This is a genomic window from Pseudomonas sp. LBUM1661 (assembly GCF_059695925.1).
In genome coordinates this window covers 1429108-1485821 of sequence record NZ_CP166794.1, presented here as the reverse complement: position 1 = coordinate 1485821, position 56714 = coordinate 1429108, and the positions used below count along the sequence as shown (strand labels likewise).

Sequence of the window (56714 nt, the reverse complement as noted above, 5' to 3'; positions counted from 1 at the left end):
GGGCAGTAGCTACGTCAACGACTTCATCGACCGCGGTCGGGTGAAGAAGGTTTACGTGCAAGGCCAACCCGGCTCGCGCATGAGCCCGGAAGACATCAAGAAATGGTATGTGCGCAACAGCGCCGGCACCATGGTGCCCTTCTCGGCCTTCGCCAAGGGTGAGTGGATCTACGGTGCGCCGAAGCTGTCGCGTTACAACGGCGTAGAAGCGATGGAAATCCTCGGTGCCCCGGCGCCCGGCTATTCCACCGGTGAAGCCATGGCCGAAGTCGAAGCCCTGGCCAAGAAACTGCCGGCCGGTGTCGGTATTTCCTGGACCGGTCTGTCCTACGAGGAACGTCTGTCCGGTTCGCAAGCGCCAGCGTTGTATGCGTTGTCGCTGCTGATGGTGTTCCTGTGTCTGGCGGCGTTGTACGAAAGCTGGTCGATCCCGATTGCGGTGATGTTGGTGGTGCCGTTGGGGATTATCGGTGCGCTGATGGCGACCAGCCTGAGGGGCCTGTCCAACGACGTGTATTTCCAGGTGGGCCTGTTGACGACCATCGGCCTGGCGGCGAAAAACGCCATTCTGATTGTCGAATTTGCAAAGGAACTGCATGAACAAGGGCGTAGCCTGCGCGACGCCGCGATCGAAGCCTGCCGGATGCGTTTGCGACCGATCATCATGACCTCGCTCGCCTTCGTCCTCGGTGTGGTACCACTGGCCATTTCCACGGGTGCAGGTTCGGGTAGCCAACATGCGATCGGTACCGGGGTGATTGGCGGTATGCTCACGGCCACGGTCCTGGCGATCTTCTGGGTCCCGCTGTTCTTCGTCACCGTGTCGTCCATCGGTCAGCGCAAAATCGTCGACCCGGATGATGCAACTGAAACTCCTAAAGAGGCTGGCCAATGAGCAAGTCGCTACTCTCCCTAGTTGTCGCCGCATTCGTGCTCGGTGGCTGCTCGCTGATTCCCGATTATCAGCAGCCTGAAGCACCGGTGGCAGGTCAATACCCGCAAGGCCCGGCGTACTCGCCGGCCCAGGCGCCGAATCAGGCCGCTGCGGAGCAAGGCTGGAAGCAGTTTTTCCATGACCCGGCGCTGCAACAGCTGATCCAGGTCGCGCTGGAAAACAACCGTGACCTGCGTGTCGCGGCGCTGAACATCGACGCGTTCGCGGCTCAGTACCGCGTCCAGCGTGCCGATCTGTTCCCGGCTGTTTCCGCCAATGGCACCGGCAGCCGTCAACGCGTCCCGGCACGGGCCTCGCAGACCGGTGAAGCGGGGATCACCAGTTCCTACTCGGCCACCGTCGGCATCAGCGCTTATGAACTCGACCTGTTCGGTCGGGTTCGTAGCCTCAGTGAAGAAGCGCTGCAGAAGTACTTCGCCACTGAAGAAGGTCGTCGCAGTACCCAGATCAGCCTGGTGGCCAGCGTGGCCAATGCCTATCTGACCTGGCAGGCCGACAAGGAACTGCTGAAACTGACCCAGGACACCCTCGGTGCGTTCGAGGAGAGCTACAAGCTCACCGCACGCAGCAACGAAGTGGGTGTCGCCTCGGCGCTGGACCTCGCCCAGTCGCGCACCTCGGTGGAAAACGCCCGTGCGCAACTGGCGAAGTACACCCGTCAAGTGGCCCAGGATGAAAACAGCCTGGTGCTGCTGCTCGGCACCGGTGTCCCGGCCAATCTGCAAGCGGCCAAGCCGCTGGCTGACGACCTGCTGAGCGACGTACCGCCGGGCCTGCCGTCGGACTTGCTGCAACGTCGTCCGGACATCCTTCAGGCGGAATACAACCTGAAGGCTGCCAACGCCAACATCGGTGCGGCGCGGGCGGCATTCTTCCCGAGCATCAGCCTGACGGCCAACGCCGGCTCCTTGAGCCCGGACCTGTCCGGCCTGTTCAAGGGCGGTTCGGGCACTTGGTTGTTCCAGCCGCAGATCAACCTGCCGATCTTCAACGCCGGCAGCCTGCGCGCCAGCCTGGATTACTCGAAAATCCAGAAAGACATCGGCGTGGCGAACTACGAGAAGTCCATTCAAACGGCCTTCCAGGAAGTCGCCGACGGCCTGGCCGCCCGCCAGACCTACACCGAGCAATTGAAGGCGCAGCGTGACTTCGTCACCGCCAACCAGGACTACTACCGCCTGGCCGAGCGTCGTTACCGCATCGGTGTCGACAGCAACCTGACCTTCCTCGATGCCCAGCGTCAGCTGTTCAGTGCTCAACAGGTGCTGATCACTGATCGTTTGGCGCAGCTGGTCAGCCAGGTGAATTTGTACAAGGCACTGGGCGGTGGCTGGAACGAACAGACGGCGAAGGTTGAACCGTTGAAAGAAGATGCGCCGAAGATGAAGATGTTCTGATAGCGCGTTGAAACATAAAAAGCCCACCTCTTGGTGGGCTTTTTATTGACTGCGGGGAAAGAAGTATTGGTCATACAGGCCTCATCGCAGGCAAGCCAGCTCCCACACTGTCCGTGTCGAACACACATTTTTCGCCCCCCGCAAAACCTGTGGGAGCGGGCTTGCCCGCGATGAGGCCCGCACAAACACCACAAAACTCAGGCCAATCTTACGTTCGATAATCGCCCAAAACCCGCTTTCACCGATTGAACCATCCAGTCCATTCCCCGCACCATTCGTCGCACAAGACCAATAACAACAGGTTCGACACCATGCCCCCGCGCCCTGCCCTGTCTGGCTGATCCCGTTCGTTTTGTCCTGATTTCAGATTGTCGGTCTGCTACCCCAAAGGTCGCGGCATCGCCCCGTTTCATCCCCAAGAATTAGAGAGACCCGAGCTCATGACGCCTTCCACCGCGCAGTATTTCGTTCCCGGCCTGATCGCCGTCGCCCTGGCCAGCGCAGCCTTGCCCGCCCAGGCCGAGGAGTCAGGCTTCGTCGACGGCGCCAAGGTCAACCTGAACCTGCGCAATTTCTACATCAACCGCAACTTCACCAACCCGACCAAGGCTCAGGGCAAGGCTGAAGAGTGGACACAAAGTTTTATCCTCGACGCCAAGTCCGGGTTTACCCAAGGCACCGTCGGGTTCGGCATGGATGTGCTGGGGCTGTACTCGGTGAAGCTCGATGGCGGTAAAGGCACCGGCGGGACTCAGTTGCTGCCGCTGGACAGCGACGGTCGCCCGGCGGACAACTTCGGTCGCACCAACGTGGCGTTCAAGGCCAAGTTGTCGCAGACCGAAGTGAAGGTCGGCGAGTGGATGCCGGTGCTGCCGATCCTGCGTTCGGACGACGGTCGTTCGTTGCCGCAAACCTTTCGTGGTGGGCAGATTACGTCGAAGGAAATCAACGGTCTGACGCTTTATGGCGGACAGTTCCGGCAAAACAGCCCGCGTGACGACAGCAGCATGAGCGACCTGTCGATGACCGGCAAAGCGGCGTTCACCTCCGACCGTTTCAACTTTCAGGGCGGCGAATACGTGTTCAATGACAAGCGCACCCAGATCGGCTTGTGGAACGCCGAACTCAAGGACATCTACAGCCAGCAATACGTGAATCTGGTGCACAGTCAGCCGCTGGGTGACTGGACGCTTGGCGCCAACCTCGGTTTCTTTTATGGCAAGGATGACGGCAGTGCCCGGGCCGGTGAGCTGGACAACAAGACCTGGTCGGGCCTGTTCTCGGCCAAGGTCGGCGGCAATACCTTCTATGTCGGCCTGCAAAAACTCACTGGCGACAGCGCGTGGATGCGGGTCAACGGCACCAGCGGCGGGACCTTGGCCAACGACAGCTACAACTCAAGCTATGACAATGCCAAGGAAAAATCCTGGCAGGTGCGCCACGACTACAACTTCGTCGCCCTCGGCGTGCCCGGCCTGACCCTGATGAACCGCTATATCAGCGGCGACAACGTGCACACCGGCACCATCACCGATGGCAAGGAATGGGGTCGCGAAAGTGAACTGGGCTATACCGTGCAGAGCGGCGCGCTGAAGGACCTGAACCTGAAATGGCGCAACTCGACCATTCGCCGGGATTACAGCAATAACGAGTTTGACGAGAATCGTTTGATCGTCAGCTATCCGATCAGTTTGTTGTAAGGCTTGAGGACGCCTTCGCGGGCAAGCCTCGCTCCTACAAGGGATCTTTGGTGAGCGCAAACTCTGTGTTCACACCGGGCCAATGTGGGAGCTAGCCTGCTAGCGATGGCGTCCTGTCAGCCAATATCAACATGGCTGAACCACCGCTATCGCTAGCAGGCTAGCTCCCACAAGGGATCTTGGTGAGCGCAAGTTCTGTGTTCACTCCGGAACAAAGTGGGGGCTAGCCTGCTAGCGATGGCGTCAGTTCAGGCACCACAGTCCCGCGATTCAACCCCCAACTCATCCCACACCGACTCGGCCAGATGGAACGTCGCATTGGCCGCCGGAATGCCGCAGTAAATTGCGCTCTGCATGATCACTTCCTTGATCTCGCCACGGGTCACGCCGTTGTTGGCGGCGGCGCGCAGGTGCAGTTTGAGCTCTTCGTTGCGGTTCATGCCGATCAGCATGGCGATGGTGATCAGGCTGCGGGTATGCCGCGCCAGGCCCGGGCGGGTCCAGATGTCGCCCCAGGCGTGGCGGGTGATCATTTCCTGAAACTCCGAGTTGAACTCGGTCAAAGCGTTCAGGCTGCGATCGACGTGGGCGTCGCCCAGTACCGCGCGACGGACTTGCAGGCCCTCGTCGTAACGTTGTTTCTCGTCCACGACAATCCCCTTAATCAGCTGACAGAAACGCCAGAACCCGTTCGCTGAATGCAGCGCCGGCCTGGACGTTGGACAAGTGCGCGGCGTAGAACTCGGCGTACTCGGCGCCCTGCACGTGCTCCTGAATGAAGTGCCCGCCGGACGGCGGCGTGACCGCATCTTCGGTGCCGGCGATGACCAACAGCGGTACCGTGATCGACGACAGTTGATCGCGGAAATCGGCATCGCGCACAGCGGCGCAATTGGCCGCGTAACCTTCGGGCGAGGTAGCAGCGAGCATGTCGGTAATCTTCTTCGCCGCTGCCGGATTGGCTTCGGCAAAGTCAGGGGTAAACCAGCGCGCAATCGACGCATCACGCAGGGCGACCATGGCCGCCGAACCGTCACGCAGCACCGTTTCAATGCGCGGGTTCCACACCGACGGGTCGCCGATTTTCGCTGCGGTGTTGCACACCACCAGCTTGTTCAAACGATGACCGGCGTTGATCCCCAGCCATTGGCCGATCAGCCCGCCCATGGACAAGCCGCAGAAATGCGCCCGTTCGATGTGCAACGCATCCAGCAGCGCCAGCACGTCGTGACCCAGTAACTCGATGCTGTACGGCCCCGTCGTCACCAGCGACTTGCCGTGACCACGGGTGTCGAAACGCAGCACCCGAAAGTGCTTGGTGAACGCAGCAATTTGCGCGTCCCACATGTGCAGGTCGGTGCCCAGCGAGTTGGACAGCACCAGCACTGGCGCCTCCGCGGGCCCATCAAGTTGGTAATGCAGTTCGCCCTCGGCGAGTTGTACGAAAGACACAGCAATCTCCTTCAGGCAGTCAATGCAAAATGTTCGGCCACCGCTCGCTCGACCCAGGTATGGGCCTGTCCGAGATAATGGGCGGGGTCCAGCAGACGATCCAGTTCAGCAGGCGAAAGCTCGGCGGTCACTTGCGGCTCATCGCCGAGGACGGCGCGCAGATGACGGTGTTCGGCCACGGCACGTTTGCAGCATTGCTCCAACAGATGATGCGCCGTGTCGCGCCCCACTCGCTGGGCGAGGACGATGCTTACCGCTTCGGCCAGCACCAGGCCTTGAGTCAGGTCGAGGTTACGGGCCATGCGATCGGCATCCACTTCCAGTCCATCCGCCAACAACAGCGCTTGCTTCAAGCTGCCCGAGACCAGGCAGCAAATCTCCGGCAGGGTTTCCCATTCGGCATGCCACAAGCCCAGGCTGCGCTCGTGTTCTTGAGGCATGGCGCTGAACAGCGTCGAGAGCAAACCCGGCACCCGCGTCGCCGCCCCGATCAACACCGCCGCGCCCACCGGGTTGCGTTTGTGCGGCATGGTCGAGGAACCGCCCTTGCCCGGTGCCGACGGCTCGAAGACTTCCGCCGCTTCGGTCTGCATCAACAGGCTGATGTCACGACCGAGTTTGCCCAGGCTGCCGGCGATCAAACCCAACACCGCGCCGAACTCCACCAGGCGATCACGCTGGGTGTGCCAGGGTTGTTCCGGCAACGTCAGTTGCAGTTCTTCGGCCAACGCCTGTGCAATCGGCATGGCCTGTTCGCCAAGGGCCGCGAGGGTTCCGGAAGCGCCGCCGAATTGCAGCACCAGCAGGCGCGGTTTGAGTTCCAGCAGACGCTGGCGACTGCGCGTCACCGCGCCCAGCCAACCGGCGATTTTCATGCCGAGGGTGACCGGCGTCGCGTGCTGCAGCCAGGTGCGCCCGGCCAGTGGCGTAGCGACGTAACGCCAGGCCTGGGTCGCGAGGGTTTCCGCCAGTTGCGCCAGATCCGCTTCGATCAATTCCAGCGCGCGGCGCAGTTGCAACACCAGGCCGCTGTCCATCACGTCCTGACTGGTCGCGCCCAGATGCACATAGCGCTCGGCTTCGGCATCAAGGGTGGCGATCTGTTTGCCCAACGCCTTGACCAACGGGATCGCCGAATTGCCCGCCGTGGCAATCGCCTCACCGAGGGCCGCGAAATCGTAATGCTCTGCGCGACAGGCCGCTTCGATAGACGCGACGGCCGTCTGCGGAATCAACCCGACCCGCGCCTCGGCCCGGGCCAGTGCCGCTTCAAAATCGAGCATGGCTTGCACACGCCCCTGATCGCAAAACACGTCACGCATATCGCGGGCAGTGAAATAGGCATCGAACAATTGATTGCCCGGTCGCTCGTTCATAAACAGTCCCTGGAGGCGTGGGCCGCGATGGCCCACGGGTAAAGATCAAAGGTCGTGGTGCAAATACTTCGCTTGTTTCGGCAGACGCAGGCTGAACAGGAACGCCACCGCCATCATCACCGTTACGTACCAGTAGAAGGAGTTTTCCATGCCCACGGCTTTGAGGCTCAGGGCCACGTATTCCGCCGAACCGCCGAAAATCGCATTCGCCACCGCGTAAGCCAGGCCGACGCCCAAGGCGCGCACTTCCGGCGGGAACATCTCGGCTTTTACCAGGCCGCTGATGGATGTGTAGAAACTGACAATCGCCAGCGCCACGGTGATCAGCACGAAGGCCAGGAACGGACTGCTGACGCTTTTCAGGCTCAACAAAATCGGCACAGTGAACAGCGTCCCGAGGGCGCCGAACCAGAGCATCGAGTTACGTCGGCCGATCTTGTCGGCGAGCATGCCGAACAGCGGCTGCATGCACATATAAAGGAACAGCGCGCCGGTCATGATGTAACTGGCGGTTTTGGCGTGCATGCCGGCGGTGTTCACCAGGTATTTCTGCATGTACGTGGTGAAGGTGTAGAAAATCAGCGAACCACCGGCGGTGTAACCGAGCACGGTAATGAACGCTGCCTTGTGATCGCGGAACAGCGCGGTGATGCTGCCGGCGTCCTTGTTTTCGCGCATTTCCTTGCTGGTGGTTTCTTTCAGCGAACGACGCAGGAACAACGAAATCAGTGCCGCCACCGCGCCGACCACAAACGGAATCCGCCAGCCGTAGGCACGCAAATCATCCTCGGTGAGGAACTGTTGCAGGATCACCACCAGCGACACCGCCAGCAACTGCCCGCCAATCAGCGTCACGTACTGGAACGAGGCGAAGAAACCGCGCTGGCCCTTGAGGGCGACTTCGCTCATGTAGGTCGCGGTAGTGCCGTACTCGCCACCCACCGACAAACCCTGAAGCAGGCGCGCGAACAGCAGCATGATCGGCGCCCAGACACCGATGTCCTTGTAGGTCGGCAGGCAGGCGATGAGCAACGAACCGAAGCACATCATCAGAATCGAAATCAGCATCGAATTCTTGCGCCCGTGCTTGTCCGCGACCCGGCCGAAGATCCAGCCGCCAATCGGCCGCATCAGGAACCCGGCGGCGAACACACCAGCGGTGTTGACCAACTGCACCGTCGGGTTATCGGACGGGAAAAAGGCCGGCGCGAAATAGATCGCACAAAAGGCGTAGACGTAGAAGTCGAACCATTCGACGAGGTTGCCGGAGGAGGCGCCAACAATCGCAAAGATCCTTTTGCTGCGCTCTTCGCCGGTGTAGTGAGCTGTAGAGGTTGTCATTGGTATTCACTCTTTGGGGACAGTGAGAGTCTAGACACACTTTGCAACAGTCCCGTTCCGCAGATGCAATAGCGATATACATCCCTGTGGGAGCGGGCTTGCCCGCGATAGCGCTGGGTCAGTCACCCTAGAGGCTGGATGTGGCTCCGTCATCGCGGGCAAGCCCGCTCCCACAGGTTTTGTGGCGTTCAATCAATAATCGAAGAACACCGTCTCGGCATCCGTGCCCTGCAAAATCACATTCCACTGATAAACGCCCGACGCATCCTGTTTCGCCAGCAACGTACTGCGGCGATCCGCCGGCACACATTCCAGCAAAGGGTCCGCCACGTTGGCCGGCTCGCCATCAAAGTAAATCCGCGTGAGCAGGTGCTTCACCAGCCCGCGAGCAAACACCAGCACCACCAGATGCGGTGCCTGGGTCGTGCCTTTCAGGCCTTCCACCGTGCCCGGTTTGATCGTGGTGAAACGAAAGCGCCCTTGCGCATCCACCGGCACCCGGCCAAACCCTTCGAAGTTCGGGTCCAGGGGTTTGTCCTGATCGTCTTCAGGGTGGTCGTACTTGCCGGCGGCGTTGGCCTGCCAGACTTCCAGCATGGCGTCGTTGACGACGTCGCCGTTGCCATCGATCACTTGCCCGGTGATCGCCACGCGCTCGCCGAGGGTTTGTTCGACGGTCAGGTTCTCGCGGTTCAGCCAAGTCAGGCCGATGTGGTAATACGGCCCGACGGTGTGGGACGTGGTCGCGTTCAGCGTCATCTTATTTCTCCATCGGCGTGGCTTCGCGGCCGCGCAAGACGATGTCCCAGCGATAACCGAGGGCGTAGGAAGGAATGGTTTTTTCCAGGTCGAAACGGGCGATCAGGCGCTCTTTGGCACTCGTGTCCGGTACGCAGTTGTAGATCGGGTCGTAGGCCAGCAGCGGGTCGCCCGGAAAATACATCTGTGTGACCAGGCGCGTCAGGATGCTCGGCCCGAACAGCGAGAAATGGATGTGCGCCGGGCGCCAGGCGTTGTGGTGGTTGCCCCACGGATAGGCGCCAGGCTTGATGGTCTGGAACTGATACCAGCCATCGGCGTCGGTCACCGTGCGGCCGGTGCCGGTGAAATTCGGGTCCAGCGGCGCGTCGTGCAGGTCGCGATCATGGTTGTAGCGGCCGGCGGCGTTGGCCTGCCAGATCTCCACCAGAATCCCCGGCACCGGCAAGCCATCCTCATCCAGCACGCGGCCGTGAATGATGATGCGCTCACCCAATGGCTCGCCCTTGTGCTGGGCGGTCAGGTCGTTGTCCTGCGCATTGATACGCTCGGCACCGATGGTCGGGCCGGTAATTTCCGACAGCGAATGGGGCAAAAACACCAACGGCTTGGACGGCGAGCGGCGGTTGGTGGATTGATAGGCCGGGTGCAGGTATTCCGGCTGAGTGCCCTCCTGCGGGCGGCGGTAACCAGGCTTGTCAGTCATGAAGCATTCCTCAGTTCTTATTAGTCACGCGGCGTGTCAGACGCGTTCGATCGCCAGGGCCAGCCCCTGACCGACGCCGACGCACATGGTCGCCAGACCTTTTTTGCCACCGGTTTTTTCCAGCTGATGCAGCGCGGTCAATACCAGCCGTGCACCACTCATGCCCAGCGGATGGCCCAAGGCAATGGCGCCACCGTTCGGGTTGACCTGGGGCGCGTCGTCCGCCAGCCCCAGCTCGCGCAGCACCGCCAAACCCTGGCTGGCGAAGGCTTCATTGAGTTCGATCACGTCGAAATCGCTGACCGCCAGACCGAGGCGCTCGGTCAACTTGCGCACCGCCGGCACCGGGCCGATGCCCATCACCCGAGGGGCAACACCGGCGCTCGACATGCCCAGCACTTTCGCGCGGGCGGTGAGGCCGTGTTTCTTCACTGCTTCGGCGGACGCGAGAATCAACGCTGCCGCACCGTCGTTCACACCCGAGGCGTTGCCGGCGGTGACGGTCTTGTCCGGACCGTTGACCGGCTTGAGTTTGGCCAGGGTTGCAAGCGTGGTGTCGCCGCGCGGATGCTCATCCTGGCTGACAACGCTTTCACCCTTCTTGTGGGCAATGCGCACTTCAACGATTTCTTCCGCGAAAAATCCTGCGGCTTGCGCGGCGGCCGTCCGCTGCTGACTGCGCAGTGCGAAAGCGTCCTGGTCCTCGCGGGACACTTCGTAATCATCCGCCACGTTATCGGCGGTCTGCGGCATCGCATCGACACCGTATTGGGCTTTCATCAACGGGTTGATGAAGCGCCAGCCGATGGTGGTGTCTTCGAGTTTCATGTTGCGCGAAAACGCGGCATCCGCCTTGCCCATCACGAACGGGGCACGGGACATCGACTCGACGCCACCGGCAATCGCCAGCTCCATTTCACCGCTGGCGATGGCGCGGAACGCGGTGCCGATGGCATCCATGCCCGAGGCGCAGAGGCGATTGAGGGTGACGCCAGGAATGGTTTCCGGCAGGCCCGCCAGCAGCAACGCCATGCGCGCCACGTTGCGGTTGTCTTCGCCGGCCTGGTTGGCGCAGCCGAGGAACACCTCGTCCACGGCGTTCCAGTCCACCGAAGGGTTGCGTTCCATCAGCGCCTTGATCGGCACGGCGGCCAAATCGTCGGCGCGAACGGCCGACAGACCACCGCCGAAACGGCCGATGGGGGTGCGAATCGCGTCGCAGATATAAACGTCACGCATCACGCTTCTCCGGGTGCTTGGCCGTGGGCGGCGGCGGTGCGGGCTTCCAGATCCCTCAGCGCAGTGAGTTCGACGTCGGTCGGCTCGGCCGTGTTTTCAACTTGCTCGGCAAAACGAATGGCCCAACCGGTGGCGGCGGTCACTTGCTCGCGGGTCACGCCCGGGTGCAGCGCGGTGACCACGAACTCATGGGTGCCGGCTTCCGGTTCCATGATGCACAGGTCGGTGATGATGCCGACCGGACCGGCGCCCGGCAGGCCCAGACGCTTGCGCGAATCGCCGCCTTCGCCATGACCGACCGAGGTAATGAAGTCGAGTTTGTCGACGAACGAACGCGATGACTGTTTAAGAATGATCAGTACACTTTTGGCCGAACCCGCGATCTCCGGCGCGCCACCGGCACCCGGCAAGCGGACTTTCGGCGCGTGGTAGTCGCCGACCACGGTGGTGTTGATGTTGCCGAAGCGGTCGACTTGCGCGGCGCCGAGGAAACCGACGTCAATGCGCCCGCCCTGCAGCCAGTAGCGGAAAATCTCACCGGTCGGGACCACGGTGTCGGCGGTTTCCGCCAGTTCACCGTCACCGATCGACAGCGGCAGCACGCTCGGCTTGGCACCGATCGGACCCGATTCGTAGATCAGGACGACGTCGGGCGAGGACGTCAGCCGCGCCAGGTTGGCGGCTTTCGACGGCAGGCCGATACCGACGAAGCACACCGAACCGTTCTTCAGACGGCGAGCGGCGGCGACGGTCATCATTTCATTGGTGGTGTAAGTCATTACTTCGCCTCCGAAGCAGCGGCCAGCTTGGCCTGGAACTCGCTGAAGTCAGCGCAGCCATGGATGTACTCGTTGATCCACGCAGTAAAGGTGTCACGGTCGCGGGCAATCGGGTCCCACGCCTGGTAGAACCGGTTGTCGCGCTCGTTGTAACCGTGAGCGTAGGACGGATGCGCGCCGCCAGGGACGTGGCAAACCGCGCTCAAGGCCCAGGTGGGCAGCACACAGGAGTTCATCGGGGCATTGAGGTCGTCGACGATTTCTTCGACGGTGACGATGCAGCGCTTGGCGGCCAGCGCGGCTTCTTTCTGTACGCCGAGAATGCCCCAGAGCAGCACGTTGCCTTTACGGTCGGCTTTCTGCGCGTGGATCACGGTGATGTCCGGGCGCACCGAAGGCACGGCGGCCAGCACTTCGCCGGTGAACGGGCAGGTGACGGTTTTGATCAGCGGGTTGACCTTCGGCAGGTCGGAGCCGGCGTAGGCACGCAGTACCGCGAACGGTAGGCCGGATGCGCCAGCGACGTAGGCATTGGCCAGGTCAGCGTGGCTGTGTTCTTCGATTTCCAGCGCATGCGGCCACTGCTTCTCGACCGCATCACGCAGCCGGTGCAACGAACCGACACCCGGATTGCCGCCCCAGGAGAAAATCAGCTTGCGAGCGCAACCGGCACCGATCAGTTGGTCGTAGATCAGGTCAGGGGTCATCCGCACCAGCGTCAGGTCTTTCTTGCCCTGACGAATGATTTCGTGACCCGCTGCTGTCGGGATCAGGTGAGTGAAGCCTTCGAGCGCGACGGTATCGCCGTCATTAACGAATTGCTTCACCGCGTCGTGCAGCGAAAGGATTTCAGCCATGGGGCAGGCTCCCGTTTTGTTTTGAACCGACAGTGGAAGAAAAAGGCGCGAGGTTCAGCGCCGGAGTGACTGAAGAGTAAGCCCCCTAAAAAACCCAAACAATCCGATAATCGACTGAGTGTTCGTTTATCGAACACATTGTTGTCTGCCTACCTATCCCAAAAGCATCGCGGGCAAGCCCGCTCCAACAGGTTATGCGCAGTCCTTGTGGGAGCGGGCTTGCCCGCGAAGAGGCCATCACAATCGCTAGAGATTCTGAAACCCGGAATCAGGTCGCATCCGCATGACTGACCACGCCCTTGATCACCACCGCCGTGGTCGCCAATGCCGCCGGGATCACCAGCGCCGTCAGCACCTGCTCGAAATTCCAGCCCAGGCCCAGCAGCGTCGCGCCCATCCACGCCCCGAGGATCGCGCCGAAGCGGCCAATGCCGAGCATCCACGACACCCCGGTCGCCCGGCCCTGGGTCGGATAAAACCGCGCCGCCAAGGAAGGCATCGCCGATTGCGCACCGTTGACACACATCCCGGCCACCAGCACCAGGGTCGCCAACAGCGTGATGTTGCCCAGGCTCTGCCCGACCGCGTAGGCAAATACCCCGGCCAACAGATAGAAAATGCCGATCACCTTGTGCGGATTGAACCGGTCCATCGCCCAACCGACGCCGACTGCGCTCAACACCCCGCCAAACTGGAACAACGCGCCAATAAACGCCGCCTGCTCCATGCTCGCGCCACTGTCACGCATCAGGGTCGGTAGCCAGCTGGTCAGCAAGTAAACGATCACCAGGCCCATGAAGTAGGTCAGCCACAGCAATAATGTGCCGGTGCTGTAGGTGCCGGAGAAGATCACCGCGAACACGTTGCGCGCCTTCACGGTTTTCTGTTCCGGCACGCTGAAGCTGGAAGCCTGGGCCACGACGGTCGGATCAATCGGTGCCAGGGTCTTGCGCACTTTGTCGGTGCCGCGATTGCGGACGACAAGGAAGCGCGCCGATTCCGGCAGCCAAAACAGCAACACCACAGCCAGGATCAACGGCAGAATCCCGCCGATCATCAGCAGGCTGTGCCAACCGAAGGCCGGGATCAGCTTGGCGGAGATGAACCCGCCGCCCGCCATGCCGAGGTTAAAGCCGCAGAACATGCTGGTCACCAGCAGGGACTTCTTGCGCTCCGGGGTGTATTCGGACAACAGCGTGGTGGCGTTCGGCATCCCGGCGCCAAGGCCAAGTCCGGTGAGGAAACGCAGCACCAGCAACTGATCGACGTTGCTGCTGTAAGCCGAGGCCAGGCTGAAGGCGCCGAACAACAGTACCGCCCCCACCAGTACGACTTTTCGCCCGAAGCGGTCAGCCAACGGGCCGGAACCCAGTGCGCCGAAGACCATGCCGATCAACGCGGCACTCATGACCGGTCCGAGACTGGCGCGATCGATGCCCCAATCCTGAGACAGGGCCGGCGCGATGAAACCCATGGCCGCGGTGTCGAGGCCATCGAGGAAAACAATCAGGAAACACAGGATCACCACCCGCCATTGGTAGCGCGAAATGGGTTGAGCGTTGATGAAGGACTGCACGTCGAGGCAGTTTCCTACAGCAGACTGAGGCTGGTTCATTATTTTTATTCCACGCAAGAACGCAGTCGAACAGGTGCCAGCCAGTGCCGGCGCTGCCGCGACATTAGTGATCTTGGGGAAAGAGCGTCAATTCGATAAACGCGACTCTGTGCGTTTATCGAACAGCTTAGGCGATGGCTTACGCGAAGAGTTGTGCGCTGAGGTCACGGCTGGCGGACAAAAGCCCCGGCAGAAAACGTTGCTCCAGCTCGTTGCGGCTGACTCGTCCGGCATGGGTACTGACGTTGAGTGCCGCGACCACCTGACCGGAAGCGTCGTACACTGGGACGGCAATCGAACGCAGTCCCTGCTCCAGTTCCTGATCGACGATGCACCAGCCTTGCCGCCGCACTTCTTGCAGGCATTCGAGCAACGCCTCGGGGGTGTGCAACGTACGGCTGGTCTTGGCTTGCAACTCCGCATGGTCGAGGTATTCGCCCAGGGATGTGTCGTCCAGCGCGGCGAGCAGAATCCTGCCCATGGAAGTGCAATAGGCCGGCAGGCGCCCGCCCACCGACAGATCGACGGAAATCAGCCGCTGGGTCGTCGCCGAGCGGGCGATGTATAAAATGTCATCGCCTTCCAGGGTGGCCATGTTGCAGGCCTCATGCAGTTGCTCGCTCATGCGGTCCAGGTACGGCTGGGCGGAAACCGCCAGCGGCGTTGAAGACACGTAGGCATGACCGAGGGTCAGCACTTTGGGCAGCAGCGAATAGGTGCGGCCATCGGTGGTGGCGTAGCCGAGCTTGATCAATGTGTGTAGGCAACGTCGCACGGCGGCGCGAGGAATTTCCGTACGGTGGCTGATCTGGGCGATGGTCAGGTGCCGCTTGCGCTCCTGGAACGCTTGCACCACGGCCAGGCCACGGGCCAGCGACGTCATGAAGTCCGGGTCACCGGTCAGCGCCTGGATCCGTTTCGCGGGCGATGCAACGATCGGCGGCGCCACTGAAGCGAAGGAGTTGCGCAGTTGATCATTCATATCAGGTCCTTTTCCACACGAATCAGCGGCTATTGAAAGCGGCTCTCGACCTTGCACACAAGCCCGAACAGCCAACACTGGGCGATTATCGAACACGCGACCGATAATCGCAATCAGCGCGGCCAGCGTGAGCCCTTTCCGCCTGGCTACTTTCGTCAGTCGACTGCGTGTTATTTTTAGTCATGACTTAATGGCAGCTGATGTAATAACTTTGTTCGGCTTAATGGCGCCAGAAAGACATCAGTGCAAAGTGGCGCCACTCAGTACCTAGTTGTCCGCAGAAGTTGTGAGTAACAAAACAACACAACACACGTGACGATCACTTTAAATTCTTTGGAGATAGTGTTCTTCGAATCGACCGCTATAATACAATTCAGTGGTGACCCGGCTTTACTTGCCGATTGCGCCACCCGGTAGCGCGATGATCCATCGCAGCTACCCGCAGCAAGCGCCTGACGCTCATTTCATATGCCTCGCCAATGCGCTCGCTGGAACAGGAAACTGATGCTACGTCAGCTGTTTTTCTCTGGTGCCGTGGCCGCCTGCAACATGGAAGTCTTGATCGCAACGCCGAAAAAACGACGCCTTCGCGGGTTTCGTCCTCTCGACGAGCGTGATCAATAGATTTGTGCAGCGCGTTTCACCAGAATTTATCTCAACTCAATCAGGTAGCACTGTGACGAAAGACGAACTGCGCGCGGAACTTGAGCGCCAGGAACAACGTTACAAGGAAGTTTACGGCGGGGAAGTCACCACCTACGCCGCTCAGCCCGAACCAGAACGCAAACCCTGGCGTAAACGCGCCACCGTTCAGGATCAGGCTTTCACTCAAGAATTGCAGAAGATGGAAAAGGAACTCAAAGCCGAAGAGCCATGACCGACTCGGCCTGAATCCTTTCAAGGGTCTGCGTCTGCACGCCGCTAAAAGCGGGATGTACCGATGATGCCTTTCGCGCCCGCTACGAGCGGGCAGCGCCGCCTCCCCTACCGGAAGAGGCAAATGGCTCGTTTCTGACCCTCTTTTCAGAAATTTCACACAAGCGTTCGAGCCTCTCGCTCCGACGAGAGAAACCCTTGTGGCTACGGGCTTCTCAAAGAAATTCAATAACTTGCAAAACCGGGTAAAAACCTCGGGGCTAGAGCGTTGTTGTAAAAAAAATCGTTGAAGAATGTTGCCGATGAGCAGCAAGTGCATCGATTAGCAGTCTTTTCTGGCATAATCGCGCCCCCTTACGACCGGGTCAGAAAACCTTCATGATCGATTTATTCAGCGGACTGGATGCTTGGGTGCTTGTGAGCCTCTTGCTCGCCCTGGCCTTTGTCCTCGCCTTCGAGTTCATCAACGGCTTTCATGACACCGCAAACGCGGTGGCCACTGTTATCTACACCAAAGCCATGCCGCCTCATCTGGCCGTGTTCTTTTCCGGTGTGTTCAACTTTCTCGGCGTGCTGCTGGGCGGTGTTGGCGTGGCATATGCCATCGTCCACCTGCTGCCGGTTGAGCTGCTGATCAATGTGAACACCGGTCACGGACTGGCCATGGTGTTCTCGCTGCTCGCCGCCGCCATCACCTGGAACCTGGGCACCTGGTACTTCGGTATCCCGGCTTCCAGTTCGCACACGCTGATCGGTTCGATCCTCGGTGTCGGTCTGGCCAACGCGTTGATCAACGACATTCCGTTGGCCGATGGCGTGAACTGGCAGAAAGCGATCGATATCGGCGCCTCGCTGGTGTTCTCGCCGATGGCCGGCTTCCTGGTCGCAGCCCTCGTGCTGATCGGCCTGAAATGGTGGCGTCCGCTGTCGAAGATGCACAAGACGCCAGACCAGCGCCGCAAGCTCGACGACAAGAAGCATCCGCCATTCTGGAACCGCCTGGTGTTGGTGATCTCGGCCATGGCCGTGAGCTTCGTGCACGGCTCCAACGATGGCCAGAAAGGTATCGGCCTGATCATGTTGGTGTTGATTGGTATCGTGCCGGCGCAGTTCGTTCTCGACCTGAGCAGCACCACCTACCAGATCGAACGCACCCGTGATGCGACCCTGCACCTGAGCCAGTTCTACAAGCGCAATGCCGATACGCTGGGTGAATACCTGGCCCTGGGCAAAAGCGTGGAAGGCGATCTGCCGGAGAAATTCCGTTGCAATCCGCAACAGACCGAACCGACCATCGACGCCCTGCTCGGCACCCTCAAGGGTGTAGCCGACTATCACTCGCTGTCGGCGGAAAGCCGTATCGAAGTGCGTCGTTACCTGCTCTGCCTGGATGACACAGCGAAGAAAGTCGGCAAGCTGCCGACCCTCAACGCCCGTGAAAAGGCTGACCTGGACAAGCTGCGCAAAGACCTGACCACCACCACCGAATACGCCCCGTTCTGGGTGATTCTGGCGGTCGCCCTGGCGCTGGGCCTGGGTACCATGGTCGGCTGGAAACGCGTGGTGCTGACCATCGGCGAGAAGATCGGCAAGCAAGGCATGACTTACGCACAGGGCATGTCGGCGCAGATCACTACCGCGTGCATGATCGGCCTGGCCAACATCTTCAGCCTGCCGGTGTCCACCACCCACGTCTTGTCCTCGGGCGTGGCCGGCACCATGGTCGCCAACAAAAGCGGCCTGCAAGGCGGCACCGTCAGAACCATCCTGCTGGCCTGGGTCCTGACCCTGCCCGCGACCGTGGCCCTGTCGGCCGGCCTGTTCTGGCTGGCGTCGAAGGCACTCGGCAGCTGATATATCGCTGTAACGAAAAAAGGCGCGTTCCGTAAGGTTCGCGCCTTTTTTATGTCTGCGATCTTCCGAACACCACATTTGATCTCCATACATCCACAGGAAATCGCAGGCAAAAAAAAAGGCAACCGAAGTTGCCCAAAATGCCTTGCGTGCTCATTGATCCAGAAGGAACTACGGTTTGCGCTTGTGCGAATCCTTCCAGATAAAAAATCCAAACCCTGCAAAAAACAGAACCATGAGGCCGACTGTCAGCACCCCAGCGATCACCACGTTGTCGAGAAACATGACGGCTCTCCTGCACTTGCCCTGTTGCGATGGGGCTAAGTTAACCAATCAGGCAGGAGAATAAATTGACCGGGATCAATGTCGCCCGAGACTGGGCGTAAAGGAGGGGAAATAACTGACCTGCATCAAACGATGCAGGGTGCTTCAACGTTTTTTCGGTTTGTTCTTCGGCTTTTTCTTCGCTTTGCCCAACGGCATGGCCTGTTCAAATGCCTGGCGCACTTCATTCAGGCGTTTGTCGTTTAAGTCATGAACCCGCTTGGCGCGTTCGGTGTTGAGGTCGATCAGCTTGTCGTCTTGGCTCATGGCGTTCAGCGCATCACTTGAAATGAAATTCAGCTGCCGCATCGCTCGGCAGGATTAAGCCAATAATGCGGTCTGGCGCCGGCGCTGACCAGTCACCCGCGCCACCGTGGCTTAACAAAATATGTGCTCAAGCCGGTTTTTCACCGCACAATCGCCACTTTACGATGGCTACAAAGGACCCGCGCCGTGGAATTGCACCAGGACCTGCCGCCCTTGATGGCCCTGCGCGCCTTTGAGGCCGTGGCGCGACATTTGAGTTTCATCAAGGCCGCCGATGAGTTGTCGGTGACCCAAAGTGCAATCAGCCATCAAGTGCAGAAACTCGAGCATTTCCTCAACCAGCGGCTGTTCATCCGCCGCACCCGGGCCATTGATCTGACCCCAGCCGGCGAAACGTACTACCGGCAGATTCAACCCGCCCTCGAATCCATTGCCCTGGCCACCCGCGACTTGCGCGGCGACGATCAACAGGAAACCACCCTGCGCATCGGCCTCCTCGCCTCTTTCGCTACCCTGTGGCTGGCGCCGCGCCTGGCCAGCTTCAATGCGCGCCACCCGCACATTCATGTCGAACTGCTGCCGTCGGTACAACTGGCTGATGTTGGCGGTGGCGAAGTCGACCTGGCGATTCGTTACGGCAAGGGCGGCTGGCCGAAGGTTCTGGCCCGGCGCTTCATGGGCGAAATATTGACCCCCGTTTGCAGCCCGGCCTTCAAGGCCCAAGGCGTCGGCAAAGGCCCGCTGCTCATGGCCAAATCCCATCAGCCGTTCGAGTGGATCGACTGGAGCACGCATCACGGCATCGACCTCGCTCACTACCCCAGCGTGATGCTCCACGATTACAACATCGTCGTCGAAGCCGCCGTCGCTGGCCAAGGCATCGCCATGGGCCGTCATCGATTGATCGAGCGCCGGGTCAAGGAAGGCGCGCTGGTGGAAGCCTTCGACACTCCGCCGTTCATGAGCGAGATCGGTTATTGGCTGGTCACTCCCGAACGATCTTCGAGCCACGCGGCAGAGTATTTCAGCCAGTGGCTGAATGAAGTCGCCGACGCATGAGCTATTTGAATACGTCGGATTAAATCTATCCGTTTGTCGCGCAAACGAGAGATCAACATGCTGAACCTTCATTCAGGAGGATTCACCATGACCGACTCACTCGCCCTTCGCGTCCAGCAACTTGGCCTGCCCCTGCCGACGCCCAGCCAGCCGATCGCCAACTACGTGAACCACGTCGTCAGCCAAAACCAACTGTTCATTTCCGGACAGATCCCGCTGCTTGACGGCAAACCCGCCTTTATCGGACGCCTGGGCGAGTCGATCTCCGAGGAAGAAGGCGCTAATGCCGCCGAACTCGCCGCGCTGGGTTTACTTGCACAACTCAGTGATGCCCTCGGCGATGATCTGTCGAAACTGGTGCGCATCATCCGTCTCGGCGTGTTCATCGCCAGCGCCCCTGATTTCCAGCGCCAAGGTGCAGTCGCCAACGGTGCATCCAACCTGTTGGTCAACGCCCTCGGCGACAAAGGCCGCCATGTGCGTACCGCCGTCGGCGTGTCCAGCCTGCCGAGTGGCGTGGCCGTGGAGATCGACGCGATTTTCGAGCTGCGGCCATGAACCTCGCCGAAGTGGAGCGTTTGCGGGCGGCAACACCGGGTTGTGCCAGCGTGATTCACTTCAATCATGCCGGTGCTTCGCTGCCCAGCCAGGCCACTCTCGATTCGATGATCGAGCAGTTGCACCGTGAAGCCACCAGCGGCCCGATGGAAGCCGCCGATCAGAGCGTGCAGGCCCGCGCTCGAAACGCGGCAGCCATTCTGCTTAATGCCGCAGCCGAAAACATCGCCTTCGCCAGCAGTGGCTCGGCAGCCTGGGGCATGGCGTTCAATGCCTTGGGACCGTGGCAGGCGGGTGATCGCATTCTGGTCGGACGCCACGAATGGGGTGGCAATCTGGCCTGCATCGCCCAAGCGGTCAGCGCCGGGGCGCAACTGGAGGTGATTCCCTGCGAAGACACGGGCGCCGTCTCGGTGACGGCCTTGCAGCAAATGATCACGCCCAAGGTCAAGTTGATCGCACTGACCTGGCTACCGGCGAACGGTGGCCTGATCAACCCCGCCGAGGCGATCGGTGCCGTGGCCGGGCAACACGGCATTCCTTACTTCATCGACGCCGGCCAGGCGCTGGGGCAATTGCCCTGCGACGTGCAAGCGCTGAACTGTGACGTGCTTAAAGGGGCCGGACGCAAATTTCTCCGAGGACCGCGAGGGACGGCGCTGCTCTATATAAAGCCGGGCTTTCTCGAGCGGCTGGTTCCCCATCAACGGGACGTATTGTCAGCCCCTTGGGATGGCGAAGGGTTTGCATTGCGCAACGATGCGCGGCGCTTTGAAACCAGTGAAGTGTCGGTGGCCTTGCTGGCCGGACTGGCCAATGCGCTGGAGGAATTCAACCGGTTGGGTGCAACGCGTATTCGTCAACGGATCGACTCGCTGAGTCGGGGCTTGCGCCGAAGGCTTGCGGCCATCCCCGGCCTGACGCTGCACAACCTCGGCCCGATAGACCATCAATCCGGGCTGATCGCCTTTACGCTCAGGGGTTGGGACAGCGTTGAGTTGAAACTGCGCTTGGCGCAGCGCGGGATTAATATCGGCGCCAATGGCGTGGCGTATACGCCGCTGGACATGCAAGCCAGAAGGTTGGAGAGCATTGCGCGGATTGCGGTGAGTTACCTCAACACCGAAGCGGAAATAGACGTCTTGCTGAACGCCCTGGATGAATTGGCCGAGCACCCGAATTAGATTTGGATGTCGACCCACAAGCCCTGACGCGGCTGATCGTCCATCAACGGCGCCACCGGCACGGTGTTGTCAGCGTTGAGCTCGTTACCAGGAATCGCCAGGTGTTCTTCGGGATCTTCGTTAGCTTCACGGCGACGCTTGTCCCGTTCCTGTTGCCGACGCTGTTCCTCGCGCAGCTGCAGGGCGGCCTCCTCGGGATCGCGATTTTTCAGGTCGATGGTGCTTTGGCTGGAGCTTTCCTGCACCGGTACCACGGGCGCAATGTCCGGTCGCTGACGGATCGGGTCATGTTGCGAGGTGATCGGCACGGCACTCAAGGGGAGCATCGGTGGCAGCATAATTATCAGTCTCCTGTCAGCAGGCTGTCGGCTGCGGGGATGGCGACTTGAGCCATCGGTCGCAAACTGTGACCCGGTTGGCACTCATTGGTGCCCTGGCCTGCGCCCCTTGCATCGGTGAACTAACGTATTAGCGTTAGTTTTTGTGAGAGTCCTTTGGCCCTGAAGCCCTCATTCCGTTAAGATAGCCCGCTTTTTCAAGGTGGGAGTCAGGCAGCATGGCGCAGCAGTATCAACCGGGGCAACGCTGGATCAGTGACAGCGAAGCCGAGCTGGGTTTAGGCACCGTTCTGGCACAGGACGGCCGCTTGTTGACCGTGCTCTACCCGGCCACTGGCGACACTCGCCAGTACGCGCTACGGAATGCGCCCCTCACCCGCGTGCGGTTTTCGCCGGGCGATTCGATCACTCACTTCGAAGGCTGGAAACTGACCGTACAGGAAGTCGACGACGTCGATGGCCTGCTGGTCTACCACGGCCTCAACGCGCAGAACGAAGTGGTCACCCTGCCGGAAACCCAGCTGTCGAACTTCATTCAGTTCCGTCTGGCCAGCGACCGTCTGTTCGCCGGGCAGATCGACCCGCTGGCCTGGTTCTCCCTGCGTTACCACACCCTGGAACACACCAGCCGCCAATTGCAGTCAGCCCTTTGGGGCCTGGGCGGCGTGCGTGCGCAACCGATCGCGCACCAGCTGCACATCGCCCGTGAAGTTGCCGATCGTATCGCGCCGCGTGTTCTGCTGGCGGACGAAGTGGGTCTGGGCAAGACCATAGAAGCCGGTCTGGTGATCCATCGCCAACTGCTCTCGGGCCGCGCCAACCGGGTACTGATCCTGGTGCCGGAAAACCTGCAGCACCAGTGGCTGGTCGAGATGCGCCGCCGCTTCAACTTGCAGGTTGCGCTGTTCGACGAAGAACGCTTCATCGAAAGCGATGCCGCCAACCCGTTCGAAGACACCCAGCTTGCACTGGTTGCACTGGAATGGCTGGTGGAAGACGAGAAGGCTCAGGACGCGCTGTTCGCAGCCGGTTGGGACCTGATGGTCGTCGACGAAGCGCACCACCTGGTGTGGCACGAAGAAAAGGCCAGCCCTGAATACTCGCTGGTCGAGCAACTGGCGGAAGTCATTCCTGGTGTGCTACTGCTGACCGCGACCCCGGAACAACTGGGCCAGGACAGCCACTTCGCGCGCCTGCGCCTGCTCGATCCGAACCGTTTCCATGACCTGCACGCCTTCCGCGCCGAGAGCGAAAACTATCGCCCGGTGGCCGAAGCCGTTCAGGAGCTGCTGGACAAGGGGCGTTTGTCGCCTGAAGCGCATAAAACCATTCACGGTTTCCTCGGCAACGAAGGCGAAGCGCTGCTGGCCGCCGTCAACGATGGCGACATCGAAGCCAGTGCCCGTCTGGTCCGCGAACTGCTCGACCGTCACGGCACCGGCCGTGTGCTGTTCCGCAACACCCGCGCCGCCGTGCAGGGTTTCCCGGAGCGTAAACTGCACCCGTACCCGCTGCCGTGCCCGGACGAATACCTTGAGCTGCCGCTGGGCGATCACGCCGAGCTGTACCCGGAAGTCAGCTTCCAGGCCCAGCCGGACGCCAACGAAGAAGAACGCTGGTGGAAATTCGACCCGCGCGTCGAGTGGCTGATCGACACGCTGAAGATGCTCAAGCGCACCAAAGTGCTGGTGATCTGCGCCCACGCCGAAACCGCCATGGACCTGGAAGACGCCCTGCGCGTGCGTTCCGGCATCCCGGCCACGGTGTTCCACGAGGGCATGAACATCCTCGAACGTGACCGCGCCGCCGCCTACTTCGCCGACGAAGAATTTGGCGCGCAAGTGCTGATCTGCTCGGAAATCGGCAGTGAAGGTCGCAACTTCCAGTTCTCGCACCACCTGGTGCTGTTCGATCTGCCGTCGCACCCGGACCTGCTGGAGCAGCGTATCGGGCGTCTGGACCGGATCGGCCAGAAGCACATCATCGAGCTGCACGTGCCGTACCTGGAAACCAGCCCGCAGGAACGGCTGTTCCAGTGGTACCACGAAGCGCTGAACGCGTTCCTCAACACCTGCCCGACCGGCAACGCCTTGCAGCATCAGTTCGGCTCGCGCCTGCTGCCGCTGCTGGAAAATGCCGACGACGGCGAGTGGCAAGCGTTAATCGACGAAGCTCGCGGTGAACGCGAGCGTCTGGAAGCCGAGCTGCACACCGGCCGCGACCGCTTGCTGGAACTCAACTCCGGCGGTGCCGGCGAAGGCGATGCGCTGGTCGAGGACATTCTCGAGCAAGACGATCAGTTCACCCTGCCGATCTACATGGAAACCCTGTTCGACGCCTTCGGCATCGACAGCGAAGACCATTCGGAAAACGCCCTGATCCTCAAGCCGAGCGAAAAAATGCTCGATGCCAGCTTCCCGCTGGGCGACGACGAAGGCGTGACCATCACTTACGACCGCAACCAGGCGCTGTCTCGCGAAGACATGCAGTTCATCACCTGGGAGCACCCGATGGTTCAGGGCGGCATGGACCTGGTGCTGTCCGGCTCCATGGGCAACACCGCCGTGGCGCTGATCAAGAACAAGGCGCTGAAACCTGGCACCGTGTTGCTGGAACTGCTCTACGTCAGCGAAGTGGTTGCCCCGCGCTCGCTGCAACTGGGCCGTTACCTGCCACCGGCCGCCCTGCGCTGCCTGCTGGATGCCAATGGCAATGACTTGTCGGCCCGGGTGTCGTTCGAAACCTTGAACGATCAACTGGAAAGCGTGCCTCGCGCCAGCGCCAACAAGTTCATCCAGGCCCAGCGCGACCAGCTGACGCCACGGATCAACGCCGGTGAAGAGAAGATCTTCCCGCGCCACGCCGAGCGCGTTGCCGAGGCGCAGCGTCGCCTGGCGGCCGATACCGACGAAGAACTGGCGCGCCTGACCGCGTTGCAAGCGGTCAACCCGACCGTCCGTGACAGCGAACTGGTTGCCCTGCGCAAACAGCGCGAGCAAGGTCTGGCCATGCTCGACAAGGCTGCGTTGCGACTGGAAGCGATTCGGGTGTTGGTGGCGGGTTAAGTCCGCTGCTGCTCCGCTAAAAAAGAAGGCCCGCAGCGATGCGGGCCTTTTTTTGTCTGCTTGATTGTTGTGGAGCTTTTGAGGGCCTCTTCGCGGGCAAGCCCGCTCCCACAATGTCCGTGCCGAGCACAAAATCTGCGAACACCACTAAACCTGTGGGAGCGGGCTTGCCCGCGATAGCGATCATGCAGTCGCCACAACAACCTCAGGCTCAACCACAGCAACCAGACCATCCTTCATCCGCTGGGCATCGCGCACAAAACACCGCGACGCCAGGAACAGGAACACCATGGTGAAAAACAGCGCCACCGGGATCAGGTACATGGCGTCATGCAGGCCGACCGCCTTGAACGCCTCGGTCATCTGCTCGGCACCCGCCGCGAGCATGGCCGTGTGCGCAAAGTGATCGGACAGACCGCCCACCACCACCGGCCCCAGACCACCGCCCAACAGATACAGGCCGGCGAAGAACAGCGCCATCGCCGTGGCCCGCAAGCGCGGCTCGACCACGTCCTGAATCGCCGTGTAAACGCAGGTGTAGAAGTTGTAGGCAAACAACCAGCCGACGCTGAACACCGCGACAAACACGCCGATCTCGATCCGCCCCGAATGCAGCGCCCAGGCGGTGCACACGGTCGAGATGATCAGGCTGAACGCCGCAAACAGAAGGCGACCGTTGGCCACCCGCTGGTGAATCTTGTCGGCAACCCAGCCACCCAGCGTCAGGCCGAACAGCCCGGTCACGCCGACGATCACCCCGGTCGCCACCGCCGCTTCCTGCAACGGCATCAGGAAATAACGCTGCAACATCGGCACCAGAAACGAGTTGCAGGCATAGGTGGCAAAGTTGAAACACAGCCCCGCCATCACCAGCCATAGAAAGGTTGGCACCGCCAGCACCCGACGGATCGGCCGGTCGACACGTTCCTGCGAAACTTGCACGCTTTCCGCGGCGCCGCGTTTCGGTTCCTTGATGAAGAACATGAAGATCGCCAGGATCAGCCCCGGCACTGCCGCGATGAAGAACGGCGCCCGCCAGCTGTCGAACGCCTTGACCATCGCGCCGATGGTGAAGAACGCCAGCAACAACCCCAGCGGCAGACCGAGCATGAAAATGCCCATCGCCCGCGCACGGCGGTGGGCCGGGAACAGGTCGCCGATCAGCGAGTTGGCGGCCGGTGCGTAACTGGCTTCACCAATGCCGATGCCCATGCGCACGATCAGGAAACCCCAGAAACTGCCCACCAGGCCGTTGACTGCCGTCAGGCCGCTCCACGTCGCGAGGCCCCAACCCATCAATTTGCTGCGCGAACCGGTATCGGCCATACGCCCCAGAGGCAGGCCGGCAATGGCGTAGACAATCGTGAAGGCGGTACCGATGATCCCCAGCTGAAAGTCGCTGAGGTGCCACTCCATGCGGATCGGCTCGATGATGATGGCGGGAATGGTGCGGTCGAAAAAGTTGAACAGGTTGGCCAGGAACAACAGGAACAGAATGCGCCAGGCATTCGCCGCTTGGGTCGAGTTCTGCATGGGTCCGTCTCTTTTATTGTTATTGGGGCCTCACTCTCCCCGGAACCTGCAATCTAGTCAGGCTCGCCGCGACTGTCTGTAATTATTCGTAAGTGTGATATCAGCCCATGGCGTGCCCACACAAACCTGTAGGAGCCGAGCTTGCTCGCAAAGAGGCCGGCACATTCAATAGAAGCTTGGCAGGTCCACCGCTTTTGCGAGCAAGCCCGCTCCCACATGGAATTTGAGATGTCAGTAAGACGGGTATTTCACCGCCATTGGCCCCAGTGAAAAATACCTTTATGCCCCCCTTCCCAAGCCCGTTGCGAAGCCTAGAATAGCGGCCTTGTCTGCCCCACCGTGTCCCCCATCCCTCCTTTGATTATCGCCCATGTCCGAAGCCAGTCCGTGTCTGAATTGCGGTGCCTGCTGTTCTCATTTTCGCGTGTCTTTTTTCTGGGGTGAATGCGCCTCGGCCGGGGGCACGGTGCCCGACGAGCTGGTCGCGCCCATCAGCCCGAGTCGGGTGGCCATGCTCGGCACCGACTGCAAACCCACCCGCTGCGTCGGGCTGGTCGGTGAAGTGGGCAGCACCGTGCAATGCTCGATTTACGACCAGCGCTCCAGCACCTGCCGCGAATTCGACGCCTCGTGGGCCAATGGCGAGGCAAACGTGGATTGCGACGCGGCCAGGGCCGCGTTCGGGCTGCCAGCGCTGCAACCCGAGTACGAAATGCTGGAGCAGATCGCTTAAGGCATGGCGCCAATCGCTATAAAGCCAATTCCAAAATCATTGAAAGCAATGTGCCGGCGGCGCCCCCCGCGCCACGCCGAAATCAACCAGCGCAAGCCGTCGCGCAATGTCAGCCCTTTGAATCTGGCTCGCGGTACAACTGCACCAGCGTCGACGGATCTTTTTCCAGGAAACCCTGGCCCCCATGCAGTCGCATCAATTGTGCGGCCAATCCGCTGATGGGAATGGCCGAACCCTGCTCGCGGGAAAACTTCACCGCGCCGTCCAGATCCTTGAGCAACGTGCGCACGTGCCATTTCACCGGTTCGAAGCGGCTTTCGGCCATTTGCGGAGCGAGGAACTGCAAAGGTTTCGAATCAGCAAAACCGCCCGCCAGGGCCTCGGCGATCCGGCTGGCGTCGACGCCGGAGCGCTCGGCCAACGCCACCACTTCGGCAATCACCAGCGCATTGCAGGCCACGATCATTTGGTTACACGCCTTGGTCACCTGCCCTGCCCCGACGCCGCCCATGTGCGTCACGCGCTGGCCGAGGCTCAACAGCACCGGCCTGACGCGTTCCAGGTCCGCCGCGTCGCCGCCCACCATGATCGCCAGGCTGCCGACCTCGGCACCGATCACTCCACCGGACACCGGCGTATCCAGCCATTTCATGCCGGTTGTGCTGACCAGCGTCGTCGCCATTTCCCGCGTGGCGGTAGGTTCCAGGCTGGAAAAATCCACCAGCAACTGAGCGCTTTTTGCCCCCTCGGCGACCCCGGCCGGACCAAAAACCACCTCGCGCACCACTGCCGTGTCCGCCAGGCACAACATCACCACATCAGCGTGCTGGCACAGCTCGGCCGGTGTGGCGACCTGTCGTGCGCCGGCCTCGACCAGTGGCGCGCACTTGGCCGGATTGCGGTTCCACACGATCAGCGGATAGCCCGCCGCCAGCAGGCGCCGACACATCGGCAAGCCCATCAGGCCGATCCCGGCAAACCCCAATGAAGGTAGCGTTGCCATCATTTGGCCTCCTTTTGATTAAAGATCAGTGAATATTGGCCGATTCATCATGACTTAGGAAAGGATTCCCCCGAGCGACGTTCAGACCAAGATTCTGACGCTTGGGCCAAATACGCGCTGAACAAAAGACGCGAGCTCCCATCCGTGATGGTTTGACGACAGCCTGTCGCCCAACCAACCAGTCCAGGTACATGGCGCACAATGACTTCTAAAAACAATCCGGCCACTGCGATATCCGATCTGACGCTGAGCCCAGCGGCGAACAGCCCCGCGCCCTCGAAGCCATTGACGCCATCGCGCCCGCTGGCCACTCAGCAATACCTGTACTTCACCGAAACCAACACCGACCGCATCCTCGACAACCTCGATGGCCTGCGGGACATGGTGTTTCCGCGCCCACCGCACCTGGAAGGCGACAGCGAACAGCACAACGATCAGGAATTCCCGTCGGTGTGCCTGATCGGCCTCGGTCGTTGCGGTTCGAACATTGCGCTGGATGTCGCGGAGCTGGTGTACAACGCCCGCAAGTTCTACCTCAACGAATTCAACAACGAAGACCGTCTCTCGCCGGACAAACGCTTCGCCGAAAAGGGCTACAGCCCGGCGCAGTGGATTCGCAACAACCTGCGCCTGGGAACGAACAAGGCCGCCAAACCGGTGTTCCTCGTAGAACCGCTGGTGATGCTCGGCGACCTGGACAAGGACATCGCCGGTCGCATCCGTTTCTCACGCAAGGGCGAAAAAAGCGGCTTTTTGCGCGACTACAGCAAAATGAAAATCATGGACTTGTCGGAAGTCCACGCCGGTGGCGCCGGTAACGCGCCGATCCTCGGCCAGTACCTGGCCAAGATCATCCTGAACAAGGACACCCAGCGTTTCTCCAGCCCCGACTGGAAGATGATTCACTCGTACCTGATCGACAGCTGCGGCATCAAGGCCAACCAGTCGCGCCTGTATTTCTCGATCTTCAGTGCCGGCGGCGGTACCGGTTCGGGCATGGCCTCGGAATTCGGCCTCGCCCAGCAACACTCGTACATGAACAAGACGTTCGACACCAAGCCAATGGACGAGCACGACGGCAAGAGCGGCCACTCGTTCGTGTTCGAGCCGATTTTCACCAGCGGCATCTGCGTACTGCCGAACATTTCCGATCACCGCAGTGAAATGTCCGAGGCGCTGCACATCAACGCCGGTCGCCTGCTGTGTAAATACCTGTCGGAAGAGTGGGACTTCTCCTACAACTTCGCCAACGAAGACAGCAGCGAAGCCAGTGTCATGGGGCGTATCCGCCCATGGAACGCGATGATGCTGATCTCCAACGACATCATGCGTTATGCCGAAGAAAGCGATGACGGCAACATCCAGAACATCGACGTCAACGCGATGGAAAAGCACGCCAACCAGTACATCTCGCAGCAGATCTTCAACATTCTGACGGCGCAGGCAGTCACCACTGACTACGACCAGAACTATTTCCGTCGCGCCGGCATCGACATCGGCGAAACTATTCGCCTCGACGCCAACGACCTGTTCATGAGCCTGGCCGGCCCGGTGGCGATTGCCTACGCCGAATCCGTGGTGCCGGAAACCCCGCCGCCGAGCAGCGACAAGTTCAAGGTGTTCGAGAAAGAGCCGCAGCGCCTGAACATCGACGATCTGTTCTTCCGTTCCATCGACCTGCCACACTTCAACAAGGTCACCCAGGCCATCGAAGGCATCAGCCTGCTGCCGATCGAGTCCAAGCGTTATCGCGCGTCGCTGGAGCAGTACAAGAACTCGGGGTATGACGCCGCCGCGTTGCACGACTTGCACTTCTTCAAGAACTGCTCGTCGGTGGTGTCGATCGTTTCGTTGCCGAAGGACTACAAGCTGTCCTACATGGACCTGAACCGGTTGAAGACCCACCTCAACAGCCTGTTCCCCAACACCACGCTCAAGCGTTATGCGCTGGTGATCGGCGCGTCGGCCAACTTGTCGCTGACCACCCTGATCGCCAAGAGCCCGTGCCTGTCGGATGATTTCCTGACACTGATCGTGGCGTTCATCAAGCGCTGCTTTGCGAAAAACCCGTACCGCTTCGACGAGACCCTGGACAACTCGATCCTCGACTTCATCATCAACGAAGCGTTTGACGAAGACCTGATCGACGACTTGCTCAATGAGTTCGAGAACCCGGCGAAGATCCTCGACACCAACTGGTATGCGATCAAACCGATGTACGAAAAGAAGTACCGCGAATTGATCAACGACAAGGACAAGTTCGTCTCGATCAACGACATTCGTTTGTCGCGCGATTGCGTGAAGAAGGCGATCAAGTACCTGCGCGAGATTTATCGTCACCGGATTGGCAAGACCAAGGTTATTTCGCTGAATAACCATACGGGCAAGACTTTCTCGGTCTGAACTGACAACGCGTCGCTTCAATCGCTAGCAGGCTAGCTCCCACAGGTTATCGCCGACCTGTGGGAGCTAGCCTGCTAGCGATGGCGCCCTCAAAAACACCGCAAAACAACATCCAGAAACAATTAAGCAGCCCTCAGGCTGCTCGCTCAACTGTTCCCGTTACGTTTACGTCACCGTGAGGCTGTGGCCTTTCTCTACGGCAACGTGCCATCACGCTACTCGGCTACACACTTTTAGCCGATCAAGCGGCGCACTGATTTAGCGCGGCATGTCAGCTCGTCGCCCTTTCCTGGATCAAAATCCACGGTGAAACGACCACCGCCCACAGCTCCGGATCACGTTCGAAAAGATCCAGCGCCCGCGTTTCAGACAGCTTGGCGACCTTGTCGGCAGCCAGCCAGGCAGCCACTTTCTCGCCTTCGTCGGTCGCCACCGCCTCGGCTGCGGCGATCAAATCCAGACCTGGGTCGACCCACAATAGGGCACCCCTGGCGAAGAACGGCTCCAGCTCCTTCCAGGTAATAGATGCGGTTTCACCAAGCAGCTTGGCATAGAGGGTGCTAGGTTCTTGAGTCATGGGTCCTGTCCGGAAAAGAAATCGACGCAATCATAACGTCGGTGGTCTGGCAGAAAAACCCGGATGCAATTGAGTCACCGATTGAAAAGTGCAGGAAAGCCAAGGATTGCTGTTCATTCAGCCTGAACCCCCGCCGCGATTCTGTCTTTTTCTTTCAAAAAAGCGACACCCTCAGGTTTTGCCCCCTGGCGCCAGCTTCCCAGGCTGACAATCGGCGCTCTACACTGTACCGGTACAGTTGCCGGGGGCATTTTCCGGAGGATATCGAAGATATCTGACCCGGTTCTGCTGCTACGGCGCCAGGACTATAAAAACTACAACAGTAAGAGTGGAGCACTATGACTAAGGCTACTAAGCAGATTTCCAAACTGTTTGCCGCTATGGTTCTGGCCGGGGTTGCCAGCCATTCGTTCGCAGCTGACACCATCAAGATCGGCATCGCCGGCCCTAAAACCGGTCCTGTAGCCCAATACGGCGACATGCAGTTCAGTGGCGCCAAAATGGCCATCGAACAGATCAACGCCAAAGGCGGCGTAGACGGCAAGAAACTCGAAGCCGTTGAATACGATGACGCCTGTGATCCAAAACAAGCGGTAGCGGTCGCGAACAAAGTCGTCAACGACGGCGTCAAGTTCGTGGTTGGTCACCTGTGCTCCAGCTCCACTCAACCGGCTTCGGACATCTACGAAGACGAAGGCGTGATCATGATCACTCCGGCTGCCACCAGCCCGGACATCACGTCCCGTGGTTACAAAATGGTGTTCCGCACCATCGGTCTGGACAGCGCCCAAGGCCCTGCCGCCGGTAACTACATCGCCGACTTCGTAAAACCGAAGATCGTTGCCGTTCTGCACGACAAACAGCAATACGGCGAAGGCATCGCCACCGCTGTAAAACAAACCCTTGAGAAGAAAGGCACCAAGGTTGCCGTGTTCGAAGGCATCAACGCCGGCGACAAGGACTTCTCCTCGATCATCGCCAAGCTCAAGCAAGCCAACGTCGACTTCGTCTACTACGGCGGCTACCACCCGGAGCTGGGTCTGATCCTGCGTCAATCCCAGGAAAAAGGCCTGAAAGCCAAGTTCATGGGTCCGGAAGGCGTGGGTAACGACTCGATTTCGCAGATTGCCAAGGACGCTTCCGAAGGCCTGCTGGTAACCCTGCCGAAATCCTTCGACCAGGATCCGGCCAACATCGCCCTGGCTGATGCGTTCAAAGCGAAGAAAGAAGACCCGAGCGGTCCGTTCGTGTTCCCGGCCTACTCGGCGGTGACCGTGATTGCCGACGGTATCAAGGCGGCCAAGAGCGAAGACGCGGCCAAAGTGGCTGAAGCCATCCACGCCGGCACTTTCAAAACCCCGACTGGCGACCTGAGCTTCGACGCCAAGGGCGACCTGAAAGACTTCAAATTTGTGGTTTACGAGTGGCACTTCGGCAAACCTAAAACTGAAGCTAAGCCTCAGTAAGGCGTTGCCTGACTGACTGCCAACAAAGCCCACGGCGTGCCGTGGGCTTTGTTTTACGAACGTATTGGGCCGCGCTGGCGTGATCCGCCAGTCTCCCCACCTGAAAATCTCAAAACCGTCATCAGCGGTTCGCTGGCAAACCTCGCGTTCGAAGTGGATGCAGATCCACGGGGCTCGAGCGGGAAAATGACTCCACCAGTGAAATGCGTATCAGGTTTTTAGGAGCGCTGTAATGCCTGACATCTATCACTTTTTCCAACAGCTGGTTAATGGTCTGACCATTGGCAGCACGTATGCCCTGATCGCCATCGGCTATACGATGGTTTACGGCATCATTGGAATGATCAACTTCGCCCACGGCGAGGTGTACATGATCGGTTCCTACGTGGCGTTCATCGCCATTGCGGGCCTGACCATGATGGGACTCGACAGTGTTCCACTGTTGATGACCGCTGCTTTTCTCGCGACCATCGTCGTGACCAGTGCCTATGGCTACAGCATTGAACGGATCGCCTACCGCCCCCTGCGCGGCAGCAACCGTCTGATCCCGCTGATTTCCGCCATCGGCATGTCGATCTTCCTGCAGAACACCGTTCTGCTGGCGCAAGACTCCAAGGACAAATCCATCCCCAACCTGATCCCCGGTAACTTCTCCTTCGGGCCAGGTGGCGCACAAGAAGTGCTGATTTCCTACATGCAAATCGTGGTGTTCGTGGTGACCTTCGTCGCCATGCTCGGCCTGACGATGTTCATCTCCCGCTCTCGCCTGGGTCGCGCCTGCCGTGCCTGTGCCGAAGACATCAAGATGGCCAACCTCTTGGGTATCAACACCAACAACATCATCGCCCTGACCTTCGTCATCGGTGCCGCACTGGCGGCCATCGCGGCCGTGCTGCTGAGCATGCAATACGGCGTGATCAACCCGAACGCCGGTTTCCTGGTCGGCCTCAAGGCCTTCACCGCAGCGGTACTGGGCGGTATCGGCAGCATCCCCGGCGCCATGCTCGGCGGGATCGTGCTGGGGGTGGCGGAAGCCTTTGGTGCCGATATCTTCGGCGACCAATACAAGGACGTTGTGGCGTTCGGTCTATTGGTCCTGGTGTTGTTGTTCCGGCCAACCGGCCTGTTGGGCCGTCCGGAGGTTGAGAAAGTATGACTAGGAATCTTAAACAGGCGTTGTTCAGCGCCTTGCTGGTGTGGGCCGTTGCCTACCCGGTACTCGGTCTGAAACTGACCATCGTCGGCATCAACCTCGAAGTCCACGGCACCAGTAACGCCACCCTGATCACCATCGCCGTGTGCTCGGTGCTGATGTTCCTGCGGGTGCTGTTCGACCAGCAGATCAGCTCGGCCTGGCGCTCCTCGCCAAGCATGCCGCTGATTCCGGCCAAGGCCAGTAACTTCCTGACCCTGCCGACCACCCAGCGCTGGATCATCATTGCGTTGATCGCCGGTGCGCTGGTCTGGCCGTTCTTCGGCTCTCGCGGTGCGGTGGATATCGCCACCCTGGTGTTGATCTACGTGATGCTGGGCCTGGGCCTGAACATCGTGGTCGGTCTGGCCGGTCTGCTTGACCTTGGCTACGTCGGCTTCTATGCCGTCGGCGCCTACAGTTATGCGTTGCTGTCGCATTACTACGGTCTGAGCTTCTGGATCTGCCTGCCGATTGCCGGTCTGATGGCAGCCACCTTCGGCTTCCTGCTCGGCTTCCCGGTGCTGCGTTTGCGCGGTGACTACCTGGCGATCGTGACCTTGGGCTTCGGTGAAATCATCCGTCTGTTCCTGCGTAACCTGACCGGCCTCACCGGTGGCCCGAACGGTATCAGCAACATCGAGAAACCGACGTTCTTCGGACTGACCTTCGAGCGTAAAGCAGCCGAAGGCATGCAGACCTTCCACGAGTACTTCGGCCTGGCGTACAACTCGATCAACAAGGTGATTTTCCTTTACCTGGTTGCGTTGTTCCTGGCCCTGGCTGCGCTGTTCGTCATCAACCGCCTGCTGCGCATGCCGCTGGGACGCGCGTGGGAAGCGCTGCGTGAAGACGAAATCGCCTGCCGTGCACTGGGTCTCAATCCTACGGTCATCAAGCTGTCGGCCTTCACCCTCGGTGCCAGCTTCGCCGGTTTTGCCGGTAGTTTCTTCGCTGCCCGCCAGGGTCTGGTGACCCCGGAGTCCTTCACCTTCATCGAGTCGGCGATCATTCTCGCCATCGTCGTATTGGGTGGCATGGGCTCACAACTGGGTGTGATCCTGGCTGCCGTGGTGATGATCCTGCTGCCTGAAATGATGCGTGAGTTCAGTGAGTACCGCATGTTGATGTTCGGCGCCTTGATGGTGCTGATGATGATCTGGCGTCCTCAAGGCCTGCTGCCCATGCAACGTCCTCACATGGAGCTGCGCAAATGAGCCGCGAGATCCTTAAAGTCGAAAATCTGAGCATGCGCTTCGGCGGCTTGCTGGCGGTCAACGGCGTGGCCCTGACCGTGAAGGAAAAACAGGTGGTTGCACTGATCGGCCCTAACGGTGCCGGCAAGACTACCGTGTTCAACTGCCTGACCGGTTTCTACAAACCGAGCGGCGGCAGCATCCTGCTGGATGGCGAGGCGATCGAAGGTTTGCCCGGCCACAAGATTGCCCTCAAAGGCGTGGTGCGGACCTTCCAGAACGTGCGGTTGTTCAAGGACATGACGGCGGTCGAGAACCTCTTGATCGCGCAACACCGCCACCTGAACACCAACTTCCTGTCCGGCTTGTTCAAGACCCCGTCGTTCCGCAAGAGCGAACGTGAGGCGATGGAGTTCGCCGAGTACTGGCTGGACAAGGTCAACCTGACCCAGTTCGCCAACCGTCCGGCCGGCACACTGGCCTATGGTCAGCAGCGTCGCCTGGAAATCGCCCGCTGCATGATGACCCGCCCGCGGATCCTCATGCTCGACGAACCGGCTGCCGGCCTGAACCCCAAGGAAACCGAGGATCTCAAGGCGCTGATCAGCATGTTGCGCGAAGAGCACAACGTCACCGTGCTGCTGATCGAACACGACATGAAACTGGTCATGAGCATTTCCGACCACATCGTCGTGATCAACCAGGGCACGCCCCTGGCCGATGGCACGCCGGAACAGATCCGCGACAATCCTGAAGTGATCAAAGCCTACCTGGGGGAAGCGTAAATGCTGCAATTCGAAAACGTTTCCACTTTCTACGGCAAGATCCAGGCCCTGCACAGCGTCAACGTGGAGATCCGCCAGGGCGAAATCGTTACCCTGATCGGCGCCAACGGCGCGGGCAAATCCACCTTGCTGATGACGCTTTGCGGTTCGCCGCAAGCCCACAGCGGCAGCATCAAGTACATGGGTGAAGAGCTCGTGGGGCAAACCTCGGCGCAGATCATGCGCAAGAGCATCGCGGTGGTCCCGGAAGGTCGTCGGGTGTTTGCCCGCCTGACCGTGGAAGAGAACCTGTCCATGGGCGGTTTCTTCACCGCCAAGGGCGATTACCAGGAACAGATGGACAAGGTTCTCGAACTTTTCCCACGCCTGAAAGAACGCTTCGCCCAGCGCGGTGGCACCATGTCCGGCGGCGAACAGCAAATGCTCGCCATCGGCCGTGCGCTGATGAGCAAACCCAAGCTGCTGCTGCTCGACGAGCCGTCGCTGGGTCTGGCACCGATCATCATCCAGCAGATCTTCGACATCATCGAACAGCTGCGCAAGGACGGTGTGACGGTGTTCCTGGTGGAGCAGAACGCCAACCAGGCGCTGAAAATTGCTGACCGCGCGTACGTTCTGGAGAACGGTCGTGTGGTGATGCAAGGCACCGGTGAAGCCCTGCTGACCGACCCGAAAGTGCGCGAAGCATACCTCGGTGGCTAAGCGATTGCGGTAAACAATAAAACGGCCTTCGGGCCGTTTTTTTATCCCCGCCACAACCCTCAACAACACTGAAAATCCAATGTGTGCGGGCTTGCTCGCTCCCACAGGGTTTGTGTGGAGGCAGATTATCGTTGAAGTCGATCCAGCGCCTCGCCACTGCGCTTGAACCCGCCAATCAGATAATCCACCAACACTTGCGTGCGCTTCGGCAATCCACCCTGATACGGATGCACCAGGTACATCGGCATGCTCCGCGTCTGATAATCGCGCAGGAGCCAGCGCAATCGCCCATCAGCCAATTCCGCTTGCAGCAGGTAAGAAGGTAACCGTGCAATGCCAGCCCCAGCCAATGCGGCTTTTTTCAACAGGCTGTAATGGTTGCTGGCGAACGGCCCTGACACTCGCACCCGCAACAACTCATGTTGCTGGTGATAGAGCCATTCTTCGCGGCCGCTGTAATGGCTGTTGAGCAGGCAGCGATGTTCCGCTAACGCTTGAGGCGTCTGCGGTTCACCGTATTGTTCGAGATAGGCCGGGCTGGCGCAGGTCATTTCGTTCCACGCCAACAAGGGGCGCGCGACCAACCGTTGATCGTTGGCCACTTCGGAACGGACGGCCAAATCAAATCCGTCCCGAGACAAGTCGCGATAGTTGTTACTGAGATCAAGCTCAATCTGCACCTGCGGGTACTTGCTGGAAAACTCCAGCAACAAGCCATCGAAGAATGTTTCCCCCAACGACACCGGAACCGTCATACGCACCGGCCCGGCCATATCGTCCTTCAACCGCGCCAATGCCTGACGCGCCCTCTCCACTTGGACTAGCAACGCCTGTGCTTGTGGCAACAGCGCCGCACCCGCCGCCGTCAGGCTCAAGCGGCGAGTGGTGCGTTGCAACAACACCACGCAGAACCGCGTCTCCAACAGACTGATGCGCTTGGAGAGCTGGCCTTTGCTGCACCCCAATTGCTGCGCCGCCAAGGTGAAACTTCCCGCTTCGATCAACACCGCAAACGCCGCCAGATCATCCATCTCGCTCATGGACTGTTTCCATTTGAAAACCAAAGGTTGCCTATTAGCGCGCTTATCAATGGAAAAAACCACTCTAGACTGAGATCTCTTTCCACTCACACCAGGATCAGCCCCAATGAAAATTCTTTTGATCGGCGCAAGCGGCACCATCGGTTCAGCGGTCGACAAGGAACTGGCCGAGCGTCACGAAATTATCCGCATCGGTCGCAACAGCGGTGATTTTCATGTGGACATCAGCGACAGCGCCTCGATTCGCAAACTGTTCGAGCAAACCGGCCAGTTCGATGCGCTGGTCTGCGCTGCTGGTAACGTGACCTTCGCGCCGCTGGACGAAATGACTGAAGACAGCTTCGCCCTGGGCCTCAAAGACAAACTGATGGGTCAGGTCAACCTGTTGCTGATCGGCCGCGAATTCGCCAACGACGGCGCGTCGTTCACCTTCACCACCGGCGTGCTCAGCCACGACCCGATCCGCAGCGGCGCCTCGGCTGCACTGGTCAACGGTGCCCTCGACAGCTTCGTTCGCTCGGCGGCGATCGAACTGCCACGCGGCCTGCGCGTCAACTCGGTGAGCCCGAATGTACTGGTCGAAGCCATGGGCAGCTACGCGCCGTACTTCCGTGGCTACAAACCGGTTCCGGCAGCGGATGTGGCATTGGCCTACGCCAAAAGTGTGGAAGGCTTGCAGACCGGTCAGACTTTTCACGTCGGCTGATACACAACCCCCTGTAGGAGCGAAGCTTGCTCGCGAAAGCGTTGGGTCATTCAACGACGATGTTGGATGTATCAGCCCCTTCGCGAGCAAGCTTCGCTCCTAGAGGTTGATCGACGGAGACCTGTCGGGGTTGTGATGAACGGTCAGGCTGAGTAACGTGGCGGCACTTGTCAGGAGACCCAAAGATGCGTGTTGCCCGTTCCTTAGTCCTTGTTGCCCTGCTTCCGTTGTTCGCTGCCTGCCAGATGTTCGATGGCTCGCGTGAAAGCGCCGCTCATGTGGGCCAGACCCGCTTGCAGGGCCAGTTGACCGCTGCCGATGGCAAGCTTCTGTTCCAGCCATGCAATGAACAACGCAGCTACGTGGTCAACGACACCGGTGGCACCAGCGTCCTGCAAGAGGCCGCGACCCTGGCCGATGCCCAGGGCAAGCTGTTCGCCGATGTCCGAGGGCGCATCGTTGCCAATGGCGCCGACAGCCGCCTCGATCTGGAGCAGTTGTACCGCGTCGAGCGTTCGGGGGCCGCGTGCAACGATCCCAACTTCAAACTGCTGATCCTGCGCGCCGCCGGCCATGGGCCTGAGTGGAACGTGAAAGTCAGCGGCAAAGGCCTGGTCATCGACCGCGCGGGCCAGCCGCCATTAGCCGTGCCATACGTTGAAGAGCAACTGGGCGATGGCCGCTTCAACCTCAGCACCGAAGCCAATAACCAGCACATCGAACTGTGGGTGGCGCCGCAACGTTGCGTCGACAGCAACACCGGCAGCGTGCAGCACATGAGCGCCGAGCTGCGTATCGACGGCCAGGTTCAGCGCGGTTGCGGGTATTTTGGCGGGGCCCGCGACGACTGATCGTTTTAGCCTCACGGGAATTACCTTTGGGGCTTATAATCTCCGGTTTCAAACGCCTTGGCGCAGTTGTGCGCCCCGCGAACCGGATCCCGTCATGTTACGAATCACCGAACTCAAGTTGCCGATCGACCATCCCGATGAAGACCTGCGCCCTGCCATCGTGCAGCGCCTGGGCATCGCCAGCGATGACCTGCTCGACTTCACCTTGTTCAAGCGCAGCTACGATGCGCGCAAAAAATCTTCCGAACTGTGCTTCATCTACACCATCGACCTCAACGTTCGCGATGAGGCCGCGGTGCTGCACACGTTCGCCGATGACCGTAACGTCAACGTGGCACCGGATGTCAGCTACAAAGTGGTCGGCCAGGCGCCGGCTGATCTTGAGCAACGTCCTGTCGTCGTGGGCTTCGGTCCGTGCGGGATTTTCGCCGGGCTGCTGCTCGCGCAAATGGGCTTCAAGCCGATCATCCTCGAGCGTGGCACCGAGGTGCGTCAGCGCACCAAGGACACTTGGGGTCTGTGGCGTAAAAGCGTGCTTAACCCGGAATCCAACGTGCAATTCGGTGAAGGCGGCGCGGGGACATTCTCTGACGGCAAGCTTTACAGCCAGATCAAGGACCCGAAATTCATCGGGCGCAAAGTCCTGCACGAGTTCGTCAAAGCAGGTGCGCCGGAAGAAATCCTCTACGTCAGCAAACCGCACATCGGTACGTTCCGTCTGACCGGCGTTGTCGAAAACATGCGTGAGCAGATTCGCGCGATGGGTGGCGAGGTGCGCTTCCAGCAGCGCGTCACCGACGTGTTGATCGAGGACGGCCAACTGGTCGGCGTCGAGCTCAATGGCGGCGAGCAGATCCACTCCAGACACGTGATCCTGGCCCTCGGCCACAGCGCCCGCGACACCTTCCGCATGCTGCATGGCCGTGGCGTATTCATGGAAGCCAAGCCGTTCTCGGTGGGTTTCCGCATCGAACACCCGCAGTCGCTGATCGACCGCGCACGCCTGGGCAAATACGCCGGCCACCCGAAACTCGGTGCCGCCGACTACAAACTGGTGCACCACGCCAGCAACGGCCGTTCGGTCTACAGCTTCTGCATGTGCCCGGGCGGCACCGTGGTGGCGGCGACGTCCGAGCCGGGCCGGGTGGTCACCAACGGCATGAGCCAGTACTCGCGTAACGAGCGCAACGCCAACTCCGGGATCGTCGTCGGGATCACCCCGGAAGTCGATTATCCGGGCGGCCCGCTGGCGGGTATCGAGTTGCAGGAACGCCTGGAATCCCACGCCTATGTGCTGGGCGGCAGCAATTACGAGGCGCCGGCGCAACTGGTCGGTGATTTCATTGCCGGTAAGCCTTCCACTGAATTGGGCAGCGTCGAGCCGTCCTACAAGCCGGGCGTTGCCTTGGGTGACTTGGCGCTGGCCTTGCCCGCGTTCGCCATCGAAGCCATTCGCGAAGCCTTGCCGGCGTTCGAGAAACAGATTCGCGGTTACTCGCTGCACGACGCGGTGTTGACCGGGATCGAGACGCGTACTTCATCGCCGCTGCGGATTACCCGCAATGAATCGATGCAGAGTTTGAACGTGAAAGGCTTGTTCCCGGCCGGTGAAGGTGCGGGTTATGCGGGCGGGATTCTGTCGGCGGGTGTGGACGGGATTCGCATCGCCGAAGCCGTGGCCCGAGACATCCTCGGCCTCGAAGCCTGACACATATCCCTGTGGGAGCGAGCCTGCTCGCGATGACGGAATAACATTCAACAGAGATGTTGATTGATCTACCGCTATCGCGAGCAGGCTCGCTCCCACATTGGTTTTTGGTGTGTTAGATGTTGGCGCGGAGCACGGTGTCCGGCAGCGGCTCGCCGCGCTCGACACTCGCCGCCACGGCATCGATCAACCCGCTCAATTCATACCCTTGGGCCTGGAGCCAGGCCTGATCGTAATAGCTGGTTTCATAGCGCTCGCCGCCATCGCACAGAATCGCCACGATCGACCCCGACTCCCCCTCCGCCACCATCTGCCGGGCCGCTATCAAGGCGCCGATCAGGTTGGTCCCGCTCGAACCGCCTACCCGTCGACCCAAACGCTGCGCCAGGTAATGCATGGCCGCCAGTGACAACGCGTCCGGCACCTTGACCATCGCATCAATCACCTTGGGCAGGAACGAAGCCTCGACCCGAGGCCGACCAATGCCTTCAATCCGCGAACCGTGATCCAGTCGCAGGCTGGCGTCGCCGGTCTGGTAGTAATCGAAAAACACCGAACGTTCGGCATCCGCGCACAGCACGCGGGTGCAATGCTGGCGATAACGCACGTAACGGCCCAGCGTCGCGGTGGTGCCGCCAGTGCCAGGACTGGAAATCAGCCAGCTCGGCTCGGGATGCTGCTCGAAACGCATTTGCTGGAAGATCGATTCGGCGATGTTGTTGTTCGCCCGCCAATCGGTGGCGCGTTCGGCGTAGGTGAATTGGTCGATGAAGTGGCCATCGTTTTCCCGAGCCAGGCGCTCAGACTCGGCGTAGATCTGCGTCGGATCATCGACCAGATGGCTCTTGCCACCGTAGAACGCGATCTGCGCAATCTTCTCTTTGGAGGTGCTGGCCGGCATCACTGCAATAAACGGCAAACCCAGCAACCGGGCGAAATACGCCTCGGAAATCGCCGTCGAACCGCTGGACGCCTCGATCACCGGCGCGCCGGGTTTGAGCCAGCCGTTACACAGCGCATAGAGGAACAACGAACGGGCCAACCGGTGTTTCAGGCTACCGGTGGGATGGCTGGATTCATCCTTGAAATACAACTCGATACCCGGCAACCCCGGCAGCGGCAAGGGGATCAGGTGGGTGTCGGCGCTACGCTGGAAGTCCGCTTCGATGATCCGGATGGCTTCGCGGGCCCACTGTCGGTTGTCGCTCATGGTGGTGTTCTCGTCGAGTCGGCCTTGTTGCAAGGCTCAGCCCATAAGCTTAGGAAAAAACCTACATCACGCACAGATACAGCTGAGATCCAATACGCCGGGCAACTGCTAGGCTCAGGTCCGTGCTGATTGTTCGAGCTGTCACGGCATATAACAAAAAAGAATATAACTTTTGTTTTAACAACTAACGGTACGGGTTAGGGTGTGCCACCTTTTGAATTCATCGATGGAGAGCGACCTTGCCTCTGCGTAGCACGTTCACGCGTTTCTTCCAGCTGGAAGCCGCCAGCGGTCTGTTACTGATCGCCGCTGCAGCCCTGGCTCTGATCATCAACAACTCGTCGCTGTCGTGGCTCTATAACGGCCTGCTGGACACCCCCGTGGTGGCCCAGATCGGCGCGCTGAAAATCGCCAAGCCGTTGTTGCTGTGGATCAACGACGGACTGATGGCCCTGTTCTTCCTGCTGATCGGCCTGGAGGTCAAGCGCGAAGTCCTTGACGGCCAACTGTCCAAGCCTTCGCAGATCGTCCTGCCCGGCGCGGCTGCCATCGGCGGCATGGTGGTACCGGCGCTGGTCTACTGGTTTTTCAACCGCGACAACCCGGCAGCCCTCGGTGGCTGGGCCATCCCGATGGCCACCGACATCGCCTTCGCCCTCGGCGTACTCGCCTTGCTCGGCAAACGCGTACCGGTGTCGTTGAAGCTGTTCCTGATGACCCTGGCGATCATCGACGACCTCGGCGCCATCATCGTCATCGCGATCTTCTATTCGGGCGCGCTCTCGACCTTGTCCCTGGCATTGGCCGGGACGTGCATCGTGGCGTTGATCGCGATGAACCGACTCGGGGTGGTCAAGCTCGGGCCGTACATGATCATTGGTTTGATCCTATGGGTTTGCGTGCTCAAAAGCGGTGTCCACGCGACACTGGCCGGTGTGACCCTGGCCTTCTGCATCCCGCTACGCACCAAGAACGCCGAACCTTCGCCGTTGCTGACCCTGGAACACGCGCTGCACCCGTGGGTGGCCTACGGCATCCTGCCGCTGTTCGCCTTCGCCAACGCCGGGTTGTCGCTGAGCGGCGTGACCGTCGAAAGCTTCACCCACCACGTGCCGATGGGCATCGCGGTCGGCCTGCTGTTGGGCAAGACCCTGGGCGTGTTTGGCCTGACCTGGCTGGCGGTGAAAATCGGCATCGCCGCCCTGCCCCAAGGCGCCAATTGGGGCCAGGTGCTGGGCGTGGCGATCCTTTGCGGGATTGGTTTCACCATGAGTTTGTTTGTCGGTTCCCTGGCCTTTGTGCCCGGTGCCAGTGAATACGCCGGGATGGATCGGATGGGGATTTTGACCGGTTCGATATTGGCGGCGTTGATTGGTTATGCGGTGGTGGCGGTGGCTAGTCGAAAGGGAAGCTCTTCGGCGGTTTAACCGGGGGCATATCCGTTTCTGCGGTTGCGGCTGCCGGCGGTTTCGCTTTTACAGCGAGTGACTTGGAAAAGCCCCAAGTAACCAAGGGCTTTTGCCCCGCCATTCGGTGCCTCGCTAAGGCTCGGCATGCCCTCACTCCGGCATTGCTCCGGGAGCCCGCCGCCATCGGCCATCCATGGCCGGGGGCGGCTACCGCGGCATCCTTGCCGCGGTGCCCCCTGCGCAACGCCTGCGTTCGGCCTCTGGGAAAGGGGCGGCAGATCTGAAGCCAAAGCAAAGCAAAGCAAAGCAAAGCAAAGCAAAGCAAAGCAACGGCAAGATCAAAAAATCGCAGCCTTCGGCAGCTCCTTGACCGTGTGTGCGCATCTTTGTATCGCACCGATCCCCTGTAGGAGCGAGCTTGCTCGCGATGGACTCACAGGCATCGCGTTTATTCTGTTGAAAACCGTCATCGTTAACGCCCTTCGCGAGCAGGCTCGCTCCCACATTTGGTCTGGGTACACCTGCGAGAGACTGGTCGGCTGTCAGGCCGCCTTCGCGGGCAAGCCTCGCTCCTACAGAAAATCAGAAGCAGAGCGGCGTACGCTTTTGCTTCCCACCACTCATCAGGTCGAGCGTTAGCTCGCCTGTCGCTTTTGATTTTGATGCACCGCCCCATCGTAAGGCCGAGCGCAGGTTCTGCGCAGTGGGTAACCCGGCAGGGATGCCGGGTTAGCCGCCCCCGGCCATGGATGGCCGATGGCGGCGGGCCCACGGAGCAGGACCGGAGCGAGGGCATGCCGAGCCTTAGCGAGGCACCGAACGAAAGGGGCAAGAGCCCTTGGTTACTTGGGGCTCTTCCAAGTGACACGCCGTAAGGGCGGAACCAATAGCCGCCGTTACCGCAGAAATGGATATGTACCCACCTCGTTCTACCTCTCAAAAAAAAACCCCGACCAGTCACCTGATCGGGGTTTTCTTTTGCCCTGTCCGGCTTAGTGCGAAACGCGGCTCGTACCATCCACAGTGGCAATCCGCACACGTTCGCCAACACGGAACACTTCGTTCTCCTGAACCTGCTGCACGTAGGCGCGCATGCTGCCGTCGTCTTCGCGTACAGTGATTTCCACGCCTTGGGTGCGTGTCAGGCCTTCTTCGGTGGCCGAACCGAGCAGGCCGCCGGCTACTGCGCCGATGACCGCGGCAACGATGCTGCCGCGACCGCCGCCGATGGCGCTACCGCCAACACCGCCCACGACTGCACCAGCGGCGCCGCCGATCGGGGTCTTGGTGCCTTCGATTTTCACCGGACGCAGGGATTCGATGGTGCCCATGCGAACGGTCTGCACACGACGCGCTTCGTCACGGGAGTAGGAGTCACCGGACAGGTTCGATTGGCAGCCAGTGAGCAACATCGCCATGGTGGAAAAGGAAGCAACCAACAGAACAGACTTACGCATAGCATCAACTCCAAAAAGACAGGTAATCATTAAACTCCGCAGCTTGACGCCTGTCACGGCATCGCCCGGATAAAATTGGTTTCATTCAGTTCCAGTACAGACGCCCTCGCGAACTCACCACACAGTAGCGGCAAATTGCGCAATCTGCCCCGCTGACTCAAGGATTGTCATGGATTACTTCATCATTGTCGTCACCACTGTCGCCGGCCTGTACTTCCACGGGTGGTTATACGTACGAATCAAACGCTGGATGGACCGCGATCTGGCGTTAGCCCTGGCGGGAGGAGATGAGCAGAAAAAGGCCTTCATGCTCCAGCAGCTGGCGAACGCTCAAGCGCAGAAGATCAAGCGTCGGGACCTGCCACAGTGGCTCGAGGCCGCTGCGGCAGGCTATCCCGGTCGGTAGACTGCTTAGGGTGCCAGACGTTCAAGAATCCAGTCGGCGCCCTGTAAGCGGTAGTTGAGGCGATCGTGCAGGCGGCTCGGACGGCCTTGCCAGAACTCGATGCGCTCGGGGAGCAGGCGATAACCGCCCCAATGTTCGGGGCAGTGAGGTTGGGTGTCACTGAACCGTTGCTCGGTGTTCTTGAGCAACGCTTCCAGCTCGGCACGGTCGGCAATTACCCGGCTTTGCGGCGAAGCCCAGGCACCGAGGCGGCTGCCTAGGGGCCGGACTTGAAAGTAAGCGTCGGACTCCTCGGGCGTAACCTTCACCACACGCCCTTCGATGCGCACCTGGCGCTCCAGGGCTGGCCAGAAAAACGTCATGGCCGCGAATGGATTCGCGGTCAGGTGCTGGCCCTTGGCGCTGTCGTAGTTGGTGAAGAAGGTAAAGCCCTGCTCGTCCAGGCCCTTGAGCAGCAGAATCCTGCAATGGGGCCGACCGTCCTGATCGACCGTGGCCAGGGTCATGGCGTTGGCTTCCACCGGTGCCTGTTCGGTTTTCACCGCGTCGGCAAACCATTGATGGAACAGCGCGAATGGCTCGGCCGGGGCTTGTGCTTCGGTCAGGCCATCACGGGTGTAGTCTCGACGCATATCAGCCAGGCCCTGGGTCATGGCGCATTCCTTTTGGTTAACGAATCACTTCTTTGTGGCATCGGCAGCGACGTCGACTTTTTTCGCATCGGCGACGGCTTTGGCCGGAACAGTCTTTTTCGCCGGCGTCGCGGTTTTGGCCGGAGCCTTCTTGGCAGCGGCTTTCTTCGCTGGCGCCTTTTTCGCGGCCGGCACGGCAGCTTTCTTCGCGGCGGGTGCCGGGGTCACAGGCACGGCGACCGGCTTCACGTCCTGGGCAGCCACCAGGCGCACCGGTGCCGGCGCTGGCATGTTGTACTTGCTCAGCAGCGCAACCATGGTGTTTTGCGGAGTGACCAGCAGTTCCACGCGACGGTTCAAGGCACGGCCTTCATTGCTGTCGTTGGCAGCACGCGGGGCTTCGCCACCCATGCCGCGCAGCATCAGGCGATCACGTTGCAGACCGCTGAGGCGGAAGATCGCAGCCACGGCTTGAGCGCGTTCCTGGCTCAGCTTCACGTTGGCCGGAGCAGCGCCCGAGGTATCGCTGTGACCCAGCACCAGTACGGCAGTCTTTGGATCGACTTCAAGGATTTTCGCGACACGAGTGAACGGACCGAGGGTCACTGGCAGCAGCATGGCGGGACGGTCAGGGTTGAACGAGCCTTCTACCGGCGCGGTAACGACCAACACGTTTTCACGGCGTTCGAGTTTCAGGTTGCTGTCCTTGATCGCTTCGCGCAGACGCGGCTCGTAGTCGTCAAGCCAGGCCTGGGTGACTTTTGGATCAGGCATCGGCACGACTTTGGCGGTGCTCTGCTCTTTGCCGCCGAACGGCCACCACCATTTGCCACCCGCATCGGCCTCAGCCTTGGCCACTTCAACCGGCTTGGCTACGGGTTTGGCTTCAGGTTTTACCTCAGCCTTGGCTGGCGTCTTGTCGGCGCCGTCATCGGAACCGAACGGCCAGTACCAATGGCTGGCGCTTTCAGTCTTGGCCACCGGCGCGGTCGCGGCAGGCTTCAAGGGTGCTGGGGCAGATGCTGGAGCCGGAGCCGGAGTTTTAGCGGCGACTTTGTCGGAAGAACCGAACGGCCACCAGCTGCTGCCATCCGAGTCATTTTGTGGAGTTTGTGCGCAACCGGTGATAGCGAAGCACAGTGCCAAGGCGAGGGTTTGTTTGGTTGACATTGGATATCCACAAAAAATGAAGTAATGAAAAAATCCGGCCGGGTCGGCCCACATAAACAGACGCTTTGAGACTGAAAAGGCTTTCGGGTTCCAGTTCCAGGCCCCTTAAGCGGGATTTACAGACAAGTGGCCAGTACTCGCACGAGCTTTTGCGCGCGCGGATCCATCAAGACGTACGGCCCTAAGGTATTTGTCACAAAGCCGAAGGCCACATCGTGTTCCGGGTCAGCAAAACCGATGGAACCGCCGGCGCCCGGATGGCCGAACGCACGCGGGCCGAGGCCGTAGGTGGCGTTGGGGACGTCCGGTTGATCGAGCATGCAACCCAGGCCGAAACGGGTCCGGGTCAGTAAAGTCTTGTCCTCGCCGAGGCTGTGTTCACGCGTCAGCTCGTCGAGCATTTCGCCTTCCAGCAGGCTGCCGTCGAGCAGACCGGCGTAGAACCCGGCCAGGCTGCGGGCGTTGCCGTGGCCATTGGCCGCCGGCTGCTGCATGCGCCGCCACTCGGGTTTGTTGGTGCTGGTCATGATCGATGGCGGGTTGGTGAAGGCCCGCGTCGTCATGGCCGTCGGCTCGCGCATCGTCACTTGCAGCAAGCGTTGGGCCGCGGCATCGCCCACGTTGCCCTTGCCACGGGCGATGTGCGCCACGCGGTGAAACTCCGAGTCTGCCAGACCGACATGGAAATCCAGACCCAACGGCTTCGCCACCCGCGCCACGATGGACTCACCGGGCCCACGGCCATCGGCACGACGCAGCAACTCACCGACCAGCCAGCCATAGGTAATCGCGGCGTAACCGTGGCCTTCGCCCGGCGTCCACCAAGGCGTTTCAGCGGCCAGGGCGTCGACCATGGTTTGCCAGTCATAAAGCGCTTCCGGGGCCAGCAACTCGCGCAGCGCCGGCAGACCGGCCTGATGGCAGAGCAACTGGCGCAGGGTCACGGCGTCTTTGCCGGCAGCGGCGAATTCCGGCCAGTAGCGGGCAACCGGGGCGTCCAGTTGCAGCTTGCCTTCGGCCACCAATTGCAGGGCGGTGACGGCGGTAAAGGTCTTGGTGCAGGAGAACAGGTTGGCGAGGGTGTCGCTGTGCCAGGCTTCGAGGCCATCCTTGTCGGCGCTACCGGCCCAAAGATCGACGACGGTTTCGCCGCCGATCTGGATGCACAACGCTGCTCCACGCTCCTGAGGATCGTCGAACAGCGCTGCGAATGCTTCGCGCACCGCTTCAAACTTAAGCTCGTAAAAACCCTGAATCTGCACCCGCAACTCCCCGGATATAAGGCTGTAAAGTGGCCCGCATTGTTCCAGCCATTGAAGGATTTGGGAACAGGGGCGGGCTGGGCGGTCGGTTGCCCATGGAAATGATCGACAATTTGTAGCGCCTGAATCGACGCCTTCGCGGGCAAGCCTCGCTCCTACAGGTCCGGTGGTGCTCTTGTAGGAGCGAGGCTTGCCCGCGAAGAACGATAACGCGGTGTATCAGGCCTCAGTGGCCATTGGCCGAATGCCCACCCGCATGGCCAGCGCCCTGCCCTGCGCCTTTGCCAGCCTCGCCTTTTCTCCCGCCTTCGGCATCGTGGCTGGCTTTGTCCACCTCAGCCTTGGCCTTCTGCGCCTCTTTGCCCAACTGATCGACGGTCGCCAGGTTGCTCTTGCGCACACTGTCGACAAAGCCCTGGAACGGCAGATCGGTAATGCCCACCAATCCAAAGTGACCATTCTCACCGTCCAGCAGGCGGCCGGTCACCGGTTGATCGAGGTATTGGAACCAATGCACCCCGACAATCGACGGCTCGCTCATCGCCTGTTTGAGGAAATTCGCGTAAGCCGGACCACGATCTTCTTCCTTGGCCAATGGCGTCACGCCGCCCCAGAACGGGCCGCGATCCGTCGAACCGAAGTTGAACTCGGTGATCAGCACCGGTTTGTCCAGGCTGCGCAGTGTGGCGAAGTCGTATCCGTCCTGCGGTTGCAGGGTGTACATATTGAAGCTCAACACATCGCAATACTGGGCGCAGGACGCCACCGCTTCCGGGGTGCTGATGGCAAAGCGGCCGCCCAGCAACAACTGATTCGGCGCATGCCACTTGAGCGAATCGGAGATGGTCTTGAAGTAGGTGTCGGCGAAGACCTTCTGGAAGTACTTGAAGTCGGCTTCGATTTCCGGGTGTTCGGCACTCGGCAGCGGCGGCACGAAGCCTGGGTCTTCCATCAATTCCCAGGCGGGCAGGTCGATGCCCCAGGCTTTGGAAAGACCGGCCTGGTTGCGGTATTTGTCGCGCAATTGCTTGAGGAACGCGCGTTTGGCCGGCACATCGGTGGTCATCTTCAAGGTGCCGTAAGCCAGCGCATAGCGGGCTTTGGGGTCATCACCCGGACCGGCCCAGGCCAGTTCGTTGTCGGCAAAGTAGCCGATCAGCCACGGATCGTCTCGATGGTCGCGGGCCGCGATGGCCACGGCACGTTCGGTGGCCATGGCGAAACGCGGGTCGAACGGGTCAGGCATGCCGCCCCACCAGTCGGTGCCGGTGCTGATGCTGGCGTAATCACCGACGATCGACAGCGGCAAGGTGTACGGCACGCGGTCGGTGTTGCCCAGCGCCGGAGCGCTCCAGTTGCCGATGGTGTTGAAGCCCCAGGCTTGCAGGCGATCCAGGGTGTGGCCAGCCCAGCGCTGTTCATCAACCAGCGCTTTGCACGGTTCGGCCGGTGTTTGCTCGGCCGCTTTCGCGGCTGTCGCTTCGACTGCGCCGGTCTTGGCTGCCTCGGCGACACCGGCTTCGGCAGTCGTAGGCGCAATCGGTTGCTCGACAGCCTTGTCGGCTGTTGCCTCAACCGCATCGGCCTTGGCCGCTTCGGCGACACCGGCTTTGGTGTCGCTGCCTGACGCGCAAGGCGCGCCATACAGGCGTTGCAGGTTGGCGCCATAGAAGTCGTACCAGCGACCGGCGTTGTAGGCACGGCCCTGATCGACACCGTTACCGCCACGGTTGTCGCCTTCCCCATAGTGGCTGGCCAATACCTCGTCGGGTTTTGGCAGGGACTCGAACATCCACTCGCGGCCGGCGATGTAGGTCTGATTGACGTCCGGGGTGAGGGTGTTGACCCCCAGGGAATAGAACGGATGGCCTTCCGGGGTCACCAGGTACCAGCGACCGTCACGCTTCTCGGTGCGGAAAAAGCCACTGGCCTTGAACGCCGGGCCTTTGTTCAAGCCTCCGAATTTATCGAGGGGGGATTTCTCACGCTCGGCCAGCCAGGTTTTCAGCTGCTGTTGTTCCTTGGCTGCGGCGCTTTTCAGTTGCTCATCGCTGCTGACTTTTTCCGGCCATTTGGCCCGGGTCGATTGGCCGTAAGCGTCCACCAGACCGCCGTAAGCGGCTTTGGTCACGGCTTCGCCGTCCTGCACGCCGAAGCGTTCCAGCAGGATGCTCTGGGCCACTTTCGGCTGATCCATCGACAAGCTCACCGACACCACTTGGCTGCGATCCAGCTCACCGCTGCTGTTGGCCAGCAGTACGCGCTGGCCGTCGAAACTCATTGGCATCGGCGGGCCGGCTTTCATGCCTTGACTCAAAGGTGTACTGGCGACCAACGGCACTAACAAGGTTTGCGCCGGGCCGGCCGGCAGATCGACGCGGCTGATCAGCGTCTTGCCGTCGTTGCTCTGGATTTTCACGTAGAGCGTCACGGCCCAGTTCATCGCGCTCTGGATTCGCAGGCTCATCACGCCCGACTGCGACCAGTCCCAGGCGCCGGTTTGCGGGGTCAGGCGCAAGGTCGGCTGAGCCACGGGATTGAAGGTCACCCGGCGCAGCACTTCGCCTTCGGCCGTTTGCTCGGCGTTGGATTGCGGCAGGCTGGCGTCCTGAGTCGCGATCTGGACGACGTCGGCGGGGCGCACAAAGTTGAACAGCGTCTGCTGGCCGGCAGGGGCCGCCAGCAAAGGGGCTGCGAACATCAGGGCAAAAACGGCAGGCAGCGAACGGCGAATCATGAGAACGAAATTCTCCCTAACGGCCATCAATGGCCAGTGGAAAAGCGATGGTAGAGAGATAGACAACGCGGCGGGCACATTTGCCCACCGGTGTATCAGGAAATTTCACGACGGAAGGGAGGCAACGCATTGAGGATCGCCTTGCCGTAGCGCTGGGTCACCAGGCGCCGATCGAGCAAGGTGATGGTGCCGCGGTCTTCTTCGGTACGCAGCAAGCGCCCGCAGGCCTGGACCAGTTTCAGCGAGGCATCCGGTACGGAGATTTCCATGAACGGATTACCGCCCCGCGCCTCGATCCACTCGGCCAGGGCCGCTTCGACCGGATCATCCGGGACCGAGAATGGAATCTTCGCGATCACTACGTGCTCGCAATACGCACCCGGCAAGTCGACGCCTTCGGCGAAACTCGCCAAGCCAAACAGCACGCTGGAATCACCGCCATCGACCCGCGCCTTGTGCTTGTTCAGGGTTTCCTGTTTCGACAGGTTGCCTTGAATGAATACTTGCTTGCGCCAGTCGCGATCCAGGCCGTCGAACACGTCCTGCATCTGTTTGCGCGAAGAAAACAGCACCAACGTGCCGCGCGATCCTTCCACCAGCGCCGGCAAATCACGAATGATCGCGGCGGTGTGGGCCGGCGCATCCCGTGGGTCGGCTTTCAGGTCCGGCACCCGCAGCACACCGGCATCGGCGTGATGGAAGGGGCTTGGGACCACGGCGGTCACGGCTTTTTTCGGCAGGCCGGCGCGCATGCGGAAACGGTCGAACGTGCCGAGTGCCGTCAGCGTCGCCGAAGTCACCAGCGCGCCGTAGGCCACGTTCCACAGATTGCGCCGGAGCATTTCCGCCGCGAGGATCGGGCTGGCGTTGACCTCGATGTCGAACAGCGAACCGCTTTCGGCCAGGGTCAGCCAACGGGCCATGGGCGGGTTGTCTTCCGGGTCTTCAGCGGTGAACGCGACCCACAGTTCCCAGTTGCCCGAAGAACGCGACAACAGGCTGCCGAACAGCGGATACCATTCTTCGGCCTGGTTGCTGGCGATGCCGATGTTGACCTCGCCATCCATGCCTTCCTTGAGCAACTCGGTGAGCCGGGTGAACAGGTCGGTCAATCGGGCGAAGCCTTTTTTCAGCTCGACACCCATTTCGCGCATGTGCTCGGGAATCACCCCGCCGACGAAGCGATGACGCGGTCGCTCACGGCCTTCGACGTCTTCGCCGGGTTTGAAATCGGCGACCTGCTCGCACGCGGTGAACATGAACTGTTGCTGGGTTTTGATCTCGCGGGCCAATTCGGGCACCTGCTCGATCAATTTGCCCAGGTCACCCGGCAATGGGTGCTGGGCCAGCAGTTTGGTGAGGTTTTTGGCGGTGGTTTCCAGCCAGTCGGCGGTGGAACGCAGGCGCGTGTAATGGGCGAAATGGCCGATGGCCTTGTCCGGCAGGTGATGGCCTTCGTCGAATACGTAAATGGTGTCGCGTGGATCCGGCAGTACCGCGCCGCCGCCGAGGGCCAGATCGGCCAGGACCATGTCGTGGTTGGTGACGATCACGTCGACCTTGCCCATGCCTTCGCGGGCCTTGTAAAAGGCGCACTGGCCAAAGTTCGGGCAATGGCGATTGGTGCACTGACTGTGATCGGTGGTCAGGCGCGCCCAATCGGCGTCTTCCAGAGCGGTGGACCAACTGTCGCGGTCGCCGTCCCACTTATTGCCGGCGAGCTTCTCGATCATGCTGGTGAACAGCTTCTGGCTGGCCTCGTCGACTTCGATCTTGAAGCCTTCTTCTTCGAACAACTGCGCGGTGGCGGTTTGCGCGTGACCTTCCTGGAGCAACATGTCGAGCTTGGACAGGCACATGTAGCGCCCGCGTCCCTTGGCCAGGGCGAAGCTGAAGTTCAGCCCGCTGTTGCGCATCAGGTCAGGCAAGTCCTTGTAGACGATCTGCTCTTGCAGGGCCACGGTCGCCGTGGCAATCACCAGGCGTTTGCCGGCTGCTTTCGCCGTCGGGATCGCCGCCAGGCTGTAGGCCACGGTTTTACCGGTACCGGTGCCGGCTTCCACCGCGACAATCGCGGGGTCGCCACTGCGCCGGCCTTCGTCGTCGGTGTCGATGTCACCGAGGACCTTGGCGATTTCGGCGATCATCAGGCGTTGGCCGTAGCGCGGTTTCAAGCTCTTGGCTTCGAGAAAACGCGTGTAGGCGCCCTGGATCGTGGTTTTGAGTTCGGTGCTGATCATGGATTGTCGGGCGCAAAAAACGCTGGATAAATTTTCAGTGGTTCGGATCGGCGGCTATCATACCGCGCTAATTAATCCCGCGCAGAACGGAGTACCTCAATGACCGCCTTTAGCCTTGTTTATAGCCTGCATATCCTCGCCGCACTGGTGTGGGTGGGCGGCATGTTTTTCGCCTGGATGGTCTTGCGCCCCGCGGCGATGAAGGCACTGGAAGGCCCTGCCCGGCTGAAGCTGTGGGTAGAAGTGTTTCAAGGTTTTTTCCGCTGGGTCTGGGTCGCGGTGGTGCTTTTGCCGATCAGCGGTGTGGGCATGATTCATCTGCAGTACGCCGGGTTTGAATTCGCGCCGCGTTACGTGCAAGTGATGATGGGGTTGTACGTTGTGATGACCGCGCTGTTTATCCGGATTCAGGCGTTGTTGCTGCCGGAACTGCGCACGGCGGTGACGGCGCAGGAATGGCCGACGGGTGCTGCGGTGTTGGGGAAAATTCGTAAGTTGGTGGGGATCAATTTGATGGTCGGGTTGGTGTTGGTGGCGATTGCAGCGGCGCGGCCGATGTTTTAAAGGCTTCGCGGGCAAGCCCGCTCCCACAGGGTTCGCAGTGATCCCTGTGGGAGCGGGCTTGCCCGCGATAGTGATCGACCAGACAACACAAAATTCAGAAACGTCTTACAACCGCTGTACCGTCACCGAACCCGCCGCCCCCGCAGGCCCTGGCTGGCCATCGGCGCCAGGACGCCCACTCTTGCCGCCATCGGCCTTGTAGACGAAGCAGCCCTTGGCCTTGCCACCCGCCCCCGGTTTACCGCCAGGTCCTGCAACACCACCGGCACCGCCGTCCACCTGAACCTTGATCTGTTCCGCCGGGTAATCGCGCGGCACTTCCAGGCGTACCAGCGCACCCGGTGCGCCGGCCTGGCCGTCACTGCCGTTGCTGCCATCGGCGCCGCGACCGGCCTGGCCCCAGGTGCAACCCGGCGCCTGACCGTTGGCCCCATCGAGACCGACAAAACCCGGCGCACCGGCGCCGCCGCGAGCGTCGACCGACAATTGTGGCGCGTTCAGCGCCTTGATCTGTACATTCAGATTGCGCCCGGAGCGGGCAGCCTTGAGATAAGTCCCCGGCGCGCCGCGAGCGGTAATCTGGCTGCCTTCAGACAACTGGGCACGGCTCACCTTCAATTCCAGGGACTTTTCGCTGGGCACGATGGCGATCCGCGCTTCCCGGCCCAGGTGCAATTCGCCGACAGTGACTTCTGTCACGTTCGAGGGAATCAGCAAGGTGCCGTAATCAGCGACTTCCAGGCGTTCCAGTTGCAAGGTGCTGGCGGTGTTGGGCAAGCGCATCAGCGAGTTGGTTTCGACGCTGACAACCTGAGCGCAGGCCAATGGACTGATGAGTGCGGCGAGCAGACAGAGTTTACGCATGGGAAGCCTTAGGTGCGGTGGGAGCCGGGAGGGTTTGCAGGTGGAAAACGCCAAAGAACAGAATCTTCAGGCGATCAAGCCAAGGATGGGCACGACCTCGGAGGCTGCGGAAACAGAACACCGCTTCAAGCAGATGGAGCCCTGCCAGCAGGCTGCCGGCCAGATCGACCCACACGTGCAGAGGATTGACAAACGGCATGAGCTGATTGACCAGCACGACCAGCCAGAACAGCAGGGTCAACAGCTTCCCCAGCGCCCAAAACACCTTCATACGCCCCCCGTTGAGAATTATTCTTTGCGCGCACAGTAACGGCTTCCACGCGAGATAAGCCAGAGGGCAACAGAAAATTCTTCATGAAGGCCGCCGAATGGCCGTCGAAGCGACCCTGATAGTCGCCCGACGGCTCTATTACATGGCTCAGCGGTTGATGTGCAATTCCACGCGACGGTTTTTTGCGCGCCCCTCTTCCGTTTCGTTGTCGGCCACAGGCTGGCCTTCGCCCCGGCCCTCACTGGTGAGTTTGTTCGGCGCCAGGCCCTGGCTCAACAGGTACGCCGCCACACTGCTGGCGCGTCGCTCCGAGAGTCCCTGGTTATAGGCGTCGTTGCCGACGCTGTCGGTATGACCGACCACTTTGATGCTCACCACATCGGCGCTTTGCAACTTGGGCATCAGTGCATCCAGCTGACTTTGCGCAGAGGGCGTCAGTTCGTACTTGTTGAAGGCAAACAGCACGTCGCCGGGCAACGTGATGACTTCGGGTGCCACCGGTGCGACCGGTTTTACGCTGACCGGGTACTGCGGCAGCGGACAACCGTGATGTTCGACGGGGGTATTGGCCGGTGTATCCGGGCAGCGATCACGTCGATCGAAAACACCATCGTCGTCTTCGTCGCCATCCTGGGCGTAACAGATCAAGCCACCGGTCAAGATTCCGAGCGCTGCTCCACCGGCCGCCCAACCGCTACTTTGCAGAGCACCGAGACCTCCACCGACCAGACCGCCAATGACGCTGCAGATCGGCCATGTACGTTGATTGAGGGGGGCAGTGCCATCGCTGTGAGTAGCGCAACCGGTCATCAGGCTGCCAAGCAGCAGAACCGGCAAGACGGTCCGTGTGAGAACACTCATGGTGAAAGCTCCTGTGTTACCGGCCAATACCGGTTACACAGGAGTAAAGACCCGCATCCGCGACTGCACAAGCCGCGGAGCGAACGGGGCCTAGCGGTTGATTTTGATTTCCGTGCGACGGTTCAACGCACGGCCGTCAGCGGTTTTGTTATCGGCAACCGGCTGGCTTTCACCGGCACCGGCCACAGACACGAACGCGTTGCGGGGTACGCCTTGGGAAATCAGGTATTCAACCACCGAGTGTGCACGACGATCCGACAGTTTCTGGTTGTACGCATCACTGCCCACGCTGTCGGTGTGACCGGTCACGGTCAGTTGCGCGGTGCTGGACTCCTGTTTCAGGCGAGTGGCGATTGTGTTGAGTACTTCTTTGTCGGAAGGGGTCAGCGTGGCCTTGTCGAACTGGAAGTGAACATCGCGGATGACAATGACTTCTTCCTTGACCACCACCGCTTCTTCGACAACGGGTGCAGGCACAGGTGGAGGGCAACCATCGGCATCGACCTTCACGCCTCTAGGCGTACCGGGGCACTTGTCGCGGCTGTCCGGCACACCATCGCCGTCTTCGTCGCCATCACCGTGAACCCAGCAATAGGCCGCAGCCGTGCCGCCGACGAGCAGCGCGCCGTACCCTGCCCATGCCGAGCTCTCGGTCGCGCCGAGACCCGCGCCCACGACACCACCGACCGCCGCACAGGTCGGCCAGTCGGTTTTCTGCAAACCTGCGCAACCAGTCAACACACTGGTTAGCAGAACCAAGGGTAATGCTGTCCGAACTATGCTCATCTAGTTTTCTCCTGAGGGATCGGCTTGAAACCGATTCAGGTAGTAAAGACCCGAGTTTTAATCTCCGCCAGCAATAGGCCATTGCAGTTTTTTCCAATGTTCACGGGCGTTCGCGGCTTTTTGCGGTAAGACGCTCTAGGCCCGAACCTGTGAGCAGGCTAGTCTTGGCGCTCTGATTGAGGATCTTCGATGATTGCAGGTATTTCTTCGCGTACCCCGCAGCAGGCGCTGGCCGCTTTGCTGGATCGCTACGCCCCCGCGCGTCTG

At 60.6% G+C, this 56714-nt stretch carries 52 protein-coding genes (2 of these 52 only partly in view); 23 read left to right on the top strand and 29 right to left on the bottom strand.

Going from position 1 to position 56714, the window contains the following annotated elements:
- From emhB to ACA057_RS06655, 3 genes are all read left to right on the top strand, one after another.
- Positions 1-895: the 3' end of an efflux RND transporter permease subunit EmhB gene (gene emhB / locus ACA057_RS06665; protein ID WP_497346892.1), read on the top strand. 2255 nt of this gene lie to the left of the window's left edge; 895 of the gene's 3150 nt are visible here — the last part of the coding sequence; its start codon lies beyond the left edge, outside the window; it ends in the stop codon at positions 893-895.
- A complete protein-coding gene (emhC, locus tag ACA057_RS06660; RefSeq protein WP_497346890.1) occupies positions 892-2352 on the top strand; it encodes an efflux RND transporter outer membrane subunit EmhC in 1461 nt (486 codons plus the stop codon). The genes emhB and emhC overlap by 4 nt, the downstream gene beginning before the upstream one ends.
- A gap of 440 nt (positions 2353-2792) precedes the next feature.
- The gene (locus tag ACA057_RS06655) at positions 2793-4052 is read left to right on the top strand and encodes an OprD family porin (RefSeq protein WP_497346888.1); all 1260 of its coding nucleotides are present in this window, start codon (positions 2793-2795) and stop codon (positions 4050-4052) included.
- A gap of 248 nt (positions 4053-4300) precedes the next feature.
- Here ACA057_RS06655 and pcaC read toward each other — a convergent pair whose 3' ends face one another.
- The 11 genes from pcaC to pcaR all read right to left on the bottom strand — a co-directional run bounded on the left by pcaC (position 4301) and on the right by pcaR (position 15158).
- Positions 4301-4702, bottom strand: coding sequence for a 4-carboxymuconolactone decarboxylase (gene pcaC / locus ACA057_RS06650; RefSeq protein ID WP_497346886.1), 402 nt, complete (start codon positions 4700-4702; stop codon positions 4301-4303).
- A gap of 10 nt (positions 4703-4712) precedes the next feature.
- Entirely contained in the window at positions 4713-5504 is a 792-nt protein-coding gene (gene pcaD / locus ACA057_RS06645; RefSeq protein WP_497346884.1) for a 3-oxoadipate enol-lactonase, read from the bottom strand.
- 11 nt (positions 5505-5515) lie between these two features.
- Positions 5516-6880: a 3-carboxy-cis,cis-muconate cycloisomerase gene (locus tag ACA057_RS06640; RefSeq protein ID WP_497346882.1), complete on the bottom strand. Its 1365-nt coding sequence runs from the start codon at positions 6878-6880 to the stop codon at positions 5516-5518.
- Between the two features lie 45 nt (positions 6881-6925).
- Positions 6926-8221: an MFS family transporter gene (locus ACA057_RS06635; RefSeq protein WP_497346880.1), complete on the bottom strand. Its 1296-nt coding sequence runs from the start codon at positions 8219-8221 to the stop codon at positions 6926-6928.
- Between the two features lie 192 nt (positions 8222-8413).
- A complete protein-coding gene (pcaG, locus tag ACA057_RS06630) occupies positions 8414-8980 on the bottom strand; it encodes a protocatechuate 3,4-dioxygenase subunit alpha (RefSeq protein WP_059408007.1) in 567 nt (188 codons plus the stop codon).
- A 1-nt stretch (position 8981) separates the two neighbouring features.
- On the bottom strand, positions 8982-9686 hold the full coding sequence (gene pcaH / locus ACA057_RS06625) for a protocatechuate 3,4-dioxygenase subunit beta (protein WP_497346878.1): 705 nt from the start codon (positions 9684-9686) through the stop codon (positions 8982-8984).
- A gap of 36 nt (positions 9687-9722) precedes the next feature.
- A complete protein-coding gene (gene pcaF / locus ACA057_RS06620; RefSeq protein WP_497346876.1) occupies positions 9723-10928 on the bottom strand; it encodes a 3-oxoadipyl-CoA thiolase in 1206 nt (401 codons plus the stop codon).
- A complete protein-coding gene (locus ACA057_RS06615; protein ID WP_497346874.1) occupies positions 10925-11704 on the bottom strand; it encodes a CoA-transferase subunit beta in 780 nt (259 codons plus the stop codon). The genes pcaF and ACA057_RS06615 overlap by 4 nt, the downstream gene beginning before the upstream one ends.
- The gene (locus ACA057_RS06610; protein WP_059407998.1) at positions 11704-12561 is read right to left on the bottom strand and encodes a CoA transferase subunit A; all 858 of its coding nucleotides are present in this window, start codon (positions 12559-12561) and stop codon (positions 11704-11706) included. Before ACA057_RS06610 ends, ACA057_RS06615 begins: the two co-directional genes overlap by 1 nt.
- A 268-nt stretch (positions 12562-12829) precedes the next feature.
- A complete protein-coding gene (pcaK, locus tag ACA057_RS06605; protein ID WP_497346872.1) occupies positions 12830-14176 on the bottom strand; it encodes a 4-hydroxybenzoate transporter PcaK in 1347 nt (448 codons plus the stop codon).
- Positions 14177-14315: 139 nt separating this feature from the next.
- Positions 14316-15158 (bottom strand): pca regulon transcriptional regulator PcaR, encoded by an 843-nt coding sequence (pcaR, locus tag ACA057_RS06600; protein ID WP_401357200.1) that lies wholly within the window; start codon positions 15156-15158, stop codon positions 14316-14318.
- A 676-nt stretch (positions 15159-15834) separates the two neighbouring features.
- Here pcaR and ACA057_RS06595 point away from each other — a divergent pair.
- Together ACA057_RS06595 and ACA057_RS06590 are read left to right on the top strand one after the other, a co-directional pair.
- Positions 15835-16035 (top strand): hypothetical protein, encoded by a 201-nt coding sequence (locus tag ACA057_RS06595; RefSeq protein WP_007935837.1) that lies wholly within the window; start codon positions 15835-15837, stop codon positions 16033-16035.
- Between the two features lie 377 nt (positions 16036-16412).
- Positions 16413-17888, top strand: coding sequence for an inorganic phosphate transporter (locus ACA057_RS06590; protein WP_497346870.1), 1476 nt, complete (start codon positions 16413-16415; stop codon positions 17886-17888).
- 171 nt (positions 17889-18059) lie between these two features.
- Here the strand turns inward: ACA057_RS06590 and ccoM are convergent, their stop codons facing one another.
- A complete protein-coding gene (gene ccoM, locus ACA057_RS06585; protein ID WP_318183103.1) occupies positions 18060-18173 on the bottom strand; it encodes a cytochrome c oxidase subunit CcoM in 114 nt (37 codons plus the stop codon).
- Positions 18174-18317: 144 nt separating this feature from the next.
- The gene (locus tag ACA057_RS06580; protein WP_020299074.1) at positions 18318-18479 is read right to left on the bottom strand and encodes a hypothetical protein; all 162 of its coding nucleotides are present in this window, start codon (positions 18477-18479) and stop codon (positions 18318-18320) included.
- 186 nt (positions 18480-18665) lie between these two features.
- On the opposite strand from ACA057_RS06580, the gene ACA057_RS06575 reads away from it, so the two are divergent.
- The 3 genes from ACA057_RS06575 to ACA057_RS06565 all read left to right on the top strand — a co-directional run bounded on the left by ACA057_RS06575 (position 18666) and on the right by ACA057_RS06565 (position 21280).
- Complete coding sequence (locus tag ACA057_RS06575) at positions 18666-19538, top strand: LysR substrate-binding domain-containing protein (protein ID WP_497346867.1); 873 nt, start codon at positions 18666-18668, stop codon at positions 19536-19538.
- Between the two features lie 87 nt (positions 19539-19625).
- Positions 19626-20096, top strand: a complete 471-nt coding sequence (locus ACA057_RS06570) for a RidA family protein (protein ID WP_497346865.1) — start codon at positions 19626-19628, stop codon at positions 20094-20096.
- Positions 20093-21280, top strand: coding sequence for an aminotransferase class V-fold PLP-dependent enzyme (locus tag ACA057_RS06565; RefSeq protein ID WP_497346863.1), 1188 nt, complete (start codon positions 20093-20095; stop codon positions 21278-21280). The genes ACA057_RS06570 and ACA057_RS06565 overlap by 4 nt, the downstream gene beginning before the upstream one ends.
- Here the strand turns inward: ACA057_RS06565 and ACA057_RS06560 are convergent.
- Positions 21277-21618 carry an aspartate-semialdehyde dehydrogenase gene (locus ACA057_RS06560; RefSeq protein ID WP_497346861.1) on the bottom strand — a complete coding sequence of 114 codons (342 nt, stop codon included), beginning with the start codon at positions 21616-21618 and terminating at the stop codon, positions 21277-21279. The two genes, ACA057_RS06565 and ACA057_RS06560, sit on opposite strands and share 4 nt — an antisense overlap.
- Before the next feature lie 218 nt (positions 21619-21836).
- Here ACA057_RS06560 and rapA point away from each other — a divergent pair, with 218 nt between their 5' ends.
- The gene (gene rapA / locus ACA057_RS06555; protein ID WP_497346859.1) at positions 21837-24683 is read left to right on the top strand and encodes an RNA polymerase-associated protein RapA; all 2847 of its coding nucleotides are present in this window, start codon (positions 21837-21839) and stop codon (positions 24681-24683) included.
- Positions 24684-24866: 183 nt separating this feature from the next.
- Here the strand turns inward: rapA and ACA057_RS06550 are convergent, their stop codons facing one another.
- Positions 24867-26216, bottom strand: coding sequence for a spinster family MFS transporter (locus ACA057_RS06550; RefSeq protein WP_497346857.1), 1350 nt, complete (start codon positions 26214-26216; stop codon positions 24867-24869).
- 370 nt (positions 26217-26586) lie between these two features.
- Here ACA057_RS06550 and ACA057_RS06545 point away from each other — a divergent pair, with 370 nt between their 5' ends.
- A complete protein-coding gene (locus ACA057_RS06545; protein ID WP_497346855.1) occupies positions 26587-26949 on the top strand; it encodes a YkgJ family cysteine cluster protein in 363 nt (120 codons plus the stop codon).
- Positions 26950-27058: 109 nt separating this feature from the next.
- Here the strand turns inward: ACA057_RS06545 and ACA057_RS06540 are convergent, their stop codons facing one another.
- On the bottom strand, positions 27059-27955 hold the full coding sequence (locus ACA057_RS06540; RefSeq protein ID WP_497346853.1) for an NAD(P)-dependent oxidoreductase: 897 nt from the start codon (positions 27953-27955) through the stop codon (positions 27059-27061).
- A 198-nt stretch (positions 27956-28153) separates the two neighbouring features.
- Here ACA057_RS06540 and ACA057_RS06535 point away from each other — a divergent pair, with 198 nt between their 5' ends.
- A complete protein-coding gene (locus ACA057_RS06535) occupies positions 28154-30355 on the top strand; it encodes a hypothetical protein (protein ID WP_497346851.1) in 2202 nt (733 codons plus the stop codon).
- A gap of 271 nt (positions 30356-30626) precedes the next feature.
- On the opposite strand, the gene ACA057_RS06530 is transcribed toward ACA057_RS06535, so the two are convergent.
- Complete coding sequence (locus tag ACA057_RS06530; RefSeq protein WP_007906642.1) at positions 30627-30932, bottom strand: DUF2288 domain-containing protein; 306 nt, start codon at positions 30930-30932, stop codon at positions 30627-30629.
- A gap of 338 nt (positions 30933-31270) precedes the next feature.
- Between ACA057_RS06530 and ACA057_RS06525 the strand changes: the two genes are divergently transcribed.
- The 5 genes from ACA057_RS06525 (at position 31271) to ACA057_RS06505 (ending at position 36273) form a co-directional block, all read left to right on the top strand.
- Complete coding sequence (locus ACA057_RS06525; RefSeq protein ID WP_497346849.1) at positions 31271-32398, top strand: branched-chain amino acid ABC transporter substrate-binding protein; 1128 nt, start codon at positions 31271-31273, stop codon at positions 32396-32398.
- 232 nt (positions 32399-32630) lie between these two features.
- Entirely contained in the window at positions 32631-33554 is a 924-nt protein-coding gene (gene livH / locus ACA057_RS06520; protein ID WP_497346847.1) for a high-affinity branched-chain amino acid ABC transporter permease LivH, read from the top strand.
- A complete protein-coding gene (locus ACA057_RS06515) occupies positions 33551-34807 on the top strand; it encodes a high-affinity branched-chain amino acid ABC transporter permease LivM (protein WP_307340688.1) in 1257 nt (418 codons plus the stop codon). Before livH ends, ACA057_RS06515 begins: the two co-directional genes overlap by 4 nt.
- Complete coding sequence (gene livG / locus ACA057_RS06510; RefSeq protein ID WP_497346844.1) at positions 34804-35571, top strand: high-affinity branched-chain amino acid ABC transporter ATP-binding protein LivG; 768 nt, start codon at positions 34804-34806, stop codon at positions 35569-35571. The genes ACA057_RS06515 and livG overlap by 4 nt, the downstream gene beginning before the upstream one ends.
- The gene (locus ACA057_RS06505; protein ID WP_497346842.1) at positions 35572-36273 is read left to right on the top strand and encodes an ABC transporter ATP-binding protein; all 702 of its coding nucleotides are present in this window, start codon (positions 35572-35574) and stop codon (positions 36271-36273) included.
- Between the two features lie 125 nt (positions 36274-36398).
- On the opposite strand, the gene ACA057_RS06500 is transcribed toward ACA057_RS06505, so the two are convergent.
- The gene (locus ACA057_RS06500) at positions 36399-37313 is read right to left on the bottom strand and encodes a LysR family transcriptional regulator (protein WP_497346840.1); all 915 of its coding nucleotides are present in this window, start codon (positions 37311-37313) and stop codon (positions 36399-36401) included.
- Between the two features lie 106 nt (positions 37314-37419).
- On the opposite strand from ACA057_RS06500, the gene ACA057_RS06495 reads away from it, so the two are divergent.
- From ACA057_RS06495 to ACA057_RS06485, 3 genes are all read left to right on the top strand, one after another.
- Positions 37420-38019, top strand: a complete 600-nt coding sequence (locus tag ACA057_RS06495; RefSeq protein ID WP_497346838.1) for a short chain dehydrogenase — start codon at positions 37420-37422, stop codon at positions 38017-38019.
- Positions 38020-38204: 185 nt separating this feature from the next.
- Positions 38205-38870 (top strand): COG3650 family protein, encoded by a 666-nt coding sequence (locus tag ACA057_RS06490; protein WP_497346836.1) that lies wholly within the window; start codon positions 38205-38207, stop codon positions 38868-38870.
- A 94-nt stretch (positions 38871-38964) separates the two neighbouring features.
- The gene (locus ACA057_RS06485; RefSeq protein ID WP_497346834.1) at positions 38965-40578 is read left to right on the top strand and encodes an NAD(P)/FAD-dependent oxidoreductase; all 1614 of its coding nucleotides are present in this window, start codon (positions 38965-38967) and stop codon (positions 40576-40578) included.
- Between the two features lie 115 nt (positions 40579-40693).
- Here the strand turns inward: ACA057_RS06485 and ACA057_RS06480 are convergent, their stop codons facing one another.
- Positions 40694-41788 carry a PLP-dependent cysteine synthase family protein gene (locus ACA057_RS06480; protein ID WP_497346832.1) on the bottom strand — a complete coding sequence of 365 codons (1095 nt, stop codon included), beginning with the start codon at positions 41786-41788 and terminating at the stop codon, positions 40694-40696.
- 239 nt (positions 41789-42027) lie between these two features.
- Between ACA057_RS06480 and nhaA the strand changes: the two genes are divergently transcribed.
- Positions 42028-43215 (top strand): Na+/H+ antiporter NhaA, encoded by a 1188-nt coding sequence (nhaA, locus tag ACA057_RS06475; RefSeq protein WP_497346830.1) that lies wholly within the window; start codon positions 42028-42030, stop codon positions 43213-43215.
- A gap of 974 nt (positions 43216-44189) precedes the next feature.
- On the opposite strand, the gene ACA057_RS06470 is transcribed toward nhaA, so the two are convergent.
- The gene (locus ACA057_RS06470; protein ID WP_497346828.1) at positions 44190-44654 is read right to left on the bottom strand and encodes an outer membrane lipoprotein; all 465 of its coding nucleotides are present in this window, start codon (positions 44652-44654) and stop codon (positions 44190-44192) included.
- Between the two features lie 169 nt (positions 44655-44823).
- Between ACA057_RS06470 and ACA057_RS06465 the strand changes: the two genes are divergently transcribed.
- Entirely contained in the window at positions 44824-45060 is a 237-nt protein-coding gene (locus ACA057_RS06465; RefSeq protein ID WP_401357254.1) for a hypothetical protein, read from the top strand.
- 5 nt (positions 45061-45065) lie between these two features.
- On the opposite strand, the gene pdxH is transcribed toward ACA057_RS06465, so the two are convergent.
- From pdxH to dinG, 5 genes are all read right to left on the bottom strand, one after another.
- Complete coding sequence (pdxH, locus tag ACA057_RS06460) at positions 45066-45713, bottom strand: pyridoxamine 5'-phosphate oxidase (RefSeq protein ID WP_401357256.1); 648 nt, start codon at positions 45711-45713, stop codon at positions 45066-45068.
- 24 nt (positions 45714-45737) lie between these two features.
- Positions 45738-46862, bottom strand: a complete 1125-nt coding sequence (locus ACA057_RS06455; protein ID WP_497346825.1) for an OmpA family protein — start codon at positions 46860-46862, stop codon at positions 45738-45740.
- A gap of 116 nt (positions 46863-46978) precedes the next feature.
- Complete coding sequence (locus ACA057_RS06450; RefSeq protein ID WP_497346823.1) at positions 46979-48124, bottom strand: serine hydrolase domain-containing protein; 1146 nt, start codon at positions 48122-48124, stop codon at positions 46979-46981.
- A gap of 226 nt (positions 48125-48350) precedes the next feature.
- Positions 48351-50861, bottom strand: coding sequence for a beta-galactosidase (locus ACA057_RS06445; protein WP_497346821.1), 2511 nt, complete (start codon positions 50859-50861; stop codon positions 48351-48353).
- Between the two features lie 95 nt (positions 50862-50956).
- Complete coding sequence (gene dinG, locus ACA057_RS06440) at positions 50957-53101, bottom strand: ATP-dependent DNA helicase DinG (RefSeq protein ID WP_497346819.1); 2145 nt, start codon at positions 53099-53101, stop codon at positions 50957-50959.
- Positions 53102-53200: 99 nt separating this feature from the next.
- On the opposite strand from dinG, the gene ACA057_RS06435 reads away from it, so the two are divergent.
- A complete protein-coding gene (locus tag ACA057_RS06435; RefSeq protein WP_497346817.1) occupies positions 53201-53665 on the top strand; it encodes a CopD family protein in 465 nt (154 codons plus the stop codon).
- Positions 53666-53770: 105 nt separating this feature from the next.
- Here the strand turns inward: ACA057_RS06435 and ACA057_RS06430 are convergent, their stop codons facing one another.
- From ACA057_RS06430 to ACA057_RS06415, 4 genes are all read right to left on the bottom strand, one after another.
- Positions 53771-54529, bottom strand: a complete 759-nt coding sequence (locus ACA057_RS06430) for a collagen-like protein (protein ID WP_497346815.1) — start codon at positions 54527-54529, stop codon at positions 53771-53773.
- The gene (locus ACA057_RS06425) at positions 54522-54800 is read right to left on the bottom strand and encodes a DUF1145 domain-containing protein (protein WP_497346813.1); all 279 of its coding nucleotides are present in this window, start codon (positions 54798-54800) and stop codon (positions 54522-54524) included. The genes ACA057_RS06430 and ACA057_RS06425 overlap by 8 nt, the downstream gene beginning before the upstream one ends.
- A gap of 147 nt (positions 54801-54947) precedes the next feature.
- The gene (locus ACA057_RS06420; protein ID WP_497346811.1) at positions 54948-55661 is read right to left on the bottom strand and encodes a PA1041 family peptidoglycan-binding anchor lipoprotein; all 714 of its coding nucleotides are present in this window, start codon (positions 55659-55661) and stop codon (positions 54948-54950) included.
- Positions 55662-55751: 90 nt separating this feature from the next.
- Positions 55752-56447 carry a PA1041 family peptidoglycan-binding anchor lipoprotein gene (locus tag ACA057_RS06415; RefSeq protein ID WP_497346809.1) on the bottom strand — a complete coding sequence of 232 codons (696 nt, stop codon included), beginning with the start codon at positions 56445-56447 and terminating at the stop codon, positions 55752-55754.
- 189 nt (positions 56448-56636) lie between these two features.
- Between ACA057_RS06415 and ACA057_RS06410 the strand changes: the two genes are divergently transcribed.
- On the top strand, positions 56637-56714 hold the 5' portion of the coding sequence (locus ACA057_RS06410; protein ID WP_401357278.1) for a DUF6231 family protein. It continues 420 nt past the right edge of the window; only the first 78 of its 498 coding nucleotides appear in the window; the start codon lies at positions 56637-56639; the stop codon falls past the right edge of the window.

What these genes read in the sequence shown, in the direction of transcription:
- emhC (WP_497346890.1), top strand. Translation starts at nt 892, where the DNA reads ATGAGCAAGTCGCTACTCTCCCTAGTTGTCGCCGCATTCGTGCTCGGT.
- ACA057_RS06655 (WP_497346888.1), top strand. Translation starts at nt 2,793, where the DNA reads ATGACGCCTTCCACCGCGCAGTATTTCGTTCCCGGCCTGATCGCCGTC.
- ACA057_RS06640 (WP_497346882.1), bottom strand. Translation starts at nt 6,880, where the DNA reads ATGAACGAGCGACCGGGCAATCAATTGTTCGATGCCTATTTCACTGCC.
- ACA057_RS06635 (WP_497346880.1), bottom strand. Translation starts at nt 8,221, where the DNA reads ATGACAACCTCTACAGCTCACTACACCGGCGAAGAGCGCAGCAAAAGG.
- pcaG (WP_059408007.1), bottom strand. Translation starts at nt 8,980, where the DNA reads ATGACGCTGAACGCGACCACGTCCCACACCGTCGGGCCGTATTACCAC.
- pcaH (WP_497346878.1), bottom strand. Translation starts at nt 9,686, where the DNA reads ATGACTGACAAGCCTGGTTACCGCCGCCCGCAGGAGGGCACTCAGCCG.
- ACA057_RS06615 (WP_497346874.1), bottom strand. Translation starts at nt 11,704, where the DNA reads ATGACTTACACCACCAATGAAATGATGACCGTCGCCGCCGCTCGCCGT.
- ACA057_RS06610 (WP_059407998.1), bottom strand. Translation starts at nt 12,561, where the DNA reads ATGGCTGAAATCCTTTCGCTGCACGACGCGGTGAAGCAATTCGTTAAT.
- pcaK (WP_497346872.1), bottom strand. Translation starts at nt 14,176, where the DNA reads ATGAACCAGCCTCAGTCTGCTGTAGGAAACTGCCTCGACGTGCAGTCC.
- pcaR (WP_401357200.1), bottom strand. Translation starts at nt 15,158, where the DNA reads ATGAATGATCAACTGCGCAACTCCTTCGCTTCAGTGGCGCCGCCGATC.
- ACA057_RS06590 (WP_497346870.1), top strand. Translation starts at nt 16,413, where the DNA reads ATGATCGATTTATTCAGCGGACTGGATGCTTGGGTGCTTGTGAGCCTC.
- ccoM (WP_318183103.1), bottom strand. Translation starts at nt 18,173, where the DNA reads ATGTTTCTCGACAACGTGGTGATCGCTGGGGTGCTGACAGTCGGCCTC.
- ACA057_RS06580 (WP_020299074.1), bottom strand. Translation starts at nt 18,479, where the DNA reads ATGAGCCAAGACGACAAGCTGATCGACCTCAACACCGAACGCGCCAAG.
- ACA057_RS06570 (WP_497346865.1), top strand. Translation starts at nt 19,626, where the DNA reads ATGACCGACTCACTCGCCCTTCGCGTCCAGCAACTTGGCCTGCCCCTG.
- ACA057_RS06565 (WP_497346863.1), top strand. Translation starts at nt 20,093, where the DNA reads ATGAACCTCGCCGAAGTGGAGCGTTTGCGGGCGGCAACACCGGGTTGT.
- ACA057_RS06560 (WP_497346861.1), bottom strand. Translation starts at nt 21,618, where the DNA reads ATGCTGCCACCGATGCTCCCCTTGAGTGCCGTGCCGATCACCTCGCAA.
- rapA (WP_497346859.1), top strand. Translation starts at nt 21,837, where the DNA reads ATGGCGCAGCAGTATCAACCGGGGCAACGCTGGATCAGTGACAGCGAA.
- ACA057_RS06550 (WP_497346857.1), bottom strand. Translation starts at nt 26,216, where the DNA reads ATGCAGAACTCGACCCAAGCGGCGAATGCCTGGCGCATTCTGTTCCTG.
- ACA057_RS06545 (WP_497346855.1), top strand. Translation starts at nt 26,587, where the DNA reads ATGTCCGAAGCCAGTCCGTGTCTGAATTGCGGTGCCTGCTGTTCTCAT.
- ACA057_RS06540 (WP_497346853.1), bottom strand. Translation starts at nt 27,955, where the DNA reads ATGATGGCAACGCTACCTTCATTGGGGTTTGCCGGGATCGGCCTGATG.
- ACA057_RS06535 (WP_497346851.1), top strand. Translation starts at nt 28,154, where the DNA reads ATGACTTCTAAAAACAATCCGGCCACTGCGATATCCGATCTGACGCTG.
- ACA057_RS06530 (WP_007906642.1), bottom strand. Translation starts at nt 30,932, where the DNA reads ATGACTCAAGAACCTAGCACCCTCTATGCCAAGCTGCTTGGTGAAACC.
- ACA057_RS06525 (WP_497346849.1), top strand. Translation starts at nt 31,271, where the DNA reads ATGACTAAGGCTACTAAGCAGATTTCCAAACTGTTTGCCGCTATGGTT.
- livH (WP_497346847.1), top strand. Translation starts at nt 32,631, where the DNA reads ATGCCTGACATCTATCACTTTTTCCAACAGCTGGTTAATGGTCTGACC.
- ACA057_RS06515 (WP_307340688.1), top strand. Translation starts at nt 33,551, where the DNA reads ATGACTAGGAATCTTAAACAGGCGTTGTTCAGCGCCTTGCTGGTGTGG.
- livG (WP_497346844.1), top strand. Translation starts at nt 34,804, where the DNA reads ATGAGCCGCGAGATCCTTAAAGTCGAAAATCTGAGCATGCGCTTCGGC.
- ACA057_RS06505 (WP_497346842.1), top strand. Translation starts at nt 35,572, where the DNA reads ATGCTGCAATTCGAAAACGTTTCCACTTTCTACGGCAAGATCCAGGCC.
- ACA057_RS06500 (WP_497346840.1), bottom strand. Translation starts at nt 37,313, where the DNA reads ATGAGCGAGATGGATGATCTGGCGGCGTTTGCGGTGTTGATCGAAGCG.
- ACA057_RS06495 (WP_497346838.1), top strand. Translation starts at nt 37,420, where the DNA reads ATGAAAATTCTTTTGATCGGCGCAAGCGGCACCATCGGTTCAGCGGTC.
- ACA057_RS06490 (WP_497346836.1), top strand. Translation starts at nt 38,205, where the DNA reads ATGCGTGTTGCCCGTTCCTTAGTCCTTGTTGCCCTGCTTCCGTTGTTC.
- ACA057_RS06485 (WP_497346834.1), top strand. Translation starts at nt 38,965, where the DNA reads ATGTTACGAATCACCGAACTCAAGTTGCCGATCGACCATCCCGATGAA.
- ACA057_RS06480 (WP_497346832.1), bottom strand. Translation starts at nt 41,788, where the DNA reads ATGAGCGACAACCGACAGTGGGCCCGCGAAGCCATCCGGATCATCGAA.
- ACA057_RS06470 (WP_497346828.1), bottom strand. Translation starts at nt 44,654, where the DNA reads ATGCGTAAGTCTGTTCTGTTGGTTGCTTCCTTTTCCACCATGGCGATG.
- ACA057_RS06465 (WP_401357254.1), top strand. Translation starts at nt 44,824, where the DNA reads ATGGATTACTTCATCATTGTCGTCACCACTGTCGCCGGCCTGTACTTC.
- pdxH (WP_401357256.1), bottom strand. Translation starts at nt 45,713, where the DNA reads ATGACCCAGGGCCTGGCTGATATGCGTCGAGACTACACCCGTGATGGC.
- ACA057_RS06455 (WP_497346825.1), bottom strand. Translation starts at nt 46,862, where the DNA reads ATGTCAACCAAACAAACCCTCGCCTTGGCACTGTGCTTCGCTATCACC.
- ACA057_RS06445 (WP_497346821.1), bottom strand. Translation starts at nt 50,861, where the DNA reads ATGATTCGCCGTTCGCTGCCTGCCGTTTTTGCCCTGATGTTCGCAGCC.
- dinG (WP_497346819.1), bottom strand. Translation starts at nt 53,101, where the DNA reads ATGATCAGCACCGAACTCAAAACCACGATCCAGGGCGCCTACACGCGT.
- ACA057_RS06435 (WP_497346817.1), top strand. Translation starts at nt 53,201, where the DNA reads ATGACCGCCTTTAGCCTTGTTTATAGCCTGCATATCCTCGCCGCACTG.
- ACA057_RS06430 (WP_497346815.1), bottom strand. Translation starts at nt 54,529, where the DNA reads ATGCGTAAACTCTGTCTGCTCGCCGCACTCATCAGTCCATTGGCCTGC.
- ACA057_RS06425 (WP_497346813.1), bottom strand. Translation starts at nt 54,800, where the DNA reads ATGAAGGTGTTTTGGGCGCTGGGGAAGCTGTTGACCCTGCTGTTCTGG.
- ACA057_RS06420 (WP_497346811.1), bottom strand. Translation starts at nt 55,661, where the DNA reads ATGAGTGTTCTCACACGGACCGTCTTGCCGGTTCTGCTGCTTGGCAGC.
- ACA057_RS06415 (WP_497346809.1), bottom strand. Translation starts at nt 56,447, where the DNA reads ATGAGCATAGTTCGGACAGCATTACCCTTGGTTCTGCTAACCAGTGTG.